The organism is Kitasatospora sp. NPDC114501 (assembly GCF_055633695.1).
Genome location: NZ_JBVKDS010000011.1, coordinates 1 through 57,671, shown reverse-complemented (window position 1 = coordinate 57,671; position 57,671 = coordinate 1). Strand labels below are relative to the sequence as shown.

The following is a 57,671-nucleotide window of genomic DNA, read 5'->3' as shown; positions in this document are numbered from 1 at the left end:
CCGGCCGGTCCCGCTCGGCCCCGACGCCCGGCACGACCTGGCGGCGATGGCCGGGCGGATGGACGAGCGCACCCGGATCGTCGTGCTGTGCAACCCGCACAACCCGACCGGCACGGTCTACTCCTGGGCCGAACTGACGGAGTTCTTCCGCCGGGTGCCCTCCACCGCGCTGATCCTGCTCGACGAGGCGTACGTCGACTTCGCCCGGGACTGGCAGGCCCCGGACGTACCGGCCCGGATCGCCGAGTGGCCGAACCTGGTGGTGCTGCGCACCCTCTCCAAGTCGCACGGCATCGCCGCGCTGCGGATCGGCTACGCGCTGGCGGAGGAGTCCCTGGCGCAGCGGGTGCGGGACCACCAGGTGCCGTACGCGGTGAACCGGCTCCAGGAGGCGGGCCTGCTCGCCGCCATCGCCGCCGAGGACGAGATGACGCGGCGGATCGAGGAGATCGCCGCGGAGCGGGCCCGCACCGAGGCCGAACTGCTGCGGCTCGGCTGGACGGTGGCGCCCAGCGTCACCAACTTCCTGTGGGTCGACGCCCCCGGCGACCAGCTCCCGCTGCGCGCGGAGCTGGAGCGCCTGGGCGTGGCCGTCCGCTACTACCCCGGCCAGGGCATCCGGGTCGCCATCGGCGAGAAGGACGCCAACGACGCGGTGATCGAGGGTTTCGCCGCCGTCGCTCCGCTGGCCCCGGCCCACCCCGTCGCCCGCTGACCGCCCGGCGCCCTGAGCACCCCGCGTGCGTCAGGGCGCACCCCGGGCACCCGGGGCGCCCGCGGGCGCCCCGGCCCCTGCACCACCGCACGAACCGCATGCACCCGCACACCCCGAAGCGCCGTCGGCGCAGCGAAGGAACCGCCATGCACCCCCTGTTGGCCCGCCCGGAGTTCCGGCGCTACCTCGCCGGGCAGACCCTGTCCGTCCTCGGTGACAGCGCCCTCTCCATCGCCCTCGGCATCTGGGCCAAGGTGCTGACCGGCAGCAACTCCGCCGCCGGTCTGGTGCTGTTCTGCTTCTCCGCGCCACTGCTGCTGCTGCCGCTGGGCGGCCTGCTCGCCGACCGGGTCCGCCGCAAGCCGCTGCTGGTCGGGGTCAACCTGGCGGTCGCGGTGTCGCTGCTGCCGCTGCTGCTGGTCGACGGCCGGGACACCGTCTGGATCATCTACTGCACCGCCACGGTCTGCGGTCTGGCCGGAGCCGTCCTGGCCCCGGCGCAGAGCGCGCTGCTGCGCAGCATCCTGACCGAGCGTCAGGACTTCGGCGCGGCGGCCGGGTTGACCCAGAGCGCCCGGGCCGGCACCACCCTGGTGGCGCCGCTGCTCGGCTCGGGCCTCTACGGCTGGTTCGGCGGGCACGTGGTGGCCGTGGCCGACCTCGCCGTGCTGCTGTTGGCGGCGCTGAGCTTCCTCACCCTGCGGGTGGCGGAGGTCAAGCCGGAGCCCTCGGGCCTGCGGTGGCGCACCGAGGTGCTGGCGGGCTTCGTCCACCTGCGCTCCTCGGTCGGCCTGCGGCCGCTGGTGGTGGCCACCGCCGCCTCCGGCTTCGTCCTGAGCCTGCTCCAGCCGGTGCTGTTCGCGCTGACCCAGCACGGGCTGCACCGCTCGCCGCAGTTCCTCGGCGTGCTGGAGACCACCGAGGCCGTCGGCGCGCTGGCCGGCTCGGTGGTCGGCGGCCTGCTGATCGGGCGGCTCGGGCCGCGCCGGACGGTCATGGCCGGGTCGGCGGTGTTCGGCCTCGGGACCGTCCTGCTGCTCGCGCCGTCGCTGTACGTGGTGTCGGCCGGCCTGGTGATCGCGGGCGCGGGCATCCCGGCTGCCCTGGTCGGGCTCGCCACCGCCGCCCAGGCGTCCACCCCGCCGCAGCTGATGGGGCGCGCCCAGGCGGCCGTCAACCTCTCGCTCACCGCCCCGCAGGCGCTGGCCGTCGGCGTCGGCTCCGGCCTGGTGGCCGCCCTGGACTTCCGGGTGGTGCTGGGCGTGATGGTGGTCGGCGCGCTGCTCGCGGCCGCCCACCTGATCGGCAAGCCGGAGGCCCCGACGGAGCCCCCGGAGACCGCGCCGCAGGCCGCGGGCGAGGGCGACGGCCCGGCCGAGCCGCAGGACGCCAAGGACCTCCAGCCCACCTGACCGCCGCCTGATCACCCCTCAGCACCTCCCGTTCCTCCTCACGAGAGAGCTCCTCAGATGACCGACCGTTCCTCTCCCACCGTCACCCCGATCCCCGTCGAGCTGGACCACGTCGAGTTCTACGTGGCCGACCTGGGCACCGAGACCACCCGGCTGACCGAGGAGTACGGCTTCGAGCTGCTCGTCCCGCCGACCGAGCGCGGCGAGGCCGCCGAGCGCTGCCTTTCCGCCCTGTTCGGCCAGGCCTCGATCCGGCTGCTGGTCACCCAGCCGCTGGCCGCCGGCCACCCGGCCACCGGCTACCTGGAGCGGCACGGCGACGGCGTGGCCGCCCTCGGCCTGCGGGTGCCGGACGCCGCCGACGCGTTCCGGACCCTCACCGACCGCGGCGCCGCCGCGCTGCGCCCGCCGCTGGCCGCCGACGGCTGCGTCACCGCCGTGGTCGACGCCTTCGGCGACGTGGTGCACACCCTGATCGAGCGCGGCCCCGAGGCCCCGGCCGGCCGCATCCCCGGCCTGCCGGACCCGCTCCCGCTGACCGGCGAGGGCGAGGTCGGCCTGCGCTCCGTCGACCACTTCGCGGTCCTGGTCCCGTTCGGCGAGCTGCGCACGACCGAGCACCGCTACCGCGAGGTCTTCGGCTTCCGGACGATCTTCGAGGAGCGGGTCGAGTTCGGCACGCTCGGCATGGACTCGGCCGTCGTGCAGAGCGCCGACCACAGCGTCACCCTCACCCTGATCGAGCCGCTCGCCGCGGACGCGGGCGGCCAGATCGCCTCCTTCCTGGCCGGCCACGGCGGCGCCGGGGTGCAGCACGTCGCCTTCGCCTCCGAGGACGCGGTGCACTCCGTCTCCACCATGGCCGAGCGCGGCGTGCCGTTCCTGCGCACCCCGCAGACCTACTACGACGCGCTGCCCGGCCGGCTGACCCCGCTGCGCCACTCCACCGACCAGCTGCGCGAGCTGAACCTGCTGGTCGACCAGGACCACGACGGCCAGCTGTTCCAGATCTTCACCCGCTCCCAGCACCCGCGGAACACCTTCTTCTTCGAGGTGATCGAGCGCATCCGGGCCCGCAACTTCGGCAGCAACAACATCCGCGCCCTCTACGAGGCCGTGGAGCTCCAGCGCAACGCCAGCGAAGTGGCCGGATGAGCGCGTCCGTCCGAAGCGTTCCACCGGCCGACCCGGCCGACCCGGCCGACGGGCGCCCGGCGCTGTCCGTCGCGGAGTACGCCGACCGGGCCCGGGCCGTGCTCGCGCCCGAGGTCTGGGAGTGGCTGGAGGGCGGCGCCGAGCGCGAGCTGACCCTCGCCGCCAACCGGACCGCCTTCGACCGGGTGGGCCTGGTGCCCCGGGTGCTGACCGACGTCAGCACCCGGGACACCGCCGCCACCCTGGTGCGCAGCCGGGCGGCCCTGCCGGTGGCGGCGGCACCCGTCGCCTACCACCGGCTGTTCCACCCCGAGGGCGAGCTGGCCTCGGCCCGCGCCTGCGCCGCCGCGGGCGTGCCGTTCACCGTCGGCACGCTCAGCAGCGTCGGCTTCGAGGAGCTGGCCGGGACCGGTGCCACGCTCTGGTTCCAGCTGTACTGGCTGCGCGACCGCGGCCGGCTGCTCGACCTGGTCAAGGCGGCCGAGCACGCCGGCAGCGAGGCCCTGGTGGTCACCGCCGACGTGCCGTACATGGGCCGCCGGCTGCGCGACGCCAGGAACGCCTTCGCGCTGCCCGGGGACGTCCGCGCGGCGCTGCTGGAGGGCGGCGCCGGCGGGCGGGCGCACGAGTCCACCGCCGCCGTCTCGGCGGTCGCCGCGCACACCGCCGAACTGCTCTCCCCCGGCGTCACCTGGGCCGACCTCGAGTGGCTGCGCGGGCAGACCGCGCTGCCGCTGGTGGTCAAGGGCGTGCTCGACCCGGGCGACGCGCGGCGGGCCGCCGGGATCGGCGCCGCGGCCGTGGTGGTCTCCAACCACGGCGGCCGCCAGCTCGACCGGGCCGTGCCCTCCCTGACGGTCCTGCCGGCCGTCGCCGAGGCGCTGGCCGGCGAGGACTGCCAGGTGCTGATGGACAGCGGGGTGCGCGGCGGCTCGGACGTGCTCACCGCCCTGGCCCTCGGCGCCTCCGGGGTGCTGCTCGGGCGCCCGCTGATCTGGGGCCTGGCGGCCGGCGGCGAGGCGGGCTGCACCGAGGTCCTCGACCTGCTGGCCGCCGAGCTGCGGCACGCGCTCGGCCTCGCGGGCTGCGCCGACCTCAGGGCCGCCGCCGAGCTGCGCACCACCACCCTGCCCTGCCCCACCTGGAGCACCCCGTGACCACCATCGCCGCACCGCACGACCTGCTGCTGGCGGGCCTGCACCCGTCCCTCGCCGACCCGGCGATGACCTCGATGAACCTGCTCAACGAGATCTCCATCCGCTACCCGGAGGCGGTCTCCTTCGCGGCCGGCCGCCCGGCCGAGCAGTTCTTCGAGCTGGACGCCGTCCACCGCCACCTGGACCGCTACCTCGACCACCTGCGCACCGAGCGCGGGCTGACCGAGGAGGCGGCCCGCCGCCAGGTGCTCCAGTACGGGCGGACCAAGGGGATCATCCACGACCTGATCGCCACCCACCTCGCGACCGACGAGGGCATCGAGGTGCCCGCCGAGTCGCTCGTGGTGACGGTGGGCTGCCAGGAGGCGATGTTCCTGGTGCTGCGGGCGCTGCGCCGCGGCCCCGAGGACGTGGTGCTGGCCGTCTCCCCCACCTACGTGGGGCTGACCGGCGCGGCGCTGCTGGCCGACCTGCCGGTGCGGGCGGTCGCCGACGGCCCGGACGGCGTGGACCTCGCCGACCTGCGCCGGCAGCTGGCCGCCGCCCGGGCCGAGGGGCTGCGCCCGCGGGCGCTCTACCTGGTGCCGGACGTGGCCAACCCGAGCGGGGCCAGCCTGCCGCTGGAGCTGCGCCGGGAGCTGTTGGCGCTGGCGGGCGAGGAGGACTTCCTGCTGCTGGAGGACAACCCGTACTGCGTGTTCGCCGGCGAGGAGCGGCTGCCCTCGCTCAAGGCACTGGACACCGACCGGCGGGTGGTCCACCTCGGCTCCTTCGCCAAGACGGCCCTGCCCGGCGCCCGGGTGGGGTACGTGGTGGCGGACCAGCTGGTGGACGACGGGCAGGGCGGCACCGCCCTGTTCGCCGACCTGCTCGGCATGATCAAGAGCATGACCACGGTGAACACCTCGCCGATCGCCCAGGCCGTGATCGGCGGCGCGCTGCTGGAGCACGGCCACAGCCTGCGGGCCGCCAACGCCGAGGTCGCCGCGCTCTACCGGCGCAACCTCTCGCTGGTGCTGGAGGGCCTGGCCCGGCGCTTCCCGCCCGGCGGCGGGGTGACCTGGAACGAGCCGCGCGGCGGGTTCTTCCTGGTGCTCACGGTGCCGTGCGTGGTGGACGACGCGCTGCTCGAACGCTCGGCATCGGAGTACGGGGTGATCTGGACGCCGATGTCGCACTTCTACCCGGGCGCGGGCGGGGAGCACCAACTGCGGCTCTCCGTCAGCCAGGTGGACCCGGCCACCGTCGACCGGGGGCTGGACGGACTGGCCGCGCTGCTCGCCGCGCAGTCCTGACCCGCCCGGAGGGGGCGCCCGGGTGGGGCGCCCCCTCCGGCCCTTCCGGGCCCCGGGCCTCCGGGCCTTTCCGGGCCCCACGAGGGTAGGTTCCAGGCATGCTTGACTACCTCTCACGCACCATCGCCGCCTACGAGCACGGCGTCGACAAGTACGAGTCCGCCACCAGGGGCATGGTTCCGGACGAGGAACTCGACCGCTTCACCGGAATGCTCCCCGATCCGGCCGGACCGGTCCTGGACGCCGGGTGCGCCTTCGGCCGCGACACGGCCCTGCTGGCGGCCAGGGGCGTGGCGGTGACCGGGGTCGACCTGAGCGAGCCCCTCCTCGCCCGGGCCCGGGAGCTCCACCCCGGGCTGGACTTCCGGCGCATGGACGTGTGCGCGCTGGACCTCCCCGACGACTCCTTCGCGGGCGTCTGGTCCCAGGCGACGCTGCTGCACCTCAAGGACGAGCAGGTGGCGGCCGCGCTGTCCGAGTTCCGCCGGGTGCTGCGGGCCGGCGGGGCGCTCTTCGTCAGCTTCAAGGAGGGGGAGGGCGAGGAGGAGTTCGTCGAGTCCTTCAGCGCCGACGCCGCCCGCTTCTTCCGCTACCAGACCGCGGACCGGGTCCGCGGCCTGCTGGAGACGGCCGGCTTCCCCGGGCCCGACGTGCGAGTCGTCAACGAGCGGCAGCGCTACGGCGCCGGGCACCGCGACCTGGACTGGCTGACCGCGTACGCCCGCACCGCCTCCCGACCCTCCGGCAGCGGGCTGGTCCGACGTCAACTTCAGGCCTGATCAGGACGATTGAGGCCGTTCCAACGTCAGGCTCCTGCCACACCACCTCGGATTTCGGTTGGCCGCCGGTCAATCTTGGCCGGAAATCGGCGCGGTGACCCCATCGTTATTGAAAGCCCCCTCGACACGTTGTTATGGTCACGAACTGTCGTGATCAAGTCACACAGCAGGGGGCGATCTTGAACGAGTCGACATGGCGCCCGGACGACACGCGGCCTCCCGAGGAAGCCGCCCCGGGAGCCGGCCGCACCCCGGGAGCCGACCCGGACGGCGGCACCGGCTGGTCGCTCGCCCCGGTCGCGATGCTCCGCCACGCGGGCTACCCGCTCTCCCTGCTGGACCGCGTCGTCGCCCCCTCGACCACCCGGGCCGCCGACACCGTGCTCACCCTGCGGGACGAAGCCGCCGAGCTGGGGCGGCAGTTGAAGGCCGCCCTGCGCGCGGAGCGGGCCGGCACCCGGGGCGACCTCGCCTCCGGCGTCGGCATGCTCCGCCCCTTCCCGCCCGCCGACCTCGCCCGGCTCGAAGCCGAACTCGGCCCGGCCGCCCTGGACTGCGCCAAGCGCTACCAGGACGCGGTGCTGGCCCTGGACGCCCACTGGGCGGCGTTCGAGCAGGAGCACGCCGCCGACCTCGCCCACGCCCGCCGCACCGTGGTGGAGCTGTTCCGCGAGCCCTCCCTCCAGCAGGTCCTGCTGCTGTCCAACGACGCCCGCTTCGAGGAGTTCACCGCCTGGATCGCCTCCGGCGGCGCCGGGTCGGACGGGCACGTCCGGCGGATGACCGACCTGCTCGCCATGTACCTCCAGCGGGTCACCACCAAGAACGAGACCCACTCGCACTTCGGCCCGCTCGCGGTCGCCCGAACGGCGCCGGAGGGCACCTCCGTCGCCGGCGTCACCTGGTCCACCGGCCCGCTGCGCCGGATCGCCCTGCTCAGCCACTGGGCGGGCGAGGCGCTGGCCGGGGTGTTCAGCGCCCGGCCGGAGACCTTCGGGACGGTGCGCCCCCGCCGGCGGCCGCTCGCCTTCGCCGAGGGCCCCGTGGTCCGGCTGTACGCCTTCGAGACCACCACCGGCATGCCGGACGGCTGGCGCTTCGTCGCGGTGAGGTCCGACACATTCGACGCCGACCGCTCCTGGCTCTGGGAGCACTGCGACGGGGAGCGCACGGTGGCGCAGCTGCGCGCCGCCTGGGCCGGGCGCCCGGACCGCCCCACCGACCGGAGCTTCGACCGGGTCCTGGCCGAACTCGTCGACCAGGACTGGCTGATCGGGCGCTGGGAGATCCCGATCGGGTCCACCGACGTGCTGCGCTCGCTGGCCGGCCACCTCGCCGACGACTCCCCCGACCTCGCCGTGGTGCGCCGCTTCGAGGACGGGCTGCGCCGCTTCGCCGAGGGCCCGACGGCCGAGCGCGCGGCCCTGCTCGGCGAGCTCAAGGCGACCTTCGAGGAGGTCACCGGCGCCGCGGCCAACCGCTCCGAGGGCCGCCACTACGCCGACCGCGCCATCCTCTACGAGGAGGCGTACAGCCCGGTCCGGGACGTCCTCCTCGGCCCGGACGTCGCCGAACTGATCGGCCGCGAGCTGTCCGCGGTCTACGACCTGACGCTGCTCGTCCCCCGGCTGCGCGTCCGCCGCGAACTGGCGATCCTGCACCGCTGGATGTCGCGGCGCTTCGGCCTCGGCACGCCCGTACCGCTGCCGGACTTCTACGCCGCCTTCTTCGCCGACAAGCCGGGGCTCGCCGCGGAGTGCGAGGAGGTGGACCGGGAGATCGCGGCACTCGACCGGGAGGTCGTCGACCTGCTGCTGGACGGCGTCGAGGACGGCCGGCACGAGAGCGTCGTCGACCGGGCCCGGCTGGAGGAGCTGCTCGCCCGCCACCCGGACACCCCGCCCGCGCTGTGCAACCCGGACGTCATGCTCGCCGCGCCGGACGCCGCCGCGATCGCCCGCGGCGACTTCCTGGCCGTCGTCGGCGACTGCCACGCGGTGCGCGAGGCGCTCACCCACTCCAGCTTCGCCCCGATGCTCCAGGCCGAGGCGCCGGAACTGCTGGACGAGATCCACACCCGCTACCAGGGACTGCTCGACGAGGACGAGGTGCTGGTCGACCTCTCCCGCTCGCACCCCGACAAGACCGGCGCCCAACTCACCTACCCCTGCCCGGACCTGGAGGTGTACGGGCTCTCCCCGAAGGCCCGCGGCGACGTCCTCCAGCCCGGCGGCCTGTACCTGGTGGCCACCCCCGACCGGGTGGAACTGCGCGCCCACGGCGTCGAGGGCCGGCTGAAGCTGCTCGCCCCGCTGGCCGGCGGCCCCAGCATCCGCCAGGACCCGCTCTCCCCGTTCGCCTTCCCCCGGCACTTCGGCGGCGTCGGCATCCGCGACCGGGACCGCGACCACGTGCCCCGCATCCGCTGCGGCCGGATCGTGCTGCACCGGGAGCGCTGGCGCATCCCCGCCGAGGCCCTGCGCGGCTGGAGCCCCGGCGTCCACCGGTCCAAGGGCGACGCCCCCGAGTTCGCCGCCGCCCGCCGGCTGCGCCGCGAACTCGGCCTGCCGCGCCGCGGCTTCCTGAAGATCCCCGGCGAGCCGAAACCGGTCTACGTCGACTGGGACTCGCCCCTCATCGTCCGGCAGGTCTTCCGGCTCGCCCGGAGGACGGCCGTTCCCCTGGAGTTCAGCGAAATGCTCCCCGCCCCGGAGCACCTCTGGCTCGACATCGACGGAGAACGTCACACCAGCGAGCTGCGCTGTGCGGTCTTCTCGCGCCGTTCCCACTGAGTGCTCCACGTCGAGGACCCCACGCCCTCACCGACCGAAGGCACGGCCATGACCAAGAGCTGCATCGTCCAGTTGCCCTTCCCCTCCAGCCACGACCCCGACCCGAACCTGTCGCGCTACTACGACGACTACGACCGGCGCTTCCGGGCCCTGCTGCCCGAGTACTTCATCCCGACCGACGGCCTGTGGGAGATGCCGCTGTGGGTCGCCCACCTGACCGCCCTGCTGAACACCGCGGGCCTGGACTCCGTCTTCCGCGACCTGTCCCGGACCCCGGCCGAGCCGGAGGACTGCGCCGAGCCGCTGCTGGACGCGACGGCCCCCGGTGACCTGGTCCTGATGTCCCCGCTCGCCCAGAACCTCCGCCTCGCGCTGGAGGTGGCCAAGCGGCTGGAGCACGCCGGGCGGCGCGTCGTCCTCGGCGGGAACATGGCCCCGCTCGCCCCGGACGGCGCCGTGCACGCCGTGCACCGCGGCCAGCTCGACGCGACCTTCGTGCGGCGGCTGGTCGAACTCGCCTCCGGGTCCGGCGGCAGCCTGGAGAAGCCCCTGCTGCCCGGCCTGGTGTCCGACCGGATCACCTGGGCACCGGACTACCGCCACCTCGGCGGCTACCAGGGCCGGGTGCCGCTGCTGCGGCTCAACGCCAGCCACGGCTGCCTGTACCAGTGCTCGTTCTGCGGCGACGCCTGGAGCAAGCAGCTCACCCTGGTCGCCAAGGACGCGCTCGCCCAGGAGGTGGACGAGCTGACCAGCCGGTTCCCGGACACCCGGCTCTTCTACATCGGCGACAAGACCTTCGGCCAGTCCCGCGAGGCCGTCGCCAACCTGCTGGACGTCTTCCGGGACCGCCCCGGCTACCGCTTCATCGTGCAGACCCACGTGATGCAGGTGAAGGAGTGGATCGTCGAGGCCATGCAAGAACTCGGCGTCGTCGCCGTGGAGCTGGGCTTCGAGTCCGCCGACTCGCAGATGCTGAAGCGGCTCAACAAGCTCTCCCGCGGCCTGGACGACTACACTTCGAAGATCCGTCAACTCAGCGACGCCGGGCTGAAGATCGTCCTCAACATGATGGGCGGCCTCGACGAGGAGACGGAGGCCGCGCACGGCCAGACCGTCAGCTGGATGCGGGAGAACGAATCGGCGCTGTGGCTCTTCAACCTCTACAACTTCGTCCCGTACCCGCTCACCCCGGACTTCCCCCGGCTGCGCGAGCGCATCTTCAACTGGGACTTCGCCGACTGGCGGGAGGACGCCCCGGTCGTCTACCGGCCCCGGCACCTGTCCCCGGAGGACAGCTGGGAGCTGTTCCAGGAGAAGATCGCCGCCGCGCACGCCATCATCCGCGACCCGCTGCCCGTCGCCGCACCCGTCGCACCCGCCGTGCAGGAGAACTGACATGACCGAGCTGCCCGACTTCGAAGCGCTCCAGAACAGCGTCAAGCCCGAGGACTTCGAGCAGGACCCGCTGCCGGGCTGGGCCGGCGTCGGCACCCTCTTCGGCGCCCCCACCACCACCGCCGACCAGGTGGACGTCGGCGAGCAGGGCTGGGTGGTGTCCGGCGTGCCCTTCGACGCCACCGCCAGCTCCCGGCCGGGCGCCGCGGAGGGGCCGCGGGCGATCCGCCAGGCCAGCCTGGTCTTCTCCAGCTACCTCACCAGCCTCGGCCAGTGGCGGATGCTGGACACCCGCACCGGGCAGACCTTCCGCTACCACGCGCCCCGCGTCGCGGACGCCGGCGACCTGCACATCTACCCGACGGACACGGTGAAGACCTTCCAGGCCGTCGCCGCCGAGAGCCGCCGGCTCAGCCGCAACGCCCCGAACCTGGTCTTCCTCAACGGCGACCACTCGTGCACCTTCCCCACCTTCGCCGGCTTCCGCGCCGGACGGCTCGACCGCGGCGCCGGCCGGGTGGGGTTCGTCAACATCGACCACCACTTCGACTTCGGCAACTGGAGCACCCTGCACGGGCCGCTCTACCACGGCTCCAACTCCCGCCGGATCAGCGAGATCCCGCAGATGCGCCCGGAGGACATCGCCTTCGTCGGCGTGGGGGACGTCACCAAGTACGACCAGTTCCGCGGCCTGCTCGACAGCGGCTTCCACGTCGTGCCCGGCTCCCAGATCACCCGGGACGGCGCCGCCGCGGCCCTGCGCCCGGTGATCGAGGAGCTCGGCTCGCGCTGCGACACGGTCTACGTCTCCCTCGACATCGACGTGCTCGACAGCGCCGCGGCGACCGGCACCGGGCACGTCACCATGGGCGGCATCGGCATCGGCGACCTCCTCGACGTCTACGAGGAGCTGCGGGCGCTGCCCGTCGGCGCCGTCGACATCGCCGAGATCGCACCCCGCTACGACCCGTCGGGCGGCACCGCGCAGATCGCCGCCCGGCTGCTCTTCGAGTTCCTGTTCCGCACCGAGGGAGCCCCGGCCGAACTCGCGCCCTGGGCCCCCGGCCCCACCTCCGCACCCCGGGAGCACCGGTGAGATTCACGCCCCACGAAGCGCAGTTCGACTGTTCCCGGCTGATCACCGGGGCCCCCGCCGAGCGCGAGCACGCGCTGGATGACCTCGCCGCCGAGGCCGTCGAGGTCATCCACCGGGTCGGCTACGCGGTCTTCCGGATCGGCCGGCTGCGGCTCGGCGTCGAGGACAGCCGCCGGCTGTCCACCGGCATCGTCGAGCGGGTCCGCACCGCGCTGATCGCCCGCGGCGCCCCCGAGCGGATGCGGCTGGAGGTCGACCGGGCGCAGCGGACCTACGTGCCCGAGGGCTACACCACCCGGACCCTGCTGCCCCACCACGACGGCCAGCACTGCTCGTACCTGACGCCCAGCCTCCAGGACGCCCCCGACTGGGACCCGGCCCGGCGCACCTACGGCGACTCCGGGTACACCACCACCCCCGCGCACAAGATGTACCAGGGCATCTTCCTGCCCGAGGTCGGCGAGGGGCTGAGCGTCACCACGTACTACGACTGGCTCGGCGTGCTCGACGACGTGCTGGAGCGGCGCGGCATCGACCGCGGGGACGACCCGGCGGCCACCGCGGCCCGCTGGCTCGGCGACAACCTGAGCCGCGGCCTGGCGCGCCAGTCGGAGCACGGCTGCGCCTACCCCTCGGTGGGCGCCATGCTCGGGCTGGAGGAGTCGTTCTGGCACGGCCTGTCCTTCCACCACAGCGAGGCGGAGCTGACCAAGGAGGAGCGGCGGCGCTATCCCGCCGCGGTGCTGCTGGCCCAGGGCTGCGCCTGCGGCGAGTGCCGGGGCGAGGCGGCCCGGCTCTTCTGCCACCAGCTGCTGACGGCCACCGGCCTGACCTGGACGGCGTTCCGCCGGCGGTGGGAGGTGCTCGCCCCGGGCGAGCACTGCGACCTGCTGCTCGGCCACAACCTGACCATGCTGCACGGCGGCCTGGCCGGCGGTGCGGGGCGGATCATCGAGCCGCTCTGCCTGGTCGTGGACGACCCGTCCGGTCCCGAGTACGAGCGCTGGCTGGCCGCCTCCTGGCGGCGCACCCTGCCCGGAGCCCGCTGATGCGGGGGGCGCCCGCCACCCTGGCCACCCCGGTCGACCTGCACCTGCACACCCGGCACTCGGACGGGGACGAGGCCCCGGCCGAGCTGGCCCGGCGGTGCGTGGAGGCCGGGCTGCGGGTGGCCGCCGTGACGGACCACAACACCGTCGCGGGCGTCGCCGCCTTCGAGCGGGCCGCCGGCGGGCGCCTCACCGTGGTACCGGCCTGCGAGATCACCACCACCTGGCGGGGCGAGGAGACCCACTGCCTGGCCTACTTCGTCGACCCCGGCGACGAACCGTTCCGCCAGCGGATCGGGCGCGTCCACGACGCCGAACTGGCCTGGTGGCGCACCTGGACCGACCGGGCGCACGCCCTCGGCGTGCCGATCGGCCGGGCGGACGTCGAGCGCCGCATCGGCGGCGACCGGGTGGCCTACGTCAACGACTACCTGGCCCTGCTGCTGGAGGCGGCGCGGGACGACCCCCGGTTCGCCCCGTACGCCGACGGCGACGACCGGTTCGCCCGCTTCGTCGCCGACTGGTGCCGGCCCGGCCGGCCGCTGCACGTCGAACACCCGGTCAACCCCGACCTGGTGGACGTGCTGTCCTGGATCGAGCAGGCGGGCGGGGTCGCCGTCCTCGCCCACCCCGGCCCGCACACCGCCGGGCTGGACACCCCGGGGTGCGCGGCGCTGCTGGAGCCGCTGCGCGCGGCCGGGCTGGCCGGGCTGGAGGTGTGGACCAGCTGGCACACCCCGGCCGACAGCGCCCGGCTCGCCGAGGCCGCCGGGCGGCTCGGCCTGGTCGCCACCGCCGGGTCCGACTACCACGGGGTGCGGGTCAAGCCGTGGGCGCCGCGCCCCGGCCTGCTGCCCGCGCTCCCCGCCGACCCGCTGGCCGTCCTGGACGCCCTGCACGACCGGCGTCCGTCCGGCGGCACCGGCGTGCGGGGCGCCGTTCCGCCCGCCACGACCATCCCGACCGCCGTCCCGCCCGGCAGCACCGCCGCCCCGTCCGGCAGCACCACCGTCCCCGGCACCACCGCCACGACCGACGTCCCCCCGTCCGCACGAGTCCCCAGGTGAGGCTGTGACCACCGTCAACGACCCCCAGACCAGTACCGAGCCCGGTGCGCGCGTCGCCTGGCAGCTCGCGCCGGTCGTCGTGCTCCGCCAGGCCGGATTCCCGATGGAACTGCTCGCGCCGCTGGCCGACCCGGCCGCCGCCGAGGAGGCCCGCGACCTGGTCGACCACGGCCTGCGGCTGAAGGCCCTGGCCGACGAGTTCAAGGCCGCCCTGCGCCGGCACCCGGTGCCCGGCGCGGCCAGGCTGTCCTCCCCCGCCGGCTTCCTGCTGCCCGTCCCCGAGGCCGAACTCGCCGCCGCGGCCGCCGCCGTACCCGACGGGGATGCCGCCACCCTGCGCTCCTACCAGGACGCCGCCCGGCGGTTCGCCGAGGAGCAGACCGCGTTCGCCGCCCGGCACCAGGACCGCCTCGACCGGGCCGGGGCCGCCGTGGTCGAGGCCTTCGGCGACGAACGCCTGCGGCAGGTCCTGTTGCTCTCCAACGACTCCGCCTACCCCACCTTCGCCGCCTGGCTCGACACCCACGACGGCAAGACCGGCCGGCGCACCCGCAAGATGACCGACCTGCTCACCATGTACCTCCAGCGGGTCACCACCAAGAACGAGACCCACTCGCACTTCGGCCCCTTCACCCCCGGCCGGGTCGGCACCGCCCCCGGCATCACCTGGTCCGGCGAGCGGGAGCTGGAACGGCGGGCGCTGTTCAGCCACTGGGCCGCCGAGAAGCTCGCCCAGAGCGCCGCCGCCGTCCCCGGCCTGCTCGACCACGCCCGGCCCCGGCGCCGCCCGCTGTCCTTCCTGCGCGACGGCCGGATCGACCTGTACGCCTTCACCACCCGCGACGGCCTGGACACCGACTGGGACTTCCAGCACCTCGGCGGCCGCCCGGTGGAACCGTACGAGGCCTGGCTGTGGGAGCACTGCGACGGCGAACGCACCCTGCGCGAGCTACGGCAGGCCTGGCAGGACGAACTGCGCTGCCCCGTCCCCTTCGACAAGGTGCTCGGTGAACTCGCCGACCTCGAATGGCTGGTCGTCGAGTTCGAGATCCCGATCGGCGACCACCGGCCACTGGCCGCCCTGCGCGAGCAACTGCTCGCGGCCTCCGCCGAGTTGGCCGCCCCACTGCTCACCGCGATCGACGGCTTCGAGGCCGACCTGACCCGCTTCGCCCGGCTCCCGCTGCCCGAGCGCGCGGCCGCGCTCGCCGAGTCCAAGGCCCGCTTCGAGGAGCTGACCGGGGGCCCCGCGAACCGCAACAGCGGCCTGCACTACGCCGACCGCAGCATCCTCTTCGAGGAGGCCCGGGGCCGGCCGACCGACCTGACCGTCGGCCCGGACCTCGCCCGCTTCATCACGGACGAGCTGTCCATCGTCTACGAGACCGTGCTGGCCGGCCCCCGCCTGCGGATGCGGCGCGAACTGGTCATCCTCACCCGGTGGGTCGCCGAGCGGTTCGGCCCCGGGGTGGAGATCCCGCTGGACGTGCTCTACGCCGAGTTCTTCCGCGACCGCGACGCCATCGCCCGGGAGTGCCTCGCCGTCGAGGCCGAACTCGCCGAACTGGACCGGGCGATCGGCGCCGCCCTGCTCGGCGAGGCCGCGACGGACCCGGACCGCTCCGAGGTCGTGGTGGACCGGGAGCGGATGGCGGCCGTCCTCGCCGCCCAGCCGAGCAGCCCGCCCGCGGTCTGCGACCCGGACATCCTGTTCGCCGCCCGCAGCCGGGAGGACCTGGCCGAGGGCCGGTTCACCGCCGTCATCGGCGACTGCCACGCGGTGCGGGAGGTCATCACCCACACCAGCTTCGGTCCGCTGATCCAGGAGCACACCCCCGAGCTGCTCTCCGAGGTGTACCGCGGCTACCAGTCGCTGCTCGCCGACGACGAGGTGCTCGCCAACCTGTCCCGCGGCCACCCCGACAAATCCTCCACCCAGCTCGTCTACCCCTGCCACGACCTGGAGGTCTACGGCCGCTCCGCGCAGTCCCGCGACCGGGTGCTGCAACCCTCCCAGCTGTACCTGGTGCTGCGCGACGGCCGGCTGGAGCTGCGCGCCCACGGCGTCGAGGGCCGGCTGCGCCTGATGGCGCCCCCGGCCGGCGGCCCGAGCATCCGGCAGGACCCGCTCTCCCCGTTCGCCTTCCCCCGCCACTTCGGCGGCGCCGGGCTGGACGCCCCCGACCTGGCGCACATCCCGCGCATCCGCTGCGGCCGCGTCGTGCTCCAGCGGGAGACCTGGCGCATCCCCGCCGCCCGGCTGCGCGACACCACCGCCTTCGGCCGGCAGAAGGGGCGCGACGACGCCGCCCAGTTCGTCGCCGCCTGCCGGCTGCGCGCCGAGCACCGGCTGCCCCGGCACGTCTTCGTCAAGGTCCCCGGCGAGCCGAAGCCGGTCTACGTCGACTGGGAGTCCCCCCTGCTGGTGCGCCAGCTGGGCCGGCTGGCCGCCAGGGCCGAGGGCACCCTGGAGATCTCCGAGATGCTGCCCGCCCCCGACCAGCGCTGGCTGGAGGTGGACGGCCACCGGTACACCAGCGAACTGCGCTGCGCCGTCTTCTCGGCCGGGCGGCCCGACCCGGCGGAGCCGCGCGGGTGAGCACCGACACCACCGTCCGCCCCGGCTCCGGCTACCACCGGGCCATCGGCGCCGCGGCCTCCTCCGCGGTCGGCGACGGCATGCGCTTCGCCGCGCTGCCGCTGCTGTCCACCGCGGTGCTGCACGACGCCTTCCAGGTCTCCGCGGTCACCGCCGCGACCACGGTGCCCTGGCTGCTGTTCGGCCTGCCCGCCGGGGCGTACGCCGACCGCTTCGAGCGGCGCCTGCTGATGGTCCTCGCCGACCTGCTGCGCGCCGCGGTGCTGATCCTCACCGTCGGGCTGCTCGCCGCCGGATGGCTGACCTTCTGGCCGCTGCTCACCGCCGCGTTCCTGCTGGGCATCGGCGAGGTGCTGTTCGACTGCGCGTCCTTCGCGCTGCTGCCGAGCGTCGTCCCCAAGGAACGGCTGGAGTCGGCGAACGGCCGGCTCTTCGCGGTCCAGACGGTCGGCCGCGACCTGCTCGGGCAGGTGGTCGGCGGCGTGCTGTTCACGGTCGGCCGGGCGGTCCCGCTGCTGATCGACGCGGTCTCCTTCCTGCTCTCCGCGGCGCTGCTGCGCGGGGTACGCGGCCCCGAGCCCGAGCGCCAGCCCACGGCCGACCGGCCCCGACTGCTGGCCGACATCCGCGAGGGCGTCGCGCTCGTCCTGCGCGACCCCCTGCTGCGCGCCCTGACCGTCTCCGCCGGCGTCATCAACGCCGTCTACCTGGGCCAGATCGCCGTCTTCGTCATCCTGGTGCGCGATGTGCTGGCGCTCCCGGACGCCGCGTACGGGGCGCTGCTGGCCGCCGGAGCGGTCGGCGGCGTGGTCGGCAGCACGGTCGCGAGCCGGCTGACCACGGCGGTCGGCCGGGTCCCCGCGCTGGTCGGCAACCTGGCCCTGATGGGCGTCGCCGGGCTGGCGGTGGCCGCCACCGACCGGGTCGCCGTGGTCACCGTCGCCTACTGCGTCACCGGCTTCGCCCTGATGGTCTGGAACGTCGTCGCCGTCTCGCTGCGCCAGACGATCATCCCGGACCGGATGCTCGGCCGGGCCACCGGCGTCTACCGGCTGTTCGCCTGGGGCACGATGCCCCTCGGCGCGCTGGTCTTCGGCCGGGTGAGCGCCTCGGCCGGGCCGCGCGCCGCCTTCGCCCTCGGCGGCGTGGTCACCCTGCTGACCTGCCTGCCGATCGCCTACACCCTGCTGCGGGACAGCAGGATGACCGACCGTCGCAAGACCCCCGAGGATGCAGCATGAGTGAGCGTTTCGCCGTACTGGACCGGCTGGCCGGGCAGTGGGGCCTGAGCGGCCTGGAACTCGTCGGCAAGGGCCTGGAGTTCACCGTCTTCCGGGCCCAGGGACCGGACGGCGGACCGGTCGCCGTCCGGCTCGCCCACCGGCGCTTCGACTCCAACGCCAACGACCCGCACGTGGACACCCGCGCCCTGCTCGTCCAGGAGTACGCCGTCGCCCGGCACCTGGCCGAGCACGGCCTGCCGGTCGCCCGGGCCCGGGAGCTGGTCCTCGCCGACGATCCGAACTCCCCCGACGTCCTGCTCTCCGACTACGTCCCGGACGACGGCTCCCCGCTCGACTCCCACGCCCTCGGCCGACTCCTCGCCCACCTGCACCGGGTGCCCCCGCCTCGGCTGCGCCCCGTCGCCGCCGAGGGCGGCACCACCGCCGACGCCCTCATCACCCGGATAGGCCGCCGCTGGGCCGAACTCGCCCGCCTCGTCGACGACTGGCCCGAGCCCCCGGCCGCCGACCTGCTCGCCCGACACCTCTCGTCCCTCACCGAGGACAGCCTGCTCCACCTCGACGTCCGCAGCTCCAACCTCCGCCGCCGCCAGGGCCGCACCACCGCCCTCCTGGACTGGTCCAACGCCCTGCTCGGCACCCCCGCCCTGGAGTTCGGCCGCCTCGCCGAGTACGCCCGCTACCCGGAGAACGACCTCGACCTCACCGCCCTCCGCGACGGCTACGCCACCGTCGCCCCCGTCCCCGCCGAGGACGACCCCTGCCTCCTCGCCTGCCGCCTGGACGCCGCCCTGATGCTCGCCCTGGTCTTCCTCTCCGAGGCCCCCGACCCCACCCGCGGCCCCACCGCCGCCACCCACGCCCGCACCCTCGCCCAGCGCCTCACCCACCGGTAACCGCCGGCCACACACGCGGAAACGCCCGGCCGGGAATCCCCGGCCGGGCGTTCTGCGTTCGACGGAACCACCGCCTAGACGGCTTCACCTGCTTCGAGGAAGCCCCGGTAGACGATCGCCAGCAACGCCGCGTATGCGTGTATCTCCCGCGCGACCGCCAGGTCTTCTCCCGCGTACTCACCGCACAGGACGTCGGCCTGAACGATGATCTCGTCGAGTTCCGCCAGGACATCCGCACCCGACGGCCTGAACGCACCGGTCCTCATGAAGACGACGGCCCCCGTGGTGTGCTCGTGGGCGATCGCGAGATCGGCGCGGAGCGCCCTCAACTCCGGCGTCGTGCCGTGCGGCGGATACGGAACGTGACTCCAGATGGTGTAGGCATCGACGAAGCCCAGTCCCTCAGGTCGTCCCATCGTTCCGCTACCTCCTCGCCGGGGGGTGGTACGTCACGACCCTACTGCCATCCATCGACGTGAACACCACCTCGCCCGTCACCTTGTTGGTCCACGCCTTCCCCCGCAGGTTGTCCTCGTGGGATCCGATGTCCTTGAGGTTGACCTTCCAGTCAGGGTTGTTCTTCTGGAAGCCGGGCTGACTCACACGCTCGGCCGCCGCCTTGGCCGCGTCGATGTACTCCCGCTGCGACATGCCGTTCGGAATCCCCTGCTCCTTGTAGTGGTACAGGAACTGCTCGCTGGGATTGTCGAAGGTGGCCTTGTGGAAGACATCGTCGACCTCCTTGGTGGTGAGCTGCAGGCACAGCGGCTCGTTGGCGTTGTGTACCAACACCGGTGTGTCGCCCGCTGCCACGTAGTACGTGTGAAGCTCGTCGACGGTGAGGTTGTAGGCGCCCTGGAGGGTGTTCCAGTGCCGGACGCTCTCGATCCGATGGGTCTGTCCGGCCGGGTCGCGCAGTTCGTCGCCGGCCGTGAGGTCGACGGCGTCGATCCAGGTCTTCCGGTTCTCGGACCAGAAGGGGTGGTGGTCGGTGCTGGTCAGGGACCGACCGACGCCGAGCGAGATGTCGGTGAAGTCGCGGTCGTCCGGGCCATAGATGGTGGCCGAGACCCGGCGGGATCCGGTCCGTCCACTGACGGGATCGGTGGCGAGGACCTCGTCGCCGATCCTGACGGTCTCGATCGCGCGGGTGGAGCCGTCGCCCATGAGGACGGGGGTACCCGCCGCGAAGCTGTTCGGCAATGGGCAGGACTTGGGAACCCGCCTGACGAGCTTCTGGATGAACTCGACGGCCTTCTCGCCCCAGGAGCCGAACTTCTTCGCCCACCGGGCGAGCTTGGCGATGGCGGCGCCGTCGCCGATGAAGGGGATCGCCCCGATGCAGGACTCGACCGCCTCGGTGGTCTTGCCCTCGACGGCGTAATAGGCGCAGTTGACGAGGTCGGCGATGTCGGCGAGCCCGGGGGCGATGACGCCGCCCGCACCACCGATCACATCGAGGGTGAGGTGGATGGTCTCGGAGACGAGACGGTAGATGGCGTTGGAGGTCTCGTTGTCCTCCTTCGCCTTCTTGATCTCCTCCTCGATCCCCGCGACCGCTTCCTGCTTCTCCTTTTCGAGCTGGGCCTTGTAGTCGGCCTCCTTGCGGGCCTCCTCGAGCCTTTCGGCCTCGGCCTTCTGCTCGGCGTCGAACTTGGCCTGGTAGTTCGCACGGGCGTCGTCGGCGGCGGCCTGGGCTGCCGTCGCGTCCTTGCCGGCGGCCTCCGCGGAGGCCCGGGCGTCGGCTGCGGAGTTGTTGGCGTCGGTCGCGGCCGACCGGGCCTGCCGGGCCGACTGTTCGGCCCGGTTGGCGGAGTGGACGGCGCTGGCGGCGTCGCGGTTGGCCGAGGCCTTGGCCGCGTTGGCGGTCTTCGCGGACGCCGCGGCCCTGGCCGCGTCGGCCTGGGCGGCGTCGGCGGCGGCCTGGGCCTTGGCGACGTACTCGGTGGCGGTGTTGGCCGACGCCTGGGCGGCGGCTTCGTAGCCCTTGGCCTCCTCGGAGGCGGCGCGGGCCACGGCGGCGGCGGCCTGGGCCGTGGCCGCGTTCTGGGCCGCGGTCGCGGCGGCGGCGGTGGCCTGGGCGATCAGGCCCTTGACGTCGGCGACGTGGACGGCGGTGAGCCGGTCCTTCTGCTGGGCGGTGTACTGGCCCTCGGCCACGAAGGCGCGCAGGTCCTGCACGGGGCCTTCGAGAGCGACCTTCGCCGCGGCCTTCAGCTCGGGCTCGGTGGCCGGGGCGTCCTCCAGCCGGGTCGCGGTCAGCCGGTCGTCGGCGGCCTGCGCGTCCGACAGCCCCTTGCCGAGGAAGTCCCGCAGCACCGCGGGGGTGTTGACCCGCAGCGCCTGGTCGGCGGCGGCCTTGACGGCCGGGCCGGCCTTGTCGGTGATGCGGGTGATCGTCAGCCGGTTCTCCGGCGCGGCGGCCTCGTACTGACCACTCGTCAGGAACGCGCTGATCTGGTCGGCGTTGCCCTGCAGCGCGGTGTAGGCCGCGGTGCGGACCGCCTCGCTGTCGGAGTTCTTGTGGATCGCGGCGACACTGTCGCGGGCGTCCCGCTCCTCGGCTTCCCGTCGCCCGGTCTTCACGTAGGCGAAGACGGCGGCGTCGTCACCGGACAGGGCGTCGACGGCCGCCGAGTTCCCCCACGAACCGGAGATCTTGCGGGAGATCATGGCGAGCTTGCGGCCGTCGGTGGCGACCTGCGCCGGGGTGGCGCCGGGCTGGTCGGCCAGCTGGGCCAGCCGGGCTGCCTCGGCCCGGGCCTTCTGGACCTCCTGGGCCGCCTGGTCGGTCTGCGCCTGCTTCTCCGCCTCGTCGGCCCTGGCCTGGCGGGCCTTCTCCACGGCCACCGCGGTGCGGTTGGTCAGGTCCTCGGCCTCGGTGCGGCGGGCCAGGTCCTGGATCGCGTTGGCCTTGTCGACCGCGGTCTGCGCGTCCGTGGCGAAACCGGAGGCGGCGTTCGCGTGGTCGGTGGACAGCTGCGCGGCGTTCGCGCTCTCGCCCGCGTGGTCGGCGGCGTCCCGCGCGGCCAGCGCCGCGGCGGCGGCGTGTTCGCCCGCGGACTTCAGGAGCGCCGTGGCCGCCTGAGACTGGGTTGCGGCCTCCCCGGCCAACTGCTGCGCGGCGGCGGCCGCACGGCCGGCCTCGGCGGCCTGACGGCGCGTCGCCGCTGCCGCCTGCTTGGCCTTCGCCGACTGCCCGCCCGCGCTGTCCGCGTAGGCACCGGCCTGCTCGGCCGAACCCGCCGCAGCATCGGCATTGCCCTTGGCGCTCAGTGCGGCACCCGTAGCGGCCTGGCTGTCACTGAGGGCCTTGTCCGCGTGGACGAGCGTGTCCTTCGCGGCCTCCACCAGCTTCGCGGCAGCGTCGGCGGCGTCCGCCGCCACCCTCGCCTCGTGCGCCTTCGTCGCGTCACCGGCCGCGGCAGCCGCGGAGGTCCGCGCGGCGGCGGCGGCCCGCTGGGCCCCGGCCGCGGCGGCGGCCGCGTTCGACGCCGCGTAGGCGGCGGCCCGCGCACCCGCGTTGGCCGCACGGGCGGCCGTCAGCGCCGTCTTCGCGGCCGCGCCCGCGCGCTCGGCCGCGCTGGCGGCCTTGTTCGCCGCCTCCGTGGCCTTGGCCGAGTCGTTGCCGGCCTGCTGCGTCTCGTACGCGGCCCGGGCGGCGGCCTCCATGGCCTTCTGCGCCTCGGAGACCGCCTTGTTCTTGGCCTCGATGGCCGCGGCGGTCTCCTGGGCCGCCTGCGCGCCCGCGTCCTTCGCCTGCTGCACCAGCAGGGCGATGCTCGCGCGCTCCATGTCGCGGTTCTGCGCGATGTACTGGCCGGTCGTCAGGAAGTCGCGGACGTCCTGGATCGTGCCGTTCAGCGCCGCACGCGCCGCGGCCTGGGTGTTCGCGCCGCCCGTGCTGAGGATCTGGACCAGCTTGACCCGGTCGTCGGCATCCTTCGCCGTGAACTGGGTCTCGGTCAGGAAGCGCTGCAGGTCGTCACTGGTGTTGCCGCGCAGCGCGGCGTCTCCTGCGGCCTGAAGGCTGCTTCCGGCGCCCATCGCGGGGTCGGTGATCCGGGTGATCCACAGCCGCCGGTCCGCGTCGAGGGCGGACTGCCAGCCGCGCTGGAGGAACGTGCGCAGTTCGTCAGCCGTGCCGTCAATGGCCCTGTCGGCGGCCTCGCGGACCTTGGGCCCGCCCACGCTGGAGATCTGCGTGGCGGCGAGCAGGTCGTCCGCGTGCTGGGCTCCGGCGAGGTCGGTGTCGACGAACCGCTGCACGTCCTGGTCGGAACCGGCCAGCGCGGCCTCGGCCAGCGCGTGCACGCGAGGCCCACTGTTGAGCCACGCCTCCACCGCGCGCTCGCGTGCGCTCGCGACCGGCCCATCGGCCGGCTCGACCGCGGCGGCGGTCTGGATGCCCGACCCCACCAGACCGGCTGTGAGGGCGAGTGGCAACAGGCCCAGGGAGAGCCTGCCCAGCAATGGCGGCCTCCCCCTCCCGCGCCGTCCTGAACGGGATATCGAAGGGTGCACGGGAAACCTCCACTGTCGACGTCGGCCGAATCCCGGCCGCAGCGGAGCCCAACGATAAGTGACGTCACATCAGAACGTCTACGAAGTCACGAAGTTGCCCGTCAGAACAAATCCAAGGAAACCCCCGACGGCGAGCAATAGCCAAGCAAATGCAACGGCATCGCCAACAAGCACCCAACGGCTTCGAAAGCATGACATCTCGCCTGGCCGGTCCTCGAAAGTGGTTGTCCGGGCACCAGCCCATCTGGTTCGATGAACCGGATTCCGGCCGCGACCACGAAGAAGCGGGGCAGCCAATTCCGGTCATTAACACGAACAATGACGTCTCGTCGCACCCGACTGGTTCGCCCACCATTCAGGCCGGTCACCCGATTCCGAGGATCTGCCCGTCAGGGCAACGCAAGATGAACGAAAAGGACCAGGCATGTCAAAGCACTTGTCCCGCTGGCTCATTGGCGGCACCATCGCCGCCGCCGCCACGCTCGGCGCAACCGCGCTCGCCTCCGCCGACGGCACCCCGGTCGACAACTCGGCCGCGCCGCCCGCCGTCGAGGACTTCATGCACCCCGGTGCGGCCCCGTTCCCGAACGTGAAGCTGCTGCGCGGCGACGGCCACATCATGCTGTCCGACTGCGCCGTCGACGACCAGATCAGCGTGCTGAGCTCGGACCTGCCCAACAGCAGCGGCAACAAGATCTGCTTCCGCGCCACCAGCAGCACCGGCTACCTCGCCGTCGAGGTGCCCAACGTGTACCGGATCCGCACCGACGACTACTCCATCAACGCCAAGCTCACCAGCGAGGGCGTCTCCCAGAGCGTCGACATCGCCAAGGGCACCGCCGTCCCCGTCGGCATCGGCAGCGGAACCGGCAACGGCAAGCCCGCCACCCTCCTCGAACTGCGCGTCACCGGCTGACCTCCACCGCCTCCCCGCCCACACTCCCCATGGAGCCCCAGGTGACCCACCGACTCCTGCGCACCACCGCACGCCGCTGGCTGGCCACCGCCGCCGTGACCGCCGCCGCCCTTGGCGGCGCGACCGCGATCGCCTCCGCCGACACCACCCCGCCGCCCGCCGACAACTCCGCCGCACCGCCGGCCGTCGAGGACTTCTCCTACCCCGGCGCCACCGCCATCACCAAGGTGAAGCTGCTGCGCGGCGACGGCCACATCCTGCTCGCCGACTGCAAGCAGACCACCCAGATCCAGATCGGCACCCTCGCCCCGGGCAACCCGGACAACCAGATCTGCTTCACCGTCGCCGGCACCACGGGAAACCTCTCCCTCCAACTGCCCGACGTCTTCTACATCCAGACCAGCGGCGGCCGCTCCGTCCGCGCCGGCCTCACCACCGGCACCACCTCGCAGACCGTCGACGTCCCCACCAACGGCTTCAAGTCCGTCGGCATCGGCGGCACCGGGGCCCCGGCCAGCCTCGTCGAACTGACCGTCACCGGCTGACCACCACCGCTCGCATCCACCTCTCACCTGGGGGAACCCACTCATGCCTCGCACCTCCTCGCCCCGCGACCTCCGGGCGGGCGCACTGGCCGCCGTCCTCGCCGCCGGAGCCCTGACCACCCTCGCCACGCCCCCGGCCGGCGCCGTCTCCGGCGACACGGCCGCCGACGGCTCCTACGCCTTCACCGCGCGCCTGGTGATCGGCGACAACCTGCGCGCCTGCACCGGCGCACTGGTCGACCGCAGCTGGGTGCTCACCGCCGCCTCCTGCTTCGCCGACGACCCGGCACAGCCGCAGGCCCTGGCGGCCGGCGCGCCCAAGTGGAGGACCACCGCAACCATCGGCCGCACCGACCTCACCACCTCCACCGGCAAGACCGCCGAGATCGCCGAGCTGGTGCCGCGCCAGGACCGCGACCTGGTGATGGCCCGCCTCGCCACCCCCGTCGACGGCATAGCCCCGCTCCCCGTCTCCACCACCGCACCCACCGCCGGGCAGACCCTGCGCGTGCCCGGGTACGGGCAGACGAAGAACGAGTGGGTGCCGCTCAAGCTCCACACCGGCGCCTTCTCCCTCGACACCGTGAGCGCCACCGGCCTGGGCACCACCGGCACCGGCGGCGCCGCGATCTGCAAGGGCGACACCGGCGCCCCCGTGGTCCGCGAGGTCAACGGCCGGGCCGAGCTGGTCGCCGTCGCCTCCCGCTCCTGGCAGGGCGGCTGCCTGGGCGTCCCCGCCACCGAGACCCGTACCGGCGCCCACAACTCCCGCACCGACAACATCGCCGGCTGGGTCCAGCAGACCCGGGCGAAGGCCGTGGGCTGGAAGACCCAGGCCCTGGTGCGCAGCGACGCCAACCTCTACTTCGCGTCCCGTCTCTACGACGGTTCCTGGACCCCGTACGAGGACGTCCAGGCGGCGGCCGGCAACATCGGCGGCGTGCGCGCGGTCTCCTCGGCCGGCATCAACACCGCCACCCACGTGATCGCCCTCGGCGGTGACGGGCACCTGCACCATGCCATCCGCAACCTCGACGGCGGCTGGGGCCAGAAGTTCGTCGACCTCAACACCACCGTCTCCGACCTCGGGAACATCACCCAGGTCACCATCGCCCCGGTCGGCGACGACCTGCATGTGGTGGTCGTCGCGGACGGCACCCTGTTCCACAGCGTCCGCTCGGCGAGCGGCCAGTGGTCCTCGTTCAAGGTGGTCACCGAGGTCACCGGCCCGCTCGACGGCATCACCTCGATCGCCGCCGCCGGAGCCGCGGGCGGGGAGCTGCACATCGCCGCCGTGTCGGGCGGGAAGGTCTACCACACCCGTCGTAACGCGGGCGGAAGCTGGTCCCTCTGGGGGTCGGTCGCCGAGGCCGCCGGCACCACCGGGCCCGTGACCGCGGTCACCATCGCGCGCCAGAACAACGACCTCGACCTCGCTCTCGTCGCGAGCGACGGCCAGTACCACACCCTGCGCTACGCCAGCGGCAGCTGGTCGCCTATGACCTCTCTCGTCGACGTCGTCGGAAGCATCTCCGGCACCGGCATCAGCTCCGCCCCCGTCGACACCGACGCCCAGTTCGCCGTCACCACCAACGACAACAAGCTCCTCCTCACCGCCCGCCACGCCGACGGCACCTGGACCGCCCCCGAAACCCTCAACCTCTCCACCATCCCCGGCAACCACACCGGCACCGTGATCACCAGCTCCCTCTGACCGGTCGTTCGTCGAGCGTCCTGGTGCGGGAGCGGCCCACCGTCCCGCACCAGGTGCGTTCACCACTCCCTGGACCACGGCCTTCACCCCGAAGGACCCCCGCCCCCCGCGCACCGCCGACCAGTACGCCCCCGACCACCACTGACCCACCCCGCCCCGCCAGGGACCGGCGCCACTCGGCACCGGTCCCTGTTCCACACCCGCCCCCGGTCGCCCTCGGGACGGCGGCGGCCGGGCACGTCGGGCGATTACTTGACAGCCTCAACCATTCAGCCTTACCGTCGACATTACTTGAGCACATTAACCATCGAGTGACTCAATACTTGTTGCAGGGAGCACCACCATGAAGGCCATCACCTACCGCGGCTACGGCGGGCCGGACGTCCTGGAGTACGGCGAGGTGCCCGAGCCCAAGCTCGGCCCGGACTCCGTTCTGGTCCGGGTGGCGGCGGCCTCGGTCAACCCGGTCGACTGGAAGATCCAGGCCGGCTACCTCGACGGCGCGCTGGACGTCTTCTTCCCCGTGATCCCCGGCTGGGACGTCGCCGGCGTGGTGGAGCGGGTCGGCCCCGGGGTCACCGAGTTCGCCCCGGGCGACGAGGTGATGGGCTACGTCCGCGAGGACGTGGTGCGCCGCGGCACCTTCGCCGAGTACGTCGCCGCGCCCGTGCGCACCCTGGCCCGCAAGCCGACGAACCTCGACTTCACGCAGGCCGCCGGCCTGCCGCTGGCCGGCCTCACGGCCTACCAGGCACTGACCCGCGCACTGGAGCTCAAGCCGGGCGAGACCGTGCTGGTCCACGCGGCCGCCGGCGGCGTCGGCTCGCTCGCCGTCCAGATCGCCGTCGCCCTGGGCGCCCGGGTGATCGGCACCGCCGGCGAGCGCAACCACGACTACCTGCGCGCCCTCGGCGCCGAGCCGGTGGCCTACGGCGACGGCCTGGCCGACCGCGTCCGCGCGCTGGCACCGAACGGCGTCGACGCCGTACTCGACCTGGTCGGCGGCGAAGCCCTCCGGATCTCGCCGGCCCTGCTCGCCGACGGCGGGCGCCTCGCCTCCGTCGCCGACGGCGCCGTCCTCGCCCTCGGCGGCCACTACGTCTTCGTCCGCCCCGATGTCGCCGACCTGACCGCCCTGACCGGCCTCGCCGAGAGCGGCCGGCTCACCGTCGAGGTCGCGGCGACGTTCCCCCTGGAGCGGGCGGCCGACGCCCAGCGCCTCAACGCCGACGGCCACACCCGCGGCAAGATCGTCGTCACCGTCCCCTGACCCCCCTCGCCCCCCGGCGGCCCGGCCACCAGGGCCGGGCCGCCCCGCACCACCCGGAAGGACCCGCCGTGTCCCTCGTCGTGATCAGCGACTGGCTCGCCGACACCGGCGCCGAGCAAAGCGTCGCCGACCTGCTCCCCGCCGTCACCGAGGCCGCGCTGGCCGAGCCCGGTGTGCTCTCCTTCCGGGTGGTCCGCTCCCTGCGCGACCGGTCCGCCTTCGTCGTCTTCGCCGAGTACGAGGACGAGCAGGCGCTGGTCGCCCACCGCGAGAGTGCCGCGTACCAGCAGCTGGTCCTCACCCGGATCACCCCTCGTCTCATCGACCGCCAGGCCGAGGCCTACGCCGTCGTGTGACGAGAGCGCGCACCGGCGGGAGGGCCACGCACACCGGAAACCGGCCGGGCGCGTGAGGTCTCCAGGACGCCGATGAGATTCCTTCCCGGCTACGGCAACCTTCCCCTGCTCGGCGGCAACTGACGGGTAACCGGGGGCGAGGCCAACGCCCCCAGCGCCAGAAGGACATGCCGTTGCCAGCTCAGAAACGCTCTCATCGCCGCCGTCCGGCAACCCGCCGCCTGATCGCCACCGCCGTCGCGCTCGCCGCCGCAGGGGCCGCCGTACCGCTGGTCGCCCAGGCCGCACGCACACAGAGTGCCGGCAAGCCGGCCTCGCTCGGCGACGCGGCGGCCGCCGGCGGCCGCTACTTCGGCACGGCCGTGGCCTCGGGCCGGCTCGGTGACTCGACGTACGCCACCGTTCTGGACCGGGAGTTCACCATGGTGACCCCGGAGAACGAGATGAAGTGGGACGCCGTCGAACCCTCCCGCGGCAACTTCAACTTCGCCGCCGCGGACTCGATCGTCAACCACGCCAACGCGCACGGCCAGCGGATGCGCGGCCACACCCTGGTCTGGCACTCCCAACTGCCCGACTGGGTCAAGTCCACCACCGACCCCGCCACCCTGCGCAGCGTGATGAACAACCACATCACCCAGGAGATGAGCCACTACAAGGGCAGGATCTACGCCTGGGACGTGGTCAACGAGGCGTTCGCCGACGGCGGCAGCGGCCAGCACCGCGACTCGGTGTTCCAGAAGGCGCTGGGCAACGGCTTCATCGAGGAGGCGTTCCGCACCGCCCGCACCGCCGACCCGGCGGCCAAGCTCTGCTACAACGACTACAACATCGAGAACTGGTCCGACGCCAAGACCCAGGGCGTCTTCGCCATGGTCAAGGACTTCAAGTCCCGCGGCGTGCCCATCGACTGCGTCGGTTTCCAGAGCCACTTCGCCGCGAGCGGCCCGCCGGCGAGCTACCGGACCACGCTGGCCAACTTCGCCGCCCTCGGCGTGGACGTCCAGATCACCGAACTCGACATCGCCCAGGCGTCCGCCACCGCGTACCGCGACGCCGTCCAGGCCTGCCTCGACGTCGCCCGCTGCACGGGGGTCACCGTCTGGGGCATCCGTGACAGGGACTCCTGGCGGACCGGTGAGAACCCCCTGCTGTTCGACGGCAACGGCAACAGGAAGCCCGCCCACAACGCGGTACTCACCACCCTGGGCAACGCCGGCGGCGGCGCCTCGGCCGACGGCATCGCCTCCGGGACCGTCTACACGCTCTCCGCGGCGGGAGCCGGCGGGCGCGTCCTCGACGAGCCCGCCGGACAGAACGGCAACGGCACCCCGCTCCAGGTCTGGGACGCCAGCGGCGCGGCCAACCAGCAGTGGCGCGCCACCAGGAACAACGACGGCTCCTACACCCTGACCAACGTCGCCAGCGGCCGGGTCCTGGACGAGCCGGCCAACCAGACGGGCAACGGGACGAAGCTCCAGGTCTGGGACTCCCACGGTGGCGCCAACCAGCGCTGGAAGGCCGCTCGGAACGGCGACGGCTCCTATACGCTCACCAACGTCGCCAGCGGCCGCGCCCTGGAGACCCCCGGCAACCAGACCGCCAACGGTACGCCCGTCCAGATCTGGGACTCCTGGGGCGCCGCCAACCAGCACTGGAACCTCAGGCCGTCCGGTTCGTCGACGCCGGCCTCGCCGGGCGGTACGTGCGCCCTTCCGTCGACGTACCGCTGGTCCTCGACGGGTGCGCTGGCGCAGCCGGCGAACGGCTGGGGTGCGTTGAAGGACTTCACCACCACGACGTACAACGGCAAGCACCTGGTGTACGCGTCGAACGTCGCGGGCTCGTCGTACGGTTCGATGGCGTTCGCCCCGTTCACCAACTGGTCGGACATGGCCTCGGCTCCCCAGACCGGGATGAACCAGAACGCGGTGGCACCCACCCTGTTCTACTTCGCGCCGAAGAACATCTGGGTGCTGGCCTACCAGTGGGGTGCGTGGCCGTTCATCTACCGCACGTCCAGCGACCCGACCAACCCCAACGGCTGGTCCGCGCCGCAGCCGCTGTTCACCGGCGGCATCCCCGGCGCCGCCCCGATCGACCAGACCCTGATCGCCGACGACCAGAACATGTACCTGTTCTTCGCCGGTGACAACGGCAGCATCTACCGGGCGAGCATGCCGATCGGGAACTTCCCCGGCAACTTCGGCTCCTCCTACACCACCGTCATGACCGACACGGTGAAGAACCTCTTCGAGGCCCCGCAGGTCTACAAGGTCAAGGGCCAGAACCAGTACCTCATGCTCGTCGAGGCCCGCGGCGCCAACGATCAGCGCTACTTCCGCTCCTTCACCGCCACCAGCCTGAACGGCACCTGGACCCCGCAGGCCGCCACCGAGAACAACCCCTTCGCCGGCAAGGCCAACAGCGGCGCCACCTGGACCAACGACATCAGCCACGGCGACCTCGTCCGCGACAACCCAGACCAGACCATGACCGTCGACCCCTGCCACCTGCAACTCCTCTACCAGGGCAAGTCGCCCACCGCGACCGGCCCCTACGACCAGCTCCCCTGGCGGCCCGGCCTCCTCACCCTCCAGCGCTGACCGGCACCCACCACAGCGAGGAGCCCCAGCCGCGCGTCGGCTGGGGCTCCTCCCGCTGGTCCGTCAGGTGACCCGCGGGGCTCCCGGTCGGAACGAGGGGAGAACGGCGTGGAGAGGTCGCCGGTTGTCCCGGTGGCTCAGCCCCAGGGCTGGGCGACCAGCCAGCTGGTGTCGGCAGCCCAACTGGCGGAGCTGTCCCAGCTGTTGGAGCCTCCGTTGCCGGCTATGTAGGCCGTGTAGTCGTAGTGGCGGAGGTACTTCGTCGGGAAGTTGGCGGACTGGAAGGAGGTGCCGACCCCGCTGTTGCCCCTGGTGGGGCAGAAGGTGGCGTCCTGTGCGAAGGAGCCGGCGCCGTTGTCGAAGTCCAGGTAGAGCTCGTAGTCGTAGTGGCGCAGGAACCGCCCGGGGCTGTCGGCGGACTCGAAGGAGAGGCAGGAGGTGTTCGCCAGGCCGGCGCGGACGATCCAGGTGGCGTCGGCCTTGTCGGCGGCCGGGCTGGAGGAGGTGGTGCCGGAGATGACGACCTTGGTGTCGGTGGCGTTGTGGCGCAGGTAGTGCGAGGTGCAGCAGGGCGCGGTGGTGGCCTGAAGGGAGATCCGGGAGCCGGGGGTCAGCGTGCCGGTGCCGGTCGAGCCGCTGTTGTAGCCGGCGGCGGTGATGTTGGCCTGGACGGCGTTCTCGGTGGCGTCCGAGGGGTAGCCCTGGGTCATCACCCCTTCGTAGAAGGTCCCTTGGGCCCACTTGCTGTTGTCACCGCCGATGCCGAGGATGATCGCGCCTTCCTTGTGCATCGGGTTGTAGCCGGTGGCGTTGGGGCGCACCCCGCTGTAGAAGGTGGACAGGCCGCCCGTCCGGGCGTCACCGCCGCGGAGCGCCCACTGGTTCGGGGCGCCCTTGAGCATGGCGGTGAGGAACCGGTGGTCGACGCTGGGGTCGTTGGCGTTGAATCCGCGGTTGACCCCGGAGAACAGGCCGTTCTCCAGGTCGGCCATCACCCAGGGGCCGTTGCCGCTGCCCGAACCCCAGCTCTTGTTGTCGCCGAAGTAGAGGGCCTCCATGTGGCCGTTGCCGGTGTCCAGGTTGTTGGTCTCGGCGTTGCCGTAGTCGAAGCAGCAGCCGCCGTTGAAGTGCGTGCCGTCGAAGATCGCGTACATGCCCTCGGGCTGGTCGCCGGTGGCGATGCCGTTGGTCCGGTTGTTCCGGTAGCCGGTCCCGGGGGCGACGTAGACGCCGTACGCCTTGTGGCCGGCGACGGTGACCGGCGCCTCGAAGGCGTTGGCGAGGTTGTCCGGCCCGCCGGCCGCCCCGCCGCCGGGCGCCTGGGTGAGGTGGTTCCCCTTGCCGGACTGGTCGTAGATGACGGTGATGACGCAGCTGGTGCCGGCGCAGAAGGAGTCCTGCGCCGCGGCGTCGGCGTAGCCGCCGGCGCTCAGCAGGCCGATGTCCCTGGTCGCGCTGTCGGAGGCGCGCCTGACCTGGTACAGCGGGCCGCCGTACGCCCCGTACAGGGCCCGGGTGGTGCTGTGCGCGGCGACGCACGGGGTGCTGCCCGCGGCGTAGATGTCGCACGGCCCCTGGGTGGCGGCCTGCGAGGTGGTGGCTGTGCCGGCGAGCAGACCGGCGGCGAGCACCGCGGTCGTTCCGACCGCCGTCAGCGCCCGCCGAGCGCGGCTCCGCCACGATCGTATGGTCATGAACGAACTCCTTCGTGGGGTGGGGGAAGGAAGAAGGCGTCCAATTGTTAGCGCTAACAATTTATGGCCGATGAAAACGCGCACAGGGCGGCGAGGACACCCCCGCTGCGCTGCGCCGACCATCACTATGGCCAGACGCTGAGGCACCGTCAAGGCATCGGACTGTTAACGCTCACCGCGCAATGCTCGCGGCGGACCCTCGGCCGCCCCGCCCGCCGGCGGCGCTTCATCCGGCCCCGGCGGCCCGGCACCGGGGCCGACCGGCCAGGCCGCGGTGCCGTCCTACCGGAGAGCGCGCTCGGTCAGGCGGAAGCCGGTGACGAGTTCGGGCTGGATGCGCACGGTGTAGTCCATCGGGGCGTCCATCCACGGCTGCAGGACCTGCTCGTAGAGGCGCAGCCGGTCGGGCTCCGTGACGAGCCGGGCATAGCCGGTGACGACGACGCTCCAGCCGAGGCGGGTGTCGGGGTCGATGGCGTCGGCTTCGTAGGCCACCACGACGCCCGGCGCGTCGGTGCCCGCGGTGACGGTGGTCAGGGCCGCGCCCTCGTGGGTACGGATGATGATCGCCCCGTCCGCGACGATGTGGTTGACCGGGCGGATGGCCGGCAGCGCGCTCTCGGTGAAGACGACCCTGCCGAGCGGGACGCCGGCCAGCAGGTCGAGACACTCTCCCCGCTCCAGCGGGACCATCCGCCGGGCGGCGACCGGCGGCCGGGTCTGCCGGCGGGCCGCGACGCCCCGGCCGACGGCGTCGCCGTTCATGAGGAGCCCTCGGTCGGGCCGGGCCGGCGATCGGGCCGGCGGGACGGGACGCGTCCTCGTTCGCCGACCCGTGCCGGGACGGAGGCCGTGGTCGTGCGGCCCGGCCCGACGTTCGGCGGGATCCGCCCGTCCGCCAGAGGTGTGATCCCCCCGCCCACTTCCAAGGTCCTCCTACCGGCGCCGACGGGCCCCGCAGTCCACGGGCACCGATCACCCTCCCGCCGCCGGGACCGCGCCACAAGGGCCGAACGGCCCCATCAGCGGGCGGGGTGCAGGGCGACGGTGTCGTCGGTGCGGCGGTCGGGCCGGCTGGTGACCGTGGCCATTCCCCCCGGCACAGCGGCTCCACGACCGGCGTGGCATCCTCCCCGGCGGCCGCCTGCGGGCCTGGCACGGGGCGGGCTGCCACCGTCTGTCCTCCGGCCGCTACTGTGAACCCGAGGGCCCTGCTGAGACGGGTCGTACACGTCGAGGAGGTCACCCGTGGGCGGGGACGAAGCCGCATCACCGCTGCCGCAGCTGCGCCTTGACGAGCTGCTGGACGAGCTCCAGGCCCGCATCGACGCCGTGCGCGGCACCCGTGACCGGGTCCACAGCCTGCTGGAAGCGGTGCTCTCGGTCGGCCGTGAGCTCGACCTCACGCAGGTGCTGCGGCGGATCGTCGAGGCGGCGGCGGTCCTGGCCGACGCCCGGTACGCGGCGCTCGGAGTGATCGGAGCGGACGGGGAGACCCTGTCGCAGTTCCACACGGTCGGGCTGTCGGAGGAGGAGATCGCGGCGATCGGCCCGTACCCGACGGGCAAGGGCATCCTCGGGGAGCTGATCCACCACCCGGAGCCGCTGCGGCTGGTCGACCTGTCCGCGCACGCCTCCTCGCACGGCTTCCCGGCGAACCACCCCGTGATGCGCACCTTCCTCGGCGTGCCCGTCCGGGTCCGCGACCAGGTGTTCGGCAACCTCTACCTCACCGAGAAGCGCGGCGGGGCCCAGTTCGACACCGATGACGAGACGGTGATCTCCACCCTGGCGGTGGCCGCGGGCGTGGCCATCGACAACGCCCGGCTGTACGAGGAGTCCCAGCGCCAGCAGCGCTGGCTGCACGCCAGTGCGGAGATCACCCGGGGCCTGCTGTCCGGCAGCCCGCGCGGGGAGGTGCTGGAGCTGATCGCCCAGCGCGCCCGGGAGATCACCGGCGCGGAGCTCGCCGACGTGTCCGTACCGCTGCCCGGGTCGGACCGGCTGATGGTCGAACTCGCCCTCGGCGCGGACGCCGCCGGAAGGCTGGGGCTGACCGTCCCGGCCGAGGGCACCCTGTCCGGCGCGGCGTACGCCAGCGGGGCGCCGGCCACCAGTGCCGACCTTCCCGCGGACCCCCGGTTCGCCGCCGGGCCGCGACGCTTCGAGGGCCTGGGCCCGGCGGTCGCGGTCCCGCTCGGCGCCGCCACCGGTGAGGTCCAGGGGGTGCTGCTGCTGGCCCGGCCGGCCGGGCGGCCCGAGTTCTCCACGGAGGAGATCGGGCCGCTGCTCGGTTTCGCCGACCAGGCGGCACTGGGCCTGGAGTTGGCCGCCCGCCGCGACGACGCCGAGCAGCTGGCTCTGCTGGAGGACCGCGACCGCATCGCGCGTGATCTGCACGACCTCGCGATCCAGCGGCTGTTCGCCACCGGGATGACCTTGCAGAGCGCTTCCCGCTTCATCGAGCACCCGGGAGCGGCGGACCGGGTGGTGCGCGCGGTGGGCGATCTGGACGAGACCATCAAGATCATCAGATCGACGATCTTCGGTCTGCGTGCCCGTGACCGGGACGCCACCCACAGCCTGCGCGCCCAGGTCGCCCTGGTCGTCGGCGAGGCGCAGGAGTCGCTCGGCTTCGCGCCCCGGCTCAGCATGGAGGGGCTGCTCGACACCGATGTGTCCGCCGATCTGGCCGAGCAGGTGATGGCCGTGCTCCGGGAGGCCCTGAGCAATGCCGCGCGGCACTCCCGCGCCGACCGGGTGGAGGTCGTCCTGCGGGCCACCGGGACGGACGTCGTCCTCACGGTGGCCGACAACGGCGTGGGCATCCCTGCCGGCGGCCGCCGCAGCGGACTGGCCAACCTCGCCGAACGGGCGGGCAAGGTGGGCGGCACGTTCGAACTGCGGACGCCGGAGGACCACGGGACGCAGCTGGTGTGGAAGGCGCCGCTGGCACAGCCGTAGGGCGCCGACGGCAGGGCGCCGCCGGGCGTCACTCCTCGGCCGGGGCCGCCGGTGCCAGCCGCCGGCCCGTCACCAGCTCCGCCCGCAGGCGCACGCTGTCCGCTCCCGGCGTCGCGGTGGCGTGCCCGAGCACGGTGACGCTCCAGCCGCCGCCGTCCGCCTCGCTGACGTCGCTCACCTCGAAGGCCACCACGGCCTGGTCCAGGGCCCGTCCGAGCCCGACCGTGACCGGTACCCGCAACAGCAGGGAACCGTCGCCCTCGAGACGGAAGCGGACCGGGAGCACGGCGGGCAGCGCGCCGACCGTGTACACCAGACGTCCCACCTGCCGTCCTGCCAGCAGCGCCAGCCACTGCCGCTCGCCGACCGCCTCACGTTCGCGTTCCATGCCTCCGATCCTCACCCCGGCGGCAGCGACCGGGCGAGGGCCGGACGTCCCCCCGCCCCCGTCCGGCAGTCCCCCTCGCGCACCCTCACCGGGTCCACCACGGCGGGGGCGAAGTGAAGCCTCGCCCCCGCCGTCCGCCCCGGGGCGGTCGACGACCGCCGTTCCACGGGTGTCATGAGCGCAACGAACTGCTACAGTGCCGAATGTTTCGTGATTCCGGACCGACCGCCCGAGACACCGCGCTGTGGAGACGTCACCGTCAGCCCGCCCCGATGCCGGAAGCCCGGCGCCGGCGGACGCCCGGCGGCCCCGATGTGCACGACCCGCCCTCGCGGGCCCCGCGAAGACCTCCTCGACCCTGGTCGACACCCGTCCCGGCCACCGGCCAGGGTCGGGTGTCGACCGTTTTCGGTTCCGGCCCGGCCCGCACGGCGGCACCGCCGCGCCGACCTGTCGGGACGTCAGGATCCCGGCAGGCGCGGGGAGGTCGTCCGGGCACCACGGAACGCCCCCGGCGGCGGCACCCGCGCCGCCCGGGCGCCCCCTGACCAGCCGGGAACCCGCCGCCGGTCGCACCACCTCTCGCCGGCACCACCCACCGTCACCCGAGGAACGGAAACCGATCACGAGATGTCAACCGCGCAGGCGATCCCCCTCCGCCGCATCGAGGGGTTCCGCAACTTCTGGCTGTCCCGCGCCGTTTCGGGCCTCGGGTCCGCCATCACCACCGTGGCGCTCCCCGTCCTGGTCTTCCAGGAGAGCGGGTCGCCGCTGCTGGTCTCCCTGGTCGCGGCCGCCGGGACACTGCCCTACCTGGCCTTCGGTCTGATCGCGGGCGCCGTCGCGGACCGCGTGGACCGGCGCGCGCTGATGATCGCCACCGACTGGCTCAACGCCCTCTGCCTCGCCACCGTGCCGCTGGCCTGGGCCCTGGGCGCGCTGACGGCGTGGCACGTCATGCTGGTGGCGTTCCTGTCCGCGAGCCTCGCCCTGTTCTTCGACGCGGGCGTCTACGGCTTCGTCCCCGACATCGTCGGGAAGGACGGCCTGACCCAGGCCAACAGTGCCATCTACGGGGCGGAGACCGTCGTCCGCATCGTCGGCAACGCCGTGGCGGGCGGCCTCATCGCGCTCTTCCGCCCGGCCGGCACGCTCGCCCTCGACGCCCTGAGCTTCGCCGTGTCGGCACTGTTCATCAGGGCGGTCACCAACGTGGCGCCGCGGGCCGCCACCCCGCGCGCCGAGCGGCCGGGCTTCAAGGAGTCGATAGGCCAGGGGCTGCGGTTCCTGGCGGGCCACCCCACGCTGCGGGTCATGACCGTGGTCGGCACCCTCCAGTCGTTCTCCGGCGGCGCCATCGTCGGCCAGCTGGTCGTCTTCGCCGACCGCTCGCTGGGCATCCACGGCTCCGACGGGCGGATCGGCCTGCTCTTCATGGCCTGGAGCGCCGGGGGCATCGGCGGTTCCCTGCTGCTGCCCCGGCTGCGGCGGCGCTTCGAGGCCTTCCCGCTGCTCCTCGGCGTGCTGCCGGTCGGGGCGCTGCTCGGCCTCGTCGTCGTCCTCACCTCCGACTGGCTGGTCGCGTCGGCGGCCCTGGCCGCGTGGGGGACGGCGTACCTCGTCGTCCTGGTGAACACCATGACGTACTCCCAGGAGGTGACGCCGCCCGAGCTCCAGGGCCGGGTCAACACCACCCGCCGGATGCTGTCCTCGGGCCTGGGCGTCCCGCTCGGCGCGCTGGTGGCCAGCAGCATCACCGTCTCCGTCGGCATCCAGGCCGGAATGGCCACGGCCGTGGTCTCGATCGCGCTGGCGGCGGTGATCGTCTGGGCGGTGCGGCTGCGCCAGGCGTTCCGCCCGGCCGACCGGGGCTGAGCGCGGCCCGGACGACGCGCCGCGGACGACGCGCCGCGGGCCCGTGCCGCACCCGCCGGATCGAGCGGGTGCGGCACGGGCCCGGGCCCCGGACGGCCGTCAGCTCAGCCGGCCCGCCGGCTCAGCGGCCGGCCGGCTTCCCCTCGAAGCGGCGGGCTATCCAGCCGAAGAAGGCGTCGGCGACCTTGCCGAGCTCCGGCTCGGGCATCACGGTGAAGCCGCCGTGCGCGGTGCTCCACTCGTTCAGCACCGGCCCGGAGTCCGTCATCAGCCAGTCCACGCAGATCCACTCGGCCCGCAGCTCGCGGGCGAGGCGGACGCACTGGTCCGCGACCAGGTCGTGGTCCCGGTTCACGTCGACGGACCCGCCCTGGCTGACGCTCGCCAGGTAGCCGCCGGGGCGGGGGCGACGGGTCATCGACGAGACGACCTCGCCGTCGGCCAGGTAGACGCGCATGTCGCCGTGGTGCGGGATCAGCGGCTGCACCAGGTACCCGCCGACGGCCTGGGCGACGAGGTCGACCACGGCGCCGAGCTGCTGCTCCGAGTCGACCCGCAGCACCCCGTAACCGCCGGTCAGCTCGCGGGGCTTGACGATGTACGGGCCGTCGCCGAGGCCGCGCCGCACCTCCCCGAGCACCCGCCGGGCGTACCTGCCGGGCGGCACGGCGACGGTGTCCGCGGTCCGGATGTCCAGGCCGGCGGCGTGCTGGAGCTGTGCGAGTTTGTCGCGCTCCAGGTAGTCGGGGCCGGTGTACGAGCGGTTGAGCAGGACGGAGTCGCTCGCCTCGATGGTGCGGTAGACCGCCCGCAGTGCCTGGAGGCCCTGCGGGTCGGTGGCCATGTCCTCGACGATGAAGCACTGCCGCTGCTCCAGCAGGTCCTCGTCGCCGTGGCGCAGGACCGGCCGGCCGCCCACGCAGGACGGCACCAGTTCGGTGGCGCTGATCACCCGGAAGTCGAGGCCGCGGGGCCGCGAGAGCGCCGAGTAGCGCCGGGTGATGCCCTGTTCGAACGCCGCGACCCCGGCCGGGTCGAGGTCCTCGGACTGGTAGATCCACGTGATCACGGGGCTCGTGCGCGGCCGCCCCTGCGCTCCGCGGCCGCCCGTCCGCTCCGCGGTCCCCGTCACGGGGACACCTGGTCGCCGCGTCGCAGCGCGGAGCCCTCGGGCGCGTCGGCGGGATCCGTTCCGACGCTCACCGGCCGGTTGTGCCCGTCGACGAAGACCACCCGGGGCTTGAGGTCCCGGGCCTCGTCGTCGGTGACTGTCCCGTAGGCGATGATGATCACCAGGTCCCCGGGGCTGATCAGCCGGGCGGCGGCGCCGTTGATGCCGATGACCCCGGAGTCGCGGGGGCCCTCGATGACGTAGGTGGTGAGCCGGGCGCCGTTGTCGATGTCCACGATGTCGACCTGCTCGCCGGGGAGCAGGTCGGCCGCCTCCATCAGGTCGGCGCTCACGGTGACCGACCCGACATAGTGGAGGTCGGCCTGGGTCACGGTCGCCCGGTGGATCTTGGACTTCATCATGGAACGCAGCATGATGCGCTCTCCTCGCGCTGTGGTTTCCGGTGGGGGTCGGGGTGGAGCCGGTGTTCGGAGCGGGGGCCTCAGGACGTCCGGGGCCCGGGCAGCCGGGACCAGAGGAAGTAGTAGTCCTCGTGGCCCTCGCCGCAGTCGAAGGCACCGACGACCTCCAGGCCGGACTTCTCGACCATGCCGGTGAAGTCCTCCGGGGTGGAGAAGCGGTGGTTCTCCTGGACGACGACCGAGCCTCCGGGCCGCAGCCGCCTGGCCGCCGCGGCGTAGAAGGAGCGGTGGATGCCCCAGTCGGTGTCCTTCCAGATCAGCGGCGAGTGCGAGCGCTGGTAGTCCGAGGCGGCCGCGTCCTGGTTGACGTGCGGCGGGTTGCCGACCATCAGGTCCCAGCGGAGGTCGGCGGGCACGTCGTCGAAGCCGTCGGACAGGTGGAAGCGGGCCCGGCCGCGCAGGCCGTTCTCGACGATCGTCCGCTCGACCGCCTCCCCGGCGGCGGGGTTCACGTCGCCCAGGTCGACCGAGTCGCACAGTCCGGCCGCCAGCAGGGAGAAGCCGATGAACCCGGGGCCGGCGCACCACTCGAAGACCGAGCCGACCCGGCCGAACCGGGACCGGACGAACGGCGCGTAGGCCCGGCCGAAGGTGTTGCCGCCGCCGTCGAGTTCGGCCGTGTAGGCCACGGACACCGGGCCGTAGTCGGCCCGCGAGTAGGTCGTCATGTCGTCCTCCTGGGGAGAGTCGCGAGGGTCAGCGGAGCGCGAACGCCACGTTCGACAGGGCGCCGTGGCCGTGGATGCTGACCACGCCGTCCCGCTCGGGCGGGAGGTAGCGCACCATGCAGCCGGCGGCCCGGCCGTCGAACAGGAAGGGGCTGAAGACCGGGACCACCTCGGCCTCGTGGCTGCCGGAGCCGTCCGGGCCGTCGAACTCCATCCGGTACGGCGCGGGTTCCACCCACTCCTGGGCGATGTGGTCCTGCGCCGCGACGGCCGCGGTCACCGCCGCCCGCCAGGCCTGCGGCGCGCACGAGCGGCCCACCAGCACCTGCTGCCCGCTCATCCCGATCGCGGGCTTCAGCACGAAGTCCTCCTGGTGCTCCAGGAGCAGGTCCGGGAGCGGCACGGTCCGGCCGTGCCGCTCGACGGGCCGGTCGCCGACCACGCGCGTCCACGGCAGGTAGCGCTCGACGGTCCGCCGGTCCCGGTCCGTCATCCACGGCCGCCCCTCGGAGACCCAGCCGAGCACCTTCTTGTTGGCGACCAGGTACGCGGTCTGGCTGGCGATCAACCGCACGCCGGCGTCCAGGGCCGTCCGCACCGGGCCGAGGTCGATGCCGTGGCCGAGCCATTCGAGAATCGTGAAGTGGCGCAGCCCGAGCCGGTAGCGGGGCTCCCCCGGCAGGCCGAGCCCGTCGAGGAGGTCCTCCGGCTCGAAGGTCTCGGCCGCCAGGCCGCGGCGGCGCAGCGACTCCTCCTGGATCTCGAAGTAGCGGCTCGGGGCGCCGCCGAAGTCGCGGAGCGTGCCGACGATCGCGACCGCGGGCTTGACGCCGAGGTCCCGGACGGCGCGCACGAAGAGCTCGTCGCGCACCGCGAGCGGATCGACGGCGTCGAACGGCGTCCGTCCGGGGCCGCCGAAGGCCGCCACCCACGCGGCGGTGTGCAGGGCCGTGTCCACCACCCCGCCGATGCCGGAGCCGATGTTGAACTCCAGGAACCTGGGGCCGTCGGCACCCACCATGACGTCGGGACGGGCGATGCAGGTGGCGTAGTCCTCCTCGACCGGGCCGTCCATGACCAGGGGGTACATCGCCTCGTCGGCGCCGAGCGCGGCGATCCGGCCGGCCGCCGTCGGAGCGCTCTCCAGCAGCGTCCGGCGCAGCAGCGCCAGCAGGTCGGCGGTGGCGGTGAACAGCTCGTCGTAGGAGGTGCGCGGCAGCAGGACGGGCCGCAGGGACGACGCGACCGGCACCACCCGGGCGTACTCGCCGTCCTCCACCCGGGCCAGCTCCCGCCGGACGGCGGGCAGTTCGCGCCGGGCGCCGAGCGGCGGCGGCGCGGTGCCGTACCAGGGGGCGGTCACGGGCGGGCCCTTCCGGCGGGCCCGCGGACCGCTCCGGCGAGGAACTCGTCGAGGTCCACCTCGCGCACGGCCGCCACCCCCGGGGACTTGGCGGAGTAGTCGAGCCGGGGGGCGCGCCGCGCGTCGCGGAAGTAGACCGCTTCCAGGGAGCCGTCCGTCCGCTCGGCCAGGACCGGATTGGCGACCAGGTAGTCCCGCACCTCCGGGGTGTCACCGCGGACCTGGAGCCACAGCCGTTTGGCGCCGAAGTGGTTGGGCGGGGGCACCACCCGGGTGCCGAACCGCCGCTTCCACTGGTAGGTGCCCTTGCTGACGAAGGGTTCGGTGCCCTGGAAGTCGAGCCGGCGCACGCCGTGGCGGGCGCACCAGTCGATGAGGAAGTGGTAGATCGCCTTGAAGGCGCCGCTGTCGTAGTGCTCCCGCGCGCCGTCGACCACGCCCAGCAGGCGCAGGGTCATCGTCCGCGACGCCCGGTCCCAGTGGCAGAGCGCTCCGCCGATCGGTTCGCCGTCCTGCCGCAGGACGAACATCCGGCCGCCGCGGAAGAGGCACTCGTAGGAGACGTCCTTGGTCTCGGTGCGCTCGCGGTCCCCGTGCCGCTGGAACATGGTGGGGCGGTAGAGCCGGTCGTAGAAGTGGTCGAACCAGGCCGGGTCCCGGCTGAGCCCCCAGGTCCAGTCGTGGTTCTTCAGGTCGTGCTTGAACTGCTGGCGCTCCCGCTTGGAGATGCGCTGCCGCACGGTGTCCGGGTCCGCGTCGAAGTCGATCACGAAGTGCACCCGCATCGGCACGATGAGGGAGGCCTGGCGCGGCAGGGCCCGGGCCCGGGCGGCGCTCGTGCCGACGATGACGATGTCGGCGTCGGGCAGCCGCGCGGGGTCCCGGAGGGCCGCTCCGGTCAGCCGGCCGCTCCGGCGCCGCACGCCGTGGACGTCGGCGTCGCGCCGGAGCTCGGTGAACTCCAGGGTGTACGCGAGGCCTTCGGCGAGGCCCGCGTAGCTCACCGACAGCCCCCCGCCCTCCGAGTGGACGGCCGGGAAGGTGGCGCCGTCCCGGGTGTCCCAGGCGGTCCGGGCGGTGGTCAGGACCGGGTTGCCGCTGTTGCGCCAGTGGTAACCGGTGTGCATGCGCAGCCGCTGCTGCGGCGTGGCGCGCGGGGGCGGGACGGCAGTGGCCACGGGGCTGTCACCTCGGTGGTTCGTCGGCGGCGGGGGTCGGCGGGGCGGGCGGGCCGGGGCCCGTTGCGCGGGCCGGTTCGGTCGGTCAGGCGGAGGGCGTGGCGCCCAGCACCACGCGCCGCAGGTCCTCGGCGGTGGTCACCGGGTGCAGGTCCCGGACGGTGAGGTGGCCGTAGTCCGTCGCCGAGTAGCTGCCGGAGCCGTGCACCAGGATGTCGGTCTCCGGCACCAGCCCCCGGTCGACGGCGTTGAGCAGGCCCGTCACCGCCATCACGAGGGACCACTCGCGCAGCGCGGTGGGGTTCGCGGGCAGCCGCACGCCGGCCTCCCCGAGCAGCGCGCGCACCTGCCCGTAGCGGCCGAGGCACTCGGCGAGCGAGACGACGATGCCGCCGCCGCCCTGGGTGCGGATGAGCTCGTTCATCCGGGTCGAGGTGGGCGGGTTGCGGGTGTAGAAGGTCGGGTCGAGGGCCTCCCCCGGGTCGAAGGTCCGCGCGGGGTACCGCGGGTCGGCGCTCTGGGTGAAGAGCCCCGTCTCCGCGTCGTAGCCGTACGCCGGGAGGTTCCCGGTGTCGGTGGAGCCCTCGTTGTAGAGGCTGAGCACCATGTCGGGGGCGCCCAGGTGCTGGACCAGGAAGTAGTGCGGCGGCAGGGTCCGGGAGCGGACGTCGGCGGGGAGCCGGCTGCGGCCGTAGGCGTGGCCGAGCAGCCCGTAGGCGCTGGAGACCGAGTGCACGTGCAGCCGGGCCTCGCCGGGCGCCGACGGGAACAGGTCGGCCTCGGCCAGCGCCCTGACCACGTCCGCGGCCAGGTAGTTCTCCAGCTGGAGGGTGTACCAGAGGTTGGTCTCGCACTCCTTCTCGACCGCGTTCCGGTGTTCGTCGACGAACCCGAGGGCGATGGCCTTCACGGTGCCGGGCTCCGCGCCCCCGTACACCGCGATCGGGTTGCGCGCCCGCAGACCGGGGTCGGTGAACAGCTCGGAGCTGCGCAGCTTGCCCACGGCCCCCTCGGGGACCACCGTGACGACGTTGAGCCGGTCGGCGTCCACCAGGCCGGTCCGGATGGCCCGGAGCACCGCGTCGCGCATGGCGATGGCCTTGTTGGCGGAGGACGGCGTGACGATGGTGACCCGCTGTCCGGTGTCCTGGATGAAACGGACCGCCCTGGCCACGATGACCAGCGACGCGAAGGTCTTGGTCGTCATGGTGGCCGGGTTGCGCGTGAGGTCGAGCAGCGCGAGGCTCCGGCCCCGGTACGACGGCATGGCGGCGTGGGCGAGGCCGGAGACCGCGAGGTACTCGTGCATGGCCGCGGTGAGCTCGGGCAGTTCGACGCCCGGCGTGAAACCTTCGGAACCGGTCTTTTCCTGGTCACCCAGGAGGTCCCGCAGGGCTGCGCGGATCTCTTCGTAGTACCGGACAAGAGCGTTGTCGACAATCAATGTTCCTGCCTCTTTCTACCGGAGCGGGAATCCGCACCCGGTCCGCGCGGTCACGCTCGCGCGGGCGGGTGACGGCCGCCAGGGAAACCGAGAAAGCGAGCCGCAGCCCTGGTTATTACGACATCCGAACCCGACACACACAACACCGCCACACCATTCCGGCGTGAGCCCCCCTGCGCCGGGCGGGGCTCGTGAATTCCCGGAGTGAAAGCGGGTCGGGCACCACCGGCACACGACGACGGCGGCATGGCCCCCTCCCGCAGGCCGCCCAGATCCGCCCCACAGTGAGCCCGGCGCCGTTCCCGGCCTCCGCGCCCGGGAAACCTCTGAATTCCGAAGGATTCGGTGAAAGTCTGTCGGACGGGTGTTACAGCAGCTACTTGGTGGGATTATTGATTGTTTGACCGTTCTCCGTCAACGGACCTCCGGTGTGACGCGGATTACACCATGTCCATTTCGTTGTGACATGGCCCCACGTTCACCACCGTTGCCGGACATACGTCCATCTGTGGAGCAATTCCCTCGCATCCGGACCACCCGGCACAGCCGGGGCCCGGGCTGCCCGGATACCGCACCGAAATGGCCCACCCGCCGGCGTCGCATTTCTCCGGGCCACCCGGAAGGAATTCCCCGACGGACACGAAATGGCTCGACCCCGCCCCGGTCATGGGCTCCGCCCTCCTGCGGGGCACCGCTGTGCAGGCGGGCACCGACGCTCGCACGGCCGGGTCGGCCGGTAGTGCGCGTACCGGGCAGGCGGCGCTCCCCCCTCCCGGCTCGCCCGGGCCACCGTCCGGAGCCTGCGTGAGATCACCGAACGGCTCCTGCCCCCATGGCGGTTGGGACCCGGCCCCCGCGTCGGCAGAACGCAAGATGTCGAACAGGGCCCTCGGGCGCGCCGAGTACTGCCCCTAGGCTCTGGAGCGGCTCGACCACCAGACCGAGCCGAAGAGGAGCGCGCCGGGGAGGATGCCAGCGACGGTGGAGACGGCGGAGGCGGGGGCACCGAGGAACGCGAGGGTCATGCCGAGTGCACCGCAGGCCGCCATCGAGCCGCCGAGGACGCGGAGTGGGGGTCGGCTCCACGCGGTCGCGAGGCCGAAGAAGTGGACGCCGACGACGAAGGCGATCCAGCCGGCGGTGGCGGCGGGCGTGTGGAGGACTTTGTTGATGACGGCGAGGCCGACGGCTATGCCGACGACTTCGGCCGCGGCGACGAACCAGTAGAACCGGCCGAAGCGCGGCGGGGAGGCGGTGGTGGTCTCGGGGACGGGCCGGCGGTTGAAGATCCCGAGGAGCAGGAGCGCGACGACGGCGAGGACCCGGAGGGGGATGCCGACGGCGTTCGGAAGGGCACCGGCATTGGCCTGGACGAAGAAGAGCCCGAAGCTCGACCCGATGAGCCTGGTGGCTCGTACTCTGTTCATGATCGCGAAGATAGCGCGACGGTCGTCGTCACTCGAACGCCCCCTCTACCCGCCTGCCAAGGCCGCTCGGTCCGCGTGCTGGGAGGTGAGCGCGGGATGGCCCGTACAGGTGGCGGCGGTTGCCACGCGGGCCCCGTCAGAAGTGCAGGACTCCGATGTCGCGGACGGTCTGGGCGAGGGCCCGGACGAGGTCGTTCTCTCCGTCCCTGCGCCACACCAGGGCGTAGGGAATCGTCCCCATGTCGGGGACGGGGACGAAGCGGACGTGGGACATGGACCAGTAGCGGGTGACGTGGGAGGGGAAGGGGTGGACGATCTCGCCGGTGCTGACGAGGTGGATCAGTTCGTCGGCGTTGGTGACCTGTTCGACGCGTTCGATCGGCTTTCCCCGGGCCGTGTGGAACGACAGGTAGGCGTCTTCCCAGTAGTCGGGCATGTCGGGTGGCATGGCATGGGCGAAGTCGGCCAGGGCCTCGAACGGGACGGAGTGCCGTTCGGCGAGTTCGTGGCCTGCGGCGACGGCCAGGACACGGGGGTCGCGGAAGAGGACGGGGCCGACGGTGAGATCGGGCTCGTCGACCGGCAGCCAGGTGAGGAAGACGTCCATGTCGCCCTCGCGCAGCCTGGCGAACGGGTCGAGGTAGGGCGCCCGGCGCAGCTGCAGTTCCCACTGGGGATGACGGGAGCGGAAGGTCTCCCAGTAGGGGTACATGTCGGGCACGTTGAACGGCATCATGCCGACGCGCAGGCGGGCGGTCTTGCCGCGGGTCGCCATCCGGGCGCGTTCGAGGCTGTCGCGCAGGTTCGCGTAGACCGGCCGCAGGTCGCTGCGGAGCTGCTCGCCGAGCGGGGTCAGGCGGATCTGGCGGCGGTTGGAACGGTCGAACAACAAGCCGCCCAGTTGTCGCTCCTGGCGTCCGATCACCTGGCTGACGCGAGCCTGTGTGAGGTGCAACCGGGCGGCCGCCCTGCCGAAGTGCAGCTCCTCGGCCAGCGTCAGAAAGATCTCGATGTCGCGTATTTCCACCTGTGCCGACCCCCGTCATAAGCCTCGGTTATCGGATCTTACTGATCTTCGACGTTGATGGGCGCGGTGGGGAGCTGGAAGATCGACGGCGGCCGGAACCGCCGCGCGTGGTCCGGGGACGGTCCGGCGCCCGTACCGGTAGCCCGCGCACCCCGCGCGCACGCACCCGGACCTCCCACCCCCGCGATCCCGGCGGACGGAGCCCCGGGCCCGGCTGCCCGGCCGGACCGGACCGGGAATCGGCAGACCGATCGTTCCACTTCCGAGGAGTTGCGGCATTGACGTTCCGTACCACGGCCGAGGTAATCCACTGCTTCAACCGCGCCTTCATCGAGCATGACGCCTCCTTGCTCGCCGACCTGATCGCCGACGACTGCGTCATGGAGGCGAGGGAGCCGGCTCCTGACGGAGCCCGCTACGAGGGCCGCGCCGAGTGCCTGGAGTTCTGCCGGGCACTCGCCGACGACCGCACGATCCAGTTCGAGCCGGAGGCCGTCGTCGTCACCGGTGAACGGGCGACGGTCCGCTGGCGGTGCCACTTCCACGACGGACCCGTCGACTCGGTCCGCGGCGTGAGCCTCACGCTCGTACGGGACGGCTTGATCGTCGAGTGCCTCGGCTACAGCAAGACCACGGACGACGCCCCGCCGGCCGAGGGCGGAATCCACGGAGAGCGAGGGGAATCCTGATGGCAGCCGTGAAGCTGCTGCTCGGCACGGTCGGCCCGCAGAGGCCGCCCGTGTCCGCGCCCCGTCCCGCACTCGGGGAGGGCAGATGAAGGCGGAGGAACGGCGGGTGCCCGGCGAGCGGAACCTGATCGCCGGGATGCTGGTGGACGCGGTGGGCACGGGTATGTACGTGCCGTTCAGCCTGGTCTTCTTCCAGCGGATCACCGGACTGCCACTGCCGACGATCGGCACCGTCCTGACCGTCGCCGGTCTGCTGGCGATGAGTGCCATGCCGGTCGGCGGCTGGGCCGTCGACCGGTTCGGTGCCCGGCAGGTGCGGCTGGCCCTGTACCTGGTCCGCGGCCTCGGCTTCCTGGCGTTCCCGCTCGGCACCACCCTGCCGGTCTTCGCCCTGGTCGCCACCCTCACCGCGGCCGGCGCCCAGGCGTTCCCCGCGACCCAGCAGGCTCTGATCGGCGAGCTCGCCGAAGGGGAGCACCGGGACCGGCTGATGGCACTGGCGAGGAGCGTCAACAACGCCGGCCTCGGCGCCGGCGGCCTGCTCGCCGCCGGGCTGGTCCAACTCGGCGGTGACCGCGGCTTCCTGGCGGTCGCCTGGCTGAACGCGGCCACCTTCTTCGTCGCGGCCCTGTTCGCGCTGCGGATCAGGACCCCCCACCGGGTCCGCTCCACGACCGGCCGGCAGCGAGCCGGTTACCGCGCGGTGCTGCGCGACCGCCCGTACGCCGGGCTCACCGTGGCCAACTTCCTGATCGCCCTGGGCTATTCGGCGCTCAGCGTGCTGCTGCCGGTGTACGCCGTGAGCCAGTTCGAGCTGCCCGCCTCGGTGGCCGGCCCGCTGTTCGCGGTCAACACCGCGCTCTGCGCCTTCGCCGGCGTGCCGGTCGGGAGAGTCAGCAGGCGCTTCGCCCGGCGTACCCGGGTGGCCGCGGTCGGCGCCCTGGTCTTCGCCACCGCCTTCCTCGGGTACGCGCTGCTGGGCGGCATCCCCCGCCAGGGCGTGATGGCCGGCCTGGTCGGGCTCCTGGTCCTGTACACGATCGGCGAACTGGTGCACAGCCCGAGCGCGGGCGCGCTCTCGGTGAGCGCCGCTCCCGCCGAGGCGCGCGGCCGTTACCTGGCCACCTACCAGCTGTCCTGGGCGCTGTCCCAGACGCTGGCACCGTCACTGTTCACCGGCCTGCTGGCGGTCGACGGCCGGCTGCCCTGGCTGGTCCTGGCGACGAGTTCGACGGCGGGGGCCGTCATGCTGCTCGCCCTGGAGCGGAGCCTGCCGGCCGAAGCCGTGTACACCGCCACGGCCGGAGCCGTGCCGCACGCTTCGAGGCAGCCGGATCGGGGAAACTCGGCCGAGGCCGCGCCGGCTGGTGCGCAGCAGCGTTCCGGCAGGCCGGGCCTTCCCGACCGGCGGCCCGCCGGTGCGGATGCGCGACGGTCGAACCGATGACATCGTCAGCCACGCTGACCGAAGGAGGGGACAGCATCAGATGACCGACGTGGTCCGGGCAGGCAGCGCCGATCGGAGGCCCGCCGGTCTCAGCGGCCGGCGGCACGAACAGGAAGTGCTCGACGGGCTCTTGCGGGGAGCCCGGGAGAACCGGGGCGGGGCCGTGGTGCTCCTCGGCGAGTCGGGGTCGGGCAAGACGGCACTGCTCGACCGGTGCGCCTGCGCGGCGACGGCAGCCGGAGCCCGGCTGTTGCGGTGTACGGGTGTCCAGTCGGAGGCCTCGCTGCCGTACGCCGGCCTACAGGTGCTCCTCCAGGGCACCCTGGACCTGGCCAGGAGCCTGCCGGAGCGGCAGTTGACGGCGCTGCGCGGGGCGATCACACCGGACGACGTGCCCGCCGGGGACCGCTTCCTGGTCGGGGCCGCGACGCTGGGCCTGCTCGACGAACTCGCCGAGGAACGTCCGGTCGTCGTCCTGGTGGACGACGCGCACTGGCTGGACCTGGAGACCGTGGACGCCCTGCTGTTCGCCGCCCGCCGGCTCGGCAGGGGGCGGGTGGCCATGGCGGTCGCAGCGCACGACGATCCGGCGGCCTTCGACGGCGCGCCGGGCCTGCCGGTGCTGCACCTCGGTCCGTTGACCGACGAGGAGGGGGCGGCGCTGCTCGCGGACCGGGCGCCCGAGCTGCATGCCGCCGTGAGCAGCCGCATCCTCGGGCTCGCGCAGGGCAATCCGCTGGCCATGGTGGAGCTCGTGGGGGCCCTGACGGCGGCCCAGCGGGACGGGAGCGAACCGCTGGACGCCCGGGAGATCGCCGTGTTGCCGGCCTCGTGGCGGGTGCGGCGGATCTTCGACGAGCGGATCCGAGCACTGCCCGCGCCGACCCGTCTGCTGCTGACGGTCGCCGCGGCCGACGACACCGGCGACGTGGCGCTGCTGCTGGCGGCCGGGGAACGGGTGGGCGCGGCCGCCGGCGACCTCGGGCCGGCGGAGGCGGCGGACCTGGTGAGGGTGTCCGGACGCCGGCTGGTGTTCCGGCATCCGCTGGCGCGCGCCGCCGCATATCAAGGTGCGGTGCTGGCCGAGCGGACGGCCGCGCACCGGGCGCTCGCCGAGGCGGCACCGGCCGCCGACGACATGGGCCGCCGGGCCTGGCACCTGGCCGCGGCGACCGTCGGCTACGACGACGAGGTCGCCGCCGAACTGGAGCGCAGCGCCGAGCTGTTCCGCTCGCGGGGCGGCCGGGCGGCGGTCGCCGCCGCCTATCGGCGGGCCGCGCGGCTGACAGGGGACCAGGAGGCCCGGTCGCTGCGGCTGGCCGCCGCGGCCGCCGCCGCGGCCGAGGCGGGACAGGTGGAACTCGCGGGGATGCTCGCCGACGAGGCGGGGCCGGTGAGCAGTCCGCCGGCGGTCGCCCGGCTTGCCAGCGTGCGGGCAGCGCTCGAACACGAGCAGGGCCGCGCGGAGTCGGCGCGGCTGCTGCTCGTCGAGGCGACTTCCGAGGTGACGGCGGACCGTCCCGCCATGGGGGCGTCGCTGCTGTTCGAGTCCACCGCGATGGCCTGGGAGGCGCCGGACCCGGTCGCGGCGGCCCGGGACACCCGCGCGCGGGTGGCCGGCCTCGACTTCGGTGGGCACCCCGTGCACCGGGGCGCGGCCGGGGTTCTCGACATGCTCGCGGGTGATCTGGTGGACGGGGCGGCGGCGGTACGGGAGTTCGCCCGGTACGTCGCGCGGACCCGGCACAAGCGGAGCCTGGCCGATCAGGTGCGGCTGCACGGCTGGGACATGCTGCTCGGCGAGTACCGCGCGGTGCACGACGAGGCCGTGGCCCTGGAGCGGGAGTGCCGGATGGAGGGTGCCGTCGGGGTACTGCCGCGGGTACTGCTACGGCTGGCGCGGCTGCGGCTGTTCCTGGGACGACACCGGGACGCCCGCACGACGGCGGTCGAGGGTCTGGAGATCGCCTGCGACACCGGTCAGCGCCATCTCGCCACGATGCTCAGCGGCGTCCTGGCGGTGCTGGCCGCGCTCGACGGGAAGGAGCCGGGCGCCGCGGAGGGGCCGGAGGGAACCGGCGGCCCGGGGGGCGGGGACCTGCTCGGCCGCGGCTCCGCAGGACGGCCGGGACAGGACCTGTGCCCCGAGGTCGTACCGTCCCCGTTCTGGCTGACCAGGGCACACGGTCTGCTCGACCTCGGGCTCGGCCGCTACGACCGGGCGCTGCAACACTTCGCCGCCCTGACAGGGGGCCCGCACCGGCACCTCATGGCTTCCGTACACAGCCTGCCCGACCAGGTGGAGGCCGCCGTGCGCGCGGAGCGGGCCACCGAGGCCGGGCCGGCCGCCGAGGGTTTCGCGCGCTGGACCGGGGCCACCGGAACCGCGTGGGCGAGGGCGGTGGAGCTACGCTGCCGCGCCCTGCTCACCGCCGACGCCGCAACCGCGGAGGAGTTCTACGAGCGGGCGCTCGCCGCCCACGAAGGGGACGGCCGCCCGTTCGAGGAGGCGCGCACCCGGTTGCTGTACGGGGAATGGCTGCGCCGGGCGAAGCGCCGGGCTGACGCCCGGGAGGCGCTGACCGTGGCGTTGGAGTCGTTCGAGCGGATGTCGGCCGCCGCGTGGGCGAACCGGGCCCGCACGGAGTTGCGGGCCGCCGGTGTCGCCCCGGCCGCGTCAGCGGCGGGCGCGGCTGTCGTGGACCGGCTGACCGCGCAGGAGCTGCGGGTGGTTCGGCTCGCGGCGACCGGCCTGAGCAACCGGGACATCGGCGCGCGCCTGTTCCTGAGCCCGCGCACGGTCGGCTACCACCTGTCCAACGCCTACCCGAAGCTCGGCGTGACGTCGCGCGCCGCCCTGGGAGCGCTCGACCTGGGCTGACCTCCGCCCGGTCCCGCCACCCCGTCACCTCCTCTCCCGTCGGTCCGGTCGACCCGGTCGGCCCTTCGGCCCCCGTGCGGGTGAACGCCGGTACGCGCCCCGGTCATTCGACGGATCCGCGGGTGCGGGCGCGGTTCCTACGGTTGTCGTGTTCGAAGAACGTCTGCTGGGAGGGTTCATGAAGGTTCTGGTACTCGGTGCCACCGGCTACATCGGCTCCGCGGTGGTGTCCCGTCTGACGCTGGAGGGCCACGACGTGGTGCCCCTGGTCAAGGACGCGGCCGCGCTGCACCCGGACGTGCCGGTACGGGTCGGCGACCTGACCGACCCGGCGTCACTGCGCGCGGCGGTGACGGACGACGTGGACGCGGTGGTGAACCTCGCCACCCCGACCGGCGACGAGGCGGTGGACACCGCCGCCCTCGAGGCGCTGCTCGCACCGCTGCGCGGCACGAGCCGAGCGTTCGTCTACACCAGCGGCGTGTGGGTGCTCGGCGCCACCGGGGACACTCCCCTGACCGAGGACGCGCCGACCAACGCCATCGCCATCGTCGGCTACCGTCCGCGGATCGAGCAGCGCGTGCTGGCCGCCGCCGGGGACGACGTGCGCGCCGTCGTCCTGCGGCCTGGCATCGTGTACGGCCACGGCGGCGGTATCCCCGGCCTGATGACCGGCTGGGCACGCGAGCACGGCACCGGCCGGTACGTCGGCTCGGCCGCGACCCGCTGGCCCATGGTGCACGTGGACGACCTCGCCGAACTCTTCGCGCTGGCGGTGACCAAGGCCGACGCGGGCAGCGTGCTGCACGGCGTGTCGCACGAAGCGGTGCCGGTCGCCGCGCTCGCCGCAGCCGCCGACATCGCCGCGGGCGGCACCGGCCGGGCCGAGCCCTGGCCGGTGGAGCAGGCCGCCGAGGCCGTGGGCGGCCCGTTCGCCGAGGCCCTCGGCCTGAACCAGGTGGTGTCGGGACGGCGCGCCGTCGAGGAACTCGGCTGGCTGCCGAGCCGCCCGAACGTCCTCGACGAACTCGTCGGAGGCAGCCGTGGCTGACACCACCGCCCCGACACGTCCGATCTGCCGCACCTGCGGTACCCAGTACGCCGCCGCGCGTCCGGACTGTCCGGTCTGTCTGGACGAACGCCAGTACGTGGGCCGGAACGGCCAGCAGTGGACGACCCTGGCGGGCTTGCGAGAGGAAGGCCACACCGGCCGCTTCGAGGAGCAGGGGCCCGACGTGCTCGGCGTGGGGGTCACCCCGGAGTTCGCCATCGGCCAGCGGGCCCTGCTGCTGCGCACCGCCGCCGGGAACGTGCTGTGGGACTGCGTGCCGTACCTCGACGACGCGATGGTGCGCGCCGTCGAGGAGCTCGGCGGCATCGACCACATCGCGATCAGCCACCCGCACTTCTACTCCGCGATGGTGGAGTGGGCACACGCCTTCGACGCACCGGTCCATCTGCACGACGCCGACCGGCAGTGGGTGGGCCGGCCGGACCCGGCCGTGCGGTTCTGGAGCGGGCGCACGCTCCGGCTCACCGACGAGGTGACCCTGATCAACCCGGGCGTGCACTTCCCGGGCAGCGCGGTGCTGCACTGGAGCGCCGGCGACGGGGCGCTGTTCACCGGCGACGTCGTCAACGTCTGCCCGGACAGCCGGTGGGTGACCCTCATGCACAGCTACGCCAACCACATCCCGGAGCGCCCGCAGGCGGTCCGCGCGGCAGCGGACCTGCTCGCCGGCTACCGTTTCGAGCGGATCTACGGCGCTTGGTGGGACCGGGCCGTCACCTGCCACGGCAACGAAGTCCTGAGCCGGTCCGTCGAGCGCTACCTCCGCTTCGAGGAGGGCACCGTTCCGGGCGACTGACACACCCCACCGCACAGCTGCCCCGTCACCACGACGCAGGACCACGCGGGGAGTCCTGCGAACCGGCCGGCCTTCGGCGGGTGGTGTCGGCGGCAGCCGGTCGGAACCGCACGAGCCCCGAGGGGACAACGGCCACCGAGGAGGACCGTGAGCGCGCACCGGCAGCCTTGGCGGCCGGTGCGCGGGGACTCCTGCCGAAGGACCTGGAGCCGGCGTGGTCCGCCACGCCGTCATGCTCGTCCAGGGTGGCGGAACAGCCCGGTCACCAGTCCATCGCACGCCTGGCCAGGACCGCCATCCCCACCGCCGCGGGCAGTTCGACCAGTAGGGCCATGGCCAGCGCCACGTACCAGTCGACGGCGTCCTCGGCACTCATGACGTCGAACCAGGCATCGAGCAGCAGCAGCGTCGCGGTCGCCGCACTGGCCAGCGCCACCAGCCGCGAGCGACGGGCCAGCAGCAGCGCGGTGGCTATCAGGCCGGTGCACTGGAGCAGGTCCAACCCGACCCACACCGTGGACCAGTTCGGAACCTCGGCCTCCCCGGGCGCGGTCGAGCCGAGTACCAGGATCCACCCGAACAGCAGCACCGCGATCCCGGCCAGCGCACCGGCCACCACCCGGCGCGGGCGCACCGACGCCGGGTCGTCCGCGCCCAGGCGGTCGAGCAGTCGGCGCAGCGGTCGGCTTTCCCGTATCTGACTCTCCATGATCGAGAATCTACCGCCCCGTCTACCGGGCCCCCGTCGCGGATGGGAGGCCGGCAGGAGACGCACACCCTCTCCGGAGCCCGTGCCGCCGACCAGGATTCTCCTGGCGGGCCGCCCAGGCAGCGGCAAGACCACCACGGTCCGCCGGCTGGGCGGCACCGCTGCCCGCCCGGACGCGGCCGGCTTCACCAACGCACCGGGGGGTGAAAGGACCCCGCTGCCGGTCGGTCGCGGCTGACCGGTGAAGCCGGGTTCGGGCTTTGGTGGAACTCAGGTGGCGCAGGGCCGCGTCCACTGCCCTCCGGTGGAAGGCCGAGAGGCAGACCCCACCAAGGCGGGTTCCCCTCGGCTGTGGGCGGGTGGGGTCAGGAGAAGGCCGCCTCGATGAGTCGGACGGCCAAGGGAGGAACGCGCATGGCACCGCGTACGGTCGGGCTGATCACATAGGTGAGGCAGCGTCCGAGGTCACGCGTGGTGACCATGCCCGTGATCGCGCCGTGCACGACCCCGGCCATACCCCAGACCACGACGCCGTCGGGCAGCACCAGATGGTCGAGGCCGGCCGCCGCGTAGGCCGGCCTGGGATCGTTCAGGTACGGCACCTGTGGGACGTGGAACAGCACCCGCTGCTCCTCGGCGGGCAGCAACTCGCCACCGGCCAGGGCGGTCAGGAAGCGTTCCAGGTCGGTGAGGGTGGAGACCATCTCGCCGGCCGCGCCGTGGATGGACGGGTTCTGCTCGGTGACGTCGATGCCGTCGTCGTAGCCCCGCAGGTGGGGGCCGGACAGTGTCGGGTCGGTCCCCGGCAGCGAGGTCCCGGCCAGTCCGAGCGGGCGCAGCAGCCGGGTCTCGATCTCCTCGCGGTAGGAGCGGCCGCAGACCGCCTCGATCACCAGGCCCGCGAGGTCGTAGTTGGCCCGGGCGAGCTGCTGTCCGGTGCCGGGCGGGTGGAGCAGCGGCAGCCGCAGTGCCTTGGCCACGCGCTGTTCGGGCGTGAAGGTGTCCATCCGGTGCCGCAGGAACCACGCGGTGTCGTTGTACCGGACGTCGCTCTCGTCGGCCAGGCCGCTGGTGTGGTCGAGGAGCTGGCGCACGGTCACCGGGTGCTCGACCAGTCCCGGCAGGTGGCGCGAGACCGGGTCGGCGAGGTCGAGGCGGCCCTCGGCGGCGAGTTGCAGCACGACCGTGGCGACGAAGGTCTTGGTGAGCCCACCGATCCGGAACCGGTGCCCGATGTCGGCCGGTTCACCGGTGGCGGGGTCAGCCGTGCCGGTGACGGCCGTCCAGGTCCCGCCCTGGACGGCCGGGCCGCTGAGCCGGACCATGACGGCGTGGGCCGCGTCGTCCGGGCGCCGGCCCACCACCTCGAGCAGCGCGTCAGTCATCGGTACCGCCCCGGACGGTGCCGTTCTCGCGGCTCTCGACCGGCAGGTCCTGGGCCTGGGCCCAGAGCCTGGTGAGCTCTCCGCCGAGGATCGCGCCGCCGGAGCGCCGGACGGCGTCGGCGAGGTGGGTGTGGACCAGCTTGCCCGACTCGGAGTTGGTCAGGACGACCAGCCCCTCGCCGCTGTCGATCTGGGTGAAGGTGCCCACCCGGAAGCCGACGGTGCGGCCGCCGTGGCCGAACTCCAGGTCGCCGGCGCTGTTGTCGATGACGGTGCCGAGGCCGTAGAAGCTGCCCGGGTGCCAGATCGTGAGCATCTGCTGGGCCAGCGGCCGGGCCAGCAGCTTCCCGGGCTCGCCCCGGTAGGCCCGGCGGATCTCCGTGGCGACCTTGGTGAGGTCGGCGGCGCTGGCCCACAGGCCGCCGGCGGCCACCTCGTTGCGCACCCGGTAGCGTCCGGCGATCGGATCGCCGTGGACGTCGTGTCCGATCGCCACCGGGGTTTCGGACCGGTGCGGGAAGTCCTGGTCGAAGCTGCTGTCCGTCATCTCCAGCGGCTCCAGCACCATCTCCCGCATCAGCTCCGGGAAGGGCCGGCCCGTGACGTCGTCGAGCAGCTGCTGCAGCACGGAGTAGTTGATGTTGGTCTTCCGGAAGACCGTGCCGGCCGGGTGCTGGGCCCGGACCGGCTCGTTGGTGGCCGGTCCGGTGCCGGTCAGCACCTCCAGCACTGTCGGCATGGTCTCGGTGGGCAGGAAGTTGGTCGGCGGCACGTGGCTCAGACCGGCCTGGTGGCTGAGCAGTTCGCGCAGCGTGATGACCGCGCCGTCGGGCACCTGCCAGGTCCGCAGGTACCGGTTGAGGTCGGTGTCCAGGTTCAGCGTGCCGTCGGCGACCAGTTGCAGCACGGCCAGCAGGGTCACGTGCTTGCTGACCGAGGCGACCTGGAAGGGGGTCCGCGCGGTGACCGGCTCCGGCCGGTCGGCGGCGGTGACGCCGTAGCCCTCCAGGGCCACCACCTCGCCCTCACGCAGGATCGCGACGCTGACCCCGGGGACGCCGTGGCGGTCCATCACCTCCAGCAGGGCGTCCCCGTCGATCCTGATCTCCGCCGCGGGGGCGGCAGCCCGTACGGGCTCCGGCGCGGGCGGGCGGTGGGTGGTCATGTCCTGTCCTTCCGTCAATGTGTCCACAGCCGCCGCCAGGTCGGCCAGGGTGTCGTACTCGTAGAGCATGCGGAGCGTCACCGGCAGGCCCTGGCGGGTGGCCGCGGCGATGACCTTGATGATCAGCAGGGAGTCCCCGCCGTGCTCGAAGAACGCGTCCCGGGCGCTCACCCGGTCGAGGCCCAGCACCCGGCCGTAGATCTCGCCCAGGGCCACCTCGGTGGGTGTCCGGGGCGCCACGAAGTCCTCGTCCCGCACCGGCTCGGGGGCGGGCAGGGCACGCCGGTCGAGCTTGCCGTTGCTGGTCAGCGGGAGGCGTTCCAGCGGGATCACGACGGCGGGGACGAGGCTGGGCGGCAGCTTGGCGGCCAACTCCCGGCGCAGCTGGGCGGAGCGTAGCGGCGCACCGTCGCGGGGCACCGCGTACCCGACCAGCCGGCCGTCGCGCGCGACGACGGCGGCCTCGCGGACCGCGGGCAGTGCCGCCAGGGCGGCGGCGGCCTCGCCGGGTTCCACCCGGACGCCGTTGATCTTGACCTGGTCGTCGATCCGGCCCGCGTACACCGCCACGCCGTCGGGCCGGATCCAGGCCCGGTCGCCGGTCCGGTAGAGCCGGGCCCCGGGCCCACCGAGCGGGTCGGGGACGAAACGCTCGGCGGTCAGGCCCGGACGGCCCAGGTAGCCCCGGGCCACCCCGACGCCGCCGACGCACAACTCCCCCACCGTGCCCAACGGCACCGGACGCAACCCGGCGTCCAGCACCCGCACCACCACGCCGGGCAACGGCGCACCGATCGGCAGCGGGTCGGTGAGGCGGTCGGCGGTGAGGTGCTGGGCGGTGACGTCGATGGTGCATTCGGTGGGTCCGTAGGTGTTCCACACCTCCCGGCCGCCGGGGGCGGCCATCCGCCCGGCCAGCGCCGCGCCGAGGGGTTCGCCGGCCGAGAAGAGCAGCCGCAGCGAGGTGCAGCGCGGCCAGTCCGGCAGTTCGGTCAGCAGGTGCCAGACGGACGGGACGGCCTGCAGGACCGTCACCCGGTGGGTGAGGACGCTGCGCAGCACGGCCTCCGGATCGCGCTCGGCGCCGTCGGGGGCGAGCACGAGCGTCGCGCCGCCGGCCAGCGGCGCGAACACCTCCCAGCCGGCGGCGTCGAAGCCGATGGAGGTCTTGAGCAGGACCCGGTCGGCCTGGCCGATGCCGTGGTGGTCCACCGCCCAGGCGACGCGGTTGGCGAGGGCCCGGTGGGTGATCTGGACGCCCTTGGGACGGCCGGTGGAACCGGAGGTGTAGATCACGTACGCGAGCCCGTCGGGATCGACG

The 57,671-nt window shown here is 73.4% G+C and carries 43 protein-coding genes (1 of these 43 running past the window's edge); 27 read left to right on the top strand and 16 right to left on the bottom strand.

Annotated elements, in window-relative coordinates; translation table 11 throughout:
- From ACZ7RU_RS21305 to ACZ7RU_RS21240, 14 genes are all read left to right on the top strand, one after another.
- Positions 1-715 carry the 3' portion of a pyridoxal phosphate-dependent aminotransferase gene (locus ACZ7RU_RS21305; protein ID WP_470342499.1) on the top strand. The gene continues 317 nt to the left of window position 1, outside the view, so 715 of the gene's 1,032 nt are visible here — the last part of the coding sequence; the start codon falls outside the window, past its left edge; its stop codon occupies positions 713-715.
- 146 nt (positions 716-861) lie between these two features.
- Positions 862-2,127: an MFS transporter gene (locus tag ACZ7RU_RS21300; protein ID WP_470342498.1), complete on the top strand. Its 1,266-nt coding sequence runs from the start codon at positions 862-864 to the stop codon at positions 2,125-2,127.
- Positions 2,128-2,184: 57 nt separating this feature from the next.
- Positions 2,185-3,282, top strand: coding sequence for a 4-hydroxyphenylpyruvate dioxygenase (hppD, locus tag ACZ7RU_RS21295; protein ID WP_470342497.1), 1,098 nt, complete (start codon positions 2,185-2,187; stop codon positions 3,280-3,282).
- A complete protein-coding gene (locus ACZ7RU_RS21290; RefSeq protein ID WP_470342496.1) occupies positions 3,279-4,439 on the top strand; it encodes an alpha-hydroxy acid oxidase in 1,161 nt (386 codons plus the stop codon). The genes hppD and ACZ7RU_RS21290 overlap by 4 nt, the downstream gene beginning before the upstream one ends.
- A 65-nt stretch (positions 4,440-4,504) precedes the next feature.
- Complete coding sequence (locus tag ACZ7RU_RS21285) at positions 4,505-5,734, top strand: aminotransferase-like domain-containing protein (RefSeq protein WP_470342707.1); 1,230 nt, start codon at positions 4,505-4,507, stop codon at positions 5,732-5,734.
- A 98-nt stretch (positions 5,735-5,832) separates the two neighbouring features.
- Complete coding sequence (locus tag ACZ7RU_RS21280; protein WP_470342495.1) at positions 5,833-6,513, top strand: class I SAM-dependent methyltransferase; 681 nt, start codon at positions 5,833-5,835, stop codon at positions 6,511-6,513.
- A 179-nt stretch (positions 6,514-6,692) separates the two neighbouring features.
- Positions 6,693-9,305 carry a lantibiotic dehydratase gene (locus tag ACZ7RU_RS21275; protein ID WP_470342494.1) on the top strand — a complete coding sequence of 871 codons (2,613 nt, stop codon included), beginning with the start codon at positions 6,693-6,695 and terminating at the stop codon, positions 9,303-9,305.
- Between the two features lie 48 nt (positions 9,306-9,353).
- Entirely contained in the window at positions 9,354-10,703 is a 1,350-nt protein-coding gene (locus ACZ7RU_RS21270; protein WP_470342493.1) for a B12-binding domain-containing radical SAM protein, read from the top strand.
- A gap of 1 nt (position 10,704) precedes the next feature.
- Complete coding sequence (locus tag ACZ7RU_RS21265; protein ID WP_470342492.1) at positions 10,705-11,799, top strand: arginase family protein; 1,095 nt, start codon at positions 10,705-10,707, stop codon at positions 11,797-11,799.
- On the top strand, positions 11,796-12,848 hold the full coding sequence (locus ACZ7RU_RS21260; protein ID WP_470342491.1) for a hypothetical protein: 1,053 nt from the start codon (positions 11,796-11,798) through the stop codon (positions 12,846-12,848). Before ACZ7RU_RS21265 ends, ACZ7RU_RS21260 begins: the two co-directional genes overlap by 4 nt.
- A complete protein-coding gene (locus ACZ7RU_RS21255) occupies positions 12,848-13,915 on the top strand; it encodes a PHP domain-containing protein (protein ID WP_470342490.1) in 1,068 nt (355 codons plus the stop codon). Before ACZ7RU_RS21260 ends, ACZ7RU_RS21255 begins: the two co-directional genes overlap by 1 nt.
- A 4-nt stretch (positions 13,916-13,919) precedes the next feature.
- Complete coding sequence (locus ACZ7RU_RS21250; RefSeq protein WP_470342489.1) at positions 13,920-16,514, top strand: lantibiotic dehydratase; 2,595 nt, start codon at positions 13,920-13,922, stop codon at positions 16,512-16,514.
- Positions 16,511-17,755, top strand: a complete 1,245-nt coding sequence (locus tag ACZ7RU_RS21245) for an MFS transporter (RefSeq protein WP_470342488.1) — start codon at positions 16,511-16,513, stop codon at positions 17,753-17,755. The genes ACZ7RU_RS21250 and ACZ7RU_RS21245 overlap by 4 nt, the downstream gene beginning before the upstream one ends.
- The gene (locus ACZ7RU_RS21240; RefSeq protein ID WP_470342487.1) at positions 17,752-18,654 is read left to right on the top strand and encodes a phosphotransferase family protein; all 903 of its coding nucleotides are present in this window, start codon (positions 17,752-17,754) and stop codon (positions 18,652-18,654) included. The genes ACZ7RU_RS21245 and ACZ7RU_RS21240 overlap by 4 nt, the downstream gene beginning before the upstream one ends.
- A 74-nt stretch (positions 18,655-18,728) precedes the next feature.
- Here the strand turns inward: ACZ7RU_RS21240 and ACZ7RU_RS21235 are convergent, their stop codons facing one another.
- Together ACZ7RU_RS21235 and ACZ7RU_RS21230 are read right to left on the bottom strand one after the other, a co-directional pair.
- Positions 18,729-19,070: a hypothetical protein gene (locus ACZ7RU_RS21235; RefSeq protein ID WP_470342486.1), complete on the bottom strand. Its 342-nt coding sequence runs from the start codon at positions 19,068-19,070 to the stop codon at positions 18,729-18,731.
- A 7-nt stretch (positions 19,071-19,077) separates the two neighbouring features.
- Positions 19,078-23,127, bottom strand: coding sequence for a polymorphic toxin-type HINT domain-containing protein (locus ACZ7RU_RS21230; protein WP_470342485.1), 4,050 nt, complete (start codon positions 23,125-23,127; stop codon positions 19,078-19,080).
- A gap of 475 nt (positions 23,128-23,602) precedes the next feature.
- Between ACZ7RU_RS21230 and ACZ7RU_RS21225 the strand changes: the two genes are divergently transcribed.
- From ACZ7RU_RS21225 to ACZ7RU_RS21200, 6 genes are all read left to right on the top strand, one after another.
- Positions 23,603-24,094: a hypothetical protein gene (locus ACZ7RU_RS21225; protein WP_470342484.1), complete on the top strand. Its 492-nt coding sequence runs from the start codon at positions 23,603-23,605 to the stop codon at positions 24,092-24,094.
- A gap of 41 nt (positions 24,095-24,135) precedes the next feature.
- Positions 24,136-24,639: a hypothetical protein gene (locus ACZ7RU_RS21220; protein WP_470342483.1), complete on the top strand. Its 504-nt coding sequence runs from the start codon at positions 24,136-24,138 to the stop codon at positions 24,637-24,639.
- Between the two features lie 43 nt (positions 24,640-24,682).
- Entirely contained in the window at positions 24,683-26,353 is a 1,671-nt protein-coding gene (locus ACZ7RU_RS21215) for a trypsin-like serine protease (protein WP_470342482.1), read from the top strand.
- A gap of 343 nt (positions 26,354-26,696) precedes the next feature.
- Entirely contained in the window at positions 26,697-27,623 is a 927-nt protein-coding gene (locus tag ACZ7RU_RS21210; RefSeq protein ID WP_470342481.1) for an NADP-dependent oxidoreductase, read from the top strand.
- A 68-nt stretch (positions 27,624-27,691) separates the two neighbouring features.
- Positions 27,692-27,979 (top strand): putative quinol monooxygenase, encoded by a 288-nt coding sequence (locus tag ACZ7RU_RS21205; RefSeq protein ID WP_470342480.1) that lies wholly within the window; start codon positions 27,692-27,694, stop codon positions 27,977-27,979.
- 167 nt (positions 27,980-28,146) lie between these two features.
- Positions 28,147-30,585, top strand: coding sequence for a non-reducing end alpha-L-arabinofuranosidase family hydrolase (locus tag ACZ7RU_RS21200; protein ID WP_470342479.1), 2,439 nt, complete (start codon positions 28,147-28,149; stop codon positions 30,583-30,585).
- A 137-nt stretch (positions 30,586-30,722) separates the two neighbouring features.
- Here the strand turns inward: ACZ7RU_RS21200 and ACZ7RU_RS21195 are convergent, their stop codons facing one another.
- Together ACZ7RU_RS21195 and ACZ7RU_RS21190 are read right to left on the bottom strand one after the other, a co-directional pair.
- Positions 30,723-32,279: an alpha-L-arabinofuranosidase B gene (locus tag ACZ7RU_RS21195; RefSeq protein ID WP_470342478.1), complete on the bottom strand. Its 1,557-nt coding sequence runs from the start codon at positions 32,277-32,279 to the stop codon at positions 30,723-30,725.
- Positions 32,280-32,561: 282 nt separating this feature from the next.
- Positions 32,562-33,044 carry a pyridoxamine 5'-phosphate oxidase family protein gene (locus ACZ7RU_RS21190; protein WP_470342477.1) on the bottom strand — a complete coding sequence of 161 codons (483 nt, stop codon included), beginning with the start codon at positions 33,042-33,044 and terminating at the stop codon, positions 32,562-32,564.
- Positions 33,045-33,527: 483 nt separating this feature from the next.
- Here ACZ7RU_RS21190 and ACZ7RU_RS21185 point away from each other — a divergent pair, with 483 nt between their 5' ends.
- Positions 33,528-35,243 carry a GAF domain-containing sensor histidine kinase gene (locus ACZ7RU_RS21185; protein ID WP_470342476.1) on the top strand — a complete coding sequence of 572 codons (1,716 nt, stop codon included), beginning with the start codon at positions 33,528-33,530 and terminating at the stop codon, positions 35,241-35,243.
- 28 nt (positions 35,244-35,271) lie between these two features.
- Here ACZ7RU_RS21185 and ACZ7RU_RS21180 read toward each other — a convergent pair whose 3' ends face one another.
- Positions 35,272-35,631 carry a pyridoxamine 5'-phosphate oxidase family protein gene (locus ACZ7RU_RS21180; RefSeq protein WP_470342475.1) on the bottom strand — a complete coding sequence of 120 codons (360 nt, stop codon included), beginning with the start codon at positions 35,629-35,631 and terminating at the stop codon, positions 35,272-35,274.
- A 630-nt stretch (positions 35,632-36,261) separates the two neighbouring features.
- On the opposite strand from ACZ7RU_RS21180, the gene ACZ7RU_RS21175 reads away from it, so the two are divergent.
- Positions 36,262-37,506, top strand: a complete 1,245-nt coding sequence (locus ACZ7RU_RS21175) for an MFS transporter (RefSeq protein WP_470342474.1) — start codon at positions 36,262-36,264, stop codon at positions 37,504-37,506.
- A 121-nt stretch (positions 37,507-37,627) separates the two neighbouring features.
- On the opposite strand, the gene ACZ7RU_RS21170 is transcribed toward ACZ7RU_RS21175, so the two are convergent.
- The 8 genes from ACZ7RU_RS21170 to ACZ7RU_RS21135 form a co-directional block, all read right to left on the bottom strand.
- Complete coding sequence (locus tag ACZ7RU_RS21170) at positions 37,628-38,575, bottom strand: ATP-grasp domain-containing protein (protein ID WP_470342473.1); 948 nt, start codon at positions 38,573-38,575, stop codon at positions 37,628-37,630.
- Positions 38,576-38,634: 59 nt separating this feature from the next.
- The gene (panD, locus tag ACZ7RU_RS21165; RefSeq protein ID WP_470342472.1) at positions 38,635-39,051 is read right to left on the bottom strand and encodes an aspartate 1-decarboxylase; all 417 of its coding nucleotides are present in this window, start codon (positions 39,049-39,051) and stop codon (positions 38,635-38,637) included.
- 68 nt (positions 39,052-39,119) lie between these two features.
- Positions 39,120-39,767: a methyltransferase gene (locus ACZ7RU_RS21160; RefSeq protein ID WP_470342471.1), complete on the bottom strand. Its 648-nt coding sequence runs from the start codon at positions 39,765-39,767 to the stop codon at positions 39,120-39,122.
- A gap of 28 nt (positions 39,768-39,795) precedes the next feature.
- A complete protein-coding gene (locus ACZ7RU_RS21155) occupies positions 39,796-41,130 on the bottom strand; it encodes a hypothetical protein (protein WP_470342470.1) in 1,335 nt (444 codons plus the stop codon).
- On the bottom strand, positions 41,127-42,308 hold the full coding sequence (locus tag ACZ7RU_RS21150) for a GNAT family N-acetyltransferase (protein WP_470342469.1): 1,182 nt from the start codon (positions 42,306-42,308) through the stop codon (positions 41,127-41,129). Before ACZ7RU_RS21150 ends, ACZ7RU_RS21155 begins: the two co-directional genes overlap by 4 nt.
- 85 nt (positions 42,309-42,393) lie before the next feature.
- The gene (locus ACZ7RU_RS21145) at positions 42,394-43,752 is read right to left on the bottom strand and encodes a DUF6002 family protein (RefSeq protein WP_470342468.1); all 1,359 of its coding nucleotides are present in this window, start codon (positions 43,750-43,752) and stop codon (positions 42,394-42,396) included.
- 911 nt (positions 43,753-44,663) lie between these two features.
- A complete protein-coding gene (locus ACZ7RU_RS21140; protein WP_470342467.1) occupies positions 44,664-45,179 on the bottom strand; it encodes a hypothetical protein in 516 nt (171 codons plus the stop codon).
- 136 nt (positions 45,180-45,315) lie between these two features.
- Positions 45,316-46,206: a LysR family transcriptional regulator gene (locus ACZ7RU_RS21135; protein WP_470342466.1), complete on the bottom strand. Its 891-nt coding sequence runs from the start codon at positions 46,204-46,206 to the stop codon at positions 45,316-45,318.
- Between the two features lie 278 nt (positions 46,207-46,484).
- On the opposite strand from ACZ7RU_RS21135, the gene ACZ7RU_RS21130 reads away from it, so the two are divergent.
- The 5 genes from ACZ7RU_RS21130 (at position 46,485) to ACZ7RU_RS21110 (ending at position 53,091) form a co-directional block, all read left to right on the top strand.
- Positions 46,485-46,895 carry a nuclear transport factor 2 family protein gene (locus ACZ7RU_RS21130; RefSeq protein ID WP_470342465.1) on the top strand — a complete coding sequence of 137 codons (411 nt, stop codon included), beginning with the start codon at positions 46,485-46,487 and terminating at the stop codon, positions 46,893-46,895.
- Between the two features lie 85 nt (positions 46,896-46,980).
- On the top strand, positions 46,981-48,342 hold the full coding sequence (locus tag ACZ7RU_RS21125; RefSeq protein ID WP_470342464.1) for an MFS transporter: 1,362 nt from the start codon (positions 46,981-46,983) through the stop codon (positions 48,340-48,342).
- A 40-nt stretch (positions 48,343-48,382) separates the two neighbouring features.
- Positions 48,383-51,223, top strand: a complete 2,841-nt coding sequence (locus ACZ7RU_RS21120) for a helix-turn-helix transcriptional regulator (RefSeq protein ID WP_470342463.1) — start codon at positions 48,383-48,385, stop codon at positions 51,221-51,223.
- Between the two features lie 178 nt (positions 51,224-51,401).
- Positions 51,402-52,274, top strand: a complete 873-nt coding sequence (locus ACZ7RU_RS21115) for an NAD-dependent epimerase/dehydratase family protein (protein WP_470342462.1) — start codon at positions 51,402-51,404, stop codon at positions 52,272-52,274.
- Positions 52,267-53,091 carry an MBL fold metallo-hydrolase gene (locus ACZ7RU_RS21110; protein ID WP_470342461.1) on the top strand — a complete coding sequence of 275 codons (825 nt, stop codon included), beginning with the start codon at positions 52,267-52,269 and terminating at the stop codon, positions 53,089-53,091. Before ACZ7RU_RS21115 ends, ACZ7RU_RS21110 begins: the two co-directional genes overlap by 8 nt.
- A gap of 262 nt (positions 53,092-53,353) precedes the next feature.
- Here the strand turns inward: ACZ7RU_RS21110 and ACZ7RU_RS21105 are convergent, their stop codons facing one another.
- From ACZ7RU_RS21105 to ACZ7RU_RS21095, 3 genes are all read right to left on the bottom strand, one after another.
- Positions 53,354-53,800 (bottom strand): hypothetical protein, encoded by a 447-nt coding sequence (locus tag ACZ7RU_RS21105; protein WP_470342460.1) that lies wholly within the window; start codon positions 53,798-53,800, stop codon positions 53,354-53,356.
- A 365-nt stretch (positions 53,801-54,165) separates the two neighbouring features.
- On the bottom strand, positions 54,166-55,185 hold the full coding sequence (locus ACZ7RU_RS21100) for a serine hydrolase domain-containing protein (protein ID WP_470342459.1): 1,020 nt from the start codon (positions 55,183-55,185) through the stop codon (positions 54,166-54,168).
- A partial coding sequence (locus tag ACZ7RU_RS21095) for an amino acid adenylation domain-containing protein (RefSeq protein WP_470342458.1) occupies positions 55,178-57,671 on the bottom strand: 2,494 nt, incomplete at its 5' end. The genes ACZ7RU_RS21100 and ACZ7RU_RS21095, both read right to left, overlap by 8 nt.

Coding starts and splice junctions, on each gene's coding strand:
- ACZ7RU_RS21125 (WP_470342464.1), top strand. CDS start 46,981: ATGAAGGCGGAGGAACGGCGGGTGCCCGGCGAGCGGAACCTGATCGCC.
- ACZ7RU_RS21195 (WP_470342478.1), bottom strand. CDS start 32,279: ATGACCATACGATCGTGGCGGAGCCGCGCTCGGCGGGCGCTGACGGCG.
- ACZ7RU_RS21300 (WP_470342498.1), top strand. CDS start 862: ATGCACCCCCTGTTGGCCCGCCCGGAGTTCCGGCGCTACCTCGCCGGG.
- ACZ7RU_RS21115 (WP_470342462.1), top strand. CDS start 51,402: ATGAAGGTTCTGGTACTCGGTGCCACCGGCTACATCGGCTCCGCGGTG.
- ACZ7RU_RS21175 (WP_470342474.1), top strand. CDS start 36,262: ATGTCAACCGCGCAGGCGATCCCCCTCCGCCGCATCGAGGGGTTCCGC.
- ACZ7RU_RS21210 (WP_470342481.1), top strand. CDS start 26,697: ATGAAGGCCATCACCTACCGCGGCTACGGCGGGCCGGACGTCCTGGAG.
- ACZ7RU_RS21270 (WP_470342493.1), top strand. CDS start 9,354: ATGACCAAGAGCTGCATCGTCCAGTTGCCCTTCCCCTCCAGCCACGAC.
- ACZ7RU_RS21180 (WP_470342475.1), bottom strand. CDS start 35,631: ATGGAACGCGAACGTGAGGCGGTCGGCGAGCGGCAGTGGCTGGCGCTG.
- ACZ7RU_RS21105 (WP_470342460.1), bottom strand. CDS start 53,800: ATGGAGAGTCAGATACGGGAAAGCCGACCGCTGCGCCGACTGCTCGAC.
- ACZ7RU_RS21225 (WP_470342484.1), top strand. CDS start 23,603: ATGTCAAAGCACTTGTCCCGCTGGCTCATTGGCGGCACCATCGCCGCC.
- ACZ7RU_RS21255 (WP_470342490.1), top strand. CDS start 12,848: ATGCGGGGGGCGCCCGCCACCCTGGCCACCCCGGTCGACCTGCACCTG.
- ACZ7RU_RS21290 (WP_470342496.1), top strand. CDS start 3,279: ATGAGCGCGTCCGTCCGAAGCGTTCCACCGGCCGACCCGGCCGACCCG.
- ACZ7RU_RS21140 (WP_470342467.1), bottom strand. CDS start 45,179: ATGAACAGAGTACGAGCCACCAGGCTCATCGGGTCGAGCTTCGGGCTC.
- ACZ7RU_RS21100 (WP_470342459.1), bottom strand. CDS start 55,185: ATGACTGACGCGCTGCTCGAGGTGGTGGGCCGGCGCCCGGACGACGCG.
- ACZ7RU_RS21235 (WP_470342486.1), bottom strand. CDS start 19,070: ATGGGACGACCTGAGGGACTGGGCTTCGTCGATGCCTACACCATCTGG.
- ACZ7RU_RS21120 (WP_470342463.1), top strand. CDS start 48,383: ATGACCGACGTGGTCCGGGCAGGCAGCGCCGATCGGAGGCCCGCCGGT.
- ACZ7RU_RS21160 (WP_470342471.1), bottom strand. CDS start 39,767: ATGACGACCTACTCGCGGGCCGACTACGGCCCGGTGTCCGTGGCCTAC.
- ACZ7RU_RS21285 (WP_470342707.1), top strand. CDS start 4,505: ATGACCTCGATGAACCTGCTCAACGAGATCTCCATCCGCTACCCGGAG.
- panD (WP_470342472.1), bottom strand. CDS start 39,051: ATGCTGCGTTCCATGATGAAGTCCAAGATCCACCGGGCGACCGTGACC.
- ACZ7RU_RS21240 (WP_470342487.1), top strand. CDS start 17,752: ATGAGTGAGCGTTTCGCCGTACTGGACCGGCTGGCCGGGCAGTGGGGC.
- hppD (WP_470342497.1), top strand. CDS start 2,185: ATGACCGACCGTTCCTCTCCCACCGTCACCCCGATCCCCGTCGAGCTG.
- ACZ7RU_RS21215 (WP_470342482.1), top strand. CDS start 24,683: ATGCCTCGCACCTCCTCGCCCCGCGACCTCCGGGCGGGCGCACTGGCC.
- ACZ7RU_RS21265 (WP_470342492.1), top strand. CDS start 10,705: ATGACCGAGCTGCCCGACTTCGAAGCGCTCCAGAACAGCGTCAAGCCC.
- ACZ7RU_RS21280 (WP_470342495.1), top strand. CDS start 5,833: ATGCTTGACTACCTCTCACGCACCATCGCCGCCTACGAGCACGGCGTC.
- ACZ7RU_RS21190 (WP_470342477.1), bottom strand. CDS start 33,044: ATGAACGGCGACGCCGTCGGCCGGGGCGTCGCGGCCCGCCGGCAGACC.
- ACZ7RU_RS21200 (WP_470342479.1), top strand. CDS start 28,147: ATGCCGTTGCCAGCTCAGAAACGCTCTCATCGCCGCCGTCCGGCAACC.